This is a genomic window from Exiguobacterium sp. s138 (genome assembly GCF_018618775.1).
In the GTDB taxonomy this organism is placed as follows: domain Bacteria; phylum Bacillota; class Bacilli; order Exiguobacteriales; family Exiguobacteriaceae; genus Exiguobacterium_A; species Exiguobacterium_A artemiae.
This window is the reverse complement of the sequence record NZ_JACSMW010000001.1, coordinates 431529-489199: the sequence shown is the minus strand read 5'-3', so window position 1 is coordinate 489199 and position 57671 is coordinate 431529. Positions and strand designations below refer to the sequence as shown.

Here is a 57671-nt window from a genome sequence, read left to right as displayed (position 1 = left end):
GATCGGCTGCCGCTTTTCCGTCACGGGCGACGTAGTTGTTGTAGAGAACCGTCTGACGTGAACCTGAACGGAATCCGCTGACAGCGTTCAGTGTCACACCATCGGCTTTCGCATCGGCAAACATTTTTTCCATTTGCTTCGCTGCCGGTGCCCGCATGTAACTTTGTTCGAGAACGCCTGAATACGAGAAGCTGACGTTTGGCACGACTAAATCCGACGGTTTGTAATCAATCGGCAAGCTGTACTTTTTGTTGACGACGACTAACTCACCCAGTGACAGATCGGCTTTTGTATCCGATTTATCGACGTCCGGTGTTTCGGACTCCGGTTTCGACGGTTTGGCCGGTTCCGGATCCTGAGCGGAATCGGTTTTCCCGTCGTCTTTTTTATCGGCCGATTTGTCTTCTGTCGAAGATTCGTCCGATGACTTCTCTTCCGTCGTTTTCTCTTCAGCTGCTTTCTCTTCGGCCGCTTTCTCTTCAGCTGTTTTTTGATCGGCCGCTGCCTGTTCTTCTGCTTTTTTCTCAGCTTCCGCTTTCGCGTCGGCTTCTTTTTTCGCTTCTGCCGCTTCTTTTGCTTCTTTTTCTTTCGCTACTTCGGCATCACTTTTTTCAGAATCTGAAGTGGCCTTTTCGTCTGCGCTTTTATTCGCCTGTTCGGTTTTTGAGTTGTCTTCCGCTTCCTGATCCCCAGGGTTACATCCTGCAAGGAGGAGCGCCAATGTACTGACTGCTACGATTTTTTTCATTTTAATTCCCCGCTTCCTTGGTGCTATTCTATGTTACCTCTAATCGACTGATTAGAAAAGCCCTCACGCAAGAAATCCTGCTGAGGGCGGAGGCTTAATTTGAGATGAGTGCAGCATCATCGGTACGCATTTGTTCGTAAATCGCGTGCCAGTTCGGAAAGACTTTCGGCAGACGGATCGGACGGAAGTTCTCTTTTTTGACGACGACATGCGACGTTTTTCCTGCGACCGCCAGTTGACCGTCGGCATTTTTGACTTCATAACCGTAAATCGTCCGCAGACCGTCATAATGATCGATCCAGACGGACACATGTGCCACGTCACCGTACGTCAACGACCGTTTGTAATCGAGATTCACATTCGTGACCGGCGAGACATATCCGGCTTCTTCCATTTCCTTGTAGTCAAGTCCGAGTGACTTGATCAGTTCTGTCCGTGCAATCTCAAAATAAACGAGATAATTCGAATGATAGACGATGCCCATCATATCGGTTTCGGCGTAACGGACTGGTATTTCAATCGTGTACATGAAGCTTCCCCCTTAAAAATCCTCTTTTTCAAGATAGGACCATTCTGAACCCGTTAAGCTAAGTTTGTCAATTAATCGGACGGATTGCTTTGCAATGGCCCGTTCGACAATCGTAATCGCGGCACGGGCATTGCCGTTCGGAACCGTTTCAATCATCTGCTCAAGCGTCTGTTTCGCTTCATCCGTCAATTGATACCCGTACTGGGCGGCATAATTGATGATGATCTCAATCAGTTCCTCCTTCGCATAGTTCGGGAAATGGAACTCCCGTTTAAAACGCGACTTCAGTCCGGGATTGCTGGCAAGCAAGGCCTGCATCGGCTGTTCGTAACCGGCGAGGACAACGACGAGATTATCGGCATGTTTCGTCATCTCATCGACCAGCGTATCGATCGCTTCCTTGCCAAAGTCGTTGGCGCCGCCGTTCAGCGCATAGGCTTCATCGATGAACAAAACACCGCCGAGCGCATCACGGATGACGTCCCGCGTTTGTTGCGCGGTCTGACCGACGTAGCCCGAGACAAGATCGGCCCGGCTGACGACTTTCAAGTGGCCCCGCTTCAAGTAACCACACTGGCGGAGGACATCGGCATACAAAGCCGCGACGGTCGTTTTCCCGGTTCCGCTGTTGCCGCTGAAGACCGCATGCAGTTCGACCGGCAACACTTTAAATCCGGCTTCCTGGCGGCGCTTCTGCATCGACAACAGGGCTTGGATCTGTTTAATTTCCGCTTTCAGCGGCTGTAATCCGACAAGCTGTTCGAGTCGTTCTTCGACCGTATTATCGTCTGAAGCGACAAGTTCAAAATCCGCTTGTTCGAGCAGCGCAAAATCTTCGTGACTGGCACTTTCCCCGAGACTCGCCCCTTTTTTGAAGATGGCATCGAGGACGATATTGCGGACGGCGCGTCCGTTCCCGAAACTCGCGTCGACCCGTTCCCGTTCGAGCCGGGACAGCAATGCCCGCTCCGCCTGCTCCGTCAGGACATAATCGTTGACGGTCGCAATCGAACGGCCGATTTCAAGCAGTTCCGTATCCGTATAGTCCGCAAGCAGGTAATGATTCGATTCCGGGAAACGGCTCCGCAAACCGGGATTCGCTTTCAGAAAATCACGCATTTCTTCCGGATAACCGGCTAGCACGACGGCAAACCGACCGGCGTATTCGCCGCTCGTCATCGCAGCGACAAGCGTATCGATTGCGGCTTGGCCGTAATCATTGCCGCTTTGACCGGCCCGTTTTAAGGCGTAGGCCTCGTCGATGAACAGGACACCTCCGACCGCTTCCCGGACTTTACTCATGACCTGTTCTTCCGTTTGACCGACAAACGCTCCGACGAGCGACGAGCGGTCCGTCTCGACGACTTCCGGCCGCTCCAGCAGACCGAGTTCGTGATAGATTTTCGCCATCAACCGGGCAAGCGTCGTTTTACCGGTCCCTGGATTCCCCATGAAGATCATGTGGAGGGATGGTTGATCGCTCGAGCGGTACCCGTCCGACGTCCGTTTTTGCTGATACTTCAAGAACCGATACATCTGATGGACACGCAACTTAATGTCTTCCAGTCCGATCATCGCATCGAGTTCCTCGAGCGCCGACCGTTCGACCTGTTTGATTTCTGCCGGAAGTAACGCAACAACCCGGCGTAAATCTTGCAGTGCCGTCGCTTTCAGTTCCGTCATCTCCCGGAAGGCATCACGCGAATAAAACCGTTCCTGCAGACTGTCGAGAAATTCCGTCGCAATCTGCTCAAGCGTCGCACTCGACAACAATAAGGCTTTTCCGGCTTCGAACAATTCCGACCAGCGCGCAGCATCCAGCCGGCGCAACCGTTCCGTCTGTTCGACGACCTGTTCCGTCTCGTGCAGGATTTGCCCCGCTTGTTGGATCAGTTCCTTTGTCGCTGACCGTTTCGCATTGGCATTGTCCGTCTCGCGGATCGTCGGAAAAGTGTTGGCGACGAGCAATTGGTAACTGCTCTGGAGCTGCTGTTCGATCAGCAACTGTTCAAGCCGTTCCGGCAGCCGGTCGTGCTGGCGGATTTCCTGCATCCAGCTTTCGGCCAGGGCATCGATCCGTCCCGTCATGATGTAACGGTGTTCGACGAGTAAAGCTAAAATCCGGACTAATGCTTCTGTTTCCTGTAATAGGCGGCTGCTTTGGGCATAACGTAAGGCGAGAACTTCTTCGACCTTCGCCCCGTTTTCCCAAGCCGTAATTTGTTTGAACATCTCCTCTTTTGAGAACGTCTTCATGTTATCTTGATTCCTCCCGCTTCTCGAAAAAACCGACTGTGGTCGTCACGGTGTGACACTCCAGTCGGTCTGTCCTCATTTAGCTTTTAACCAGTTTGGATCGAATGTATCCAGTGTCTCGATTTTTTTCATCTTGACCGAATAAAAAAGTTTTCCATTGTTACGTGACTCGGCTCCAAGTACTTTCGACCGGTCGGACGCGACATAGTAGGTCGCTTCTTCCGCATTGTCGTCCTTATCGAAGAACGATGGATACTGTTTGATCCATTCTTTCGGGACTGTGCTTGCCGGCTCTTTTTTGACGTAAACGTCAGCCGCATTTCCGGCGATATCGGCTTCGCCTTCGACTTGACCAAAGTCACCATTTTCGATGAACTTGATGATTTGTTCGTTAAAGCCGCGTGACAAGAACGGACGCGGTGCGCTGACACTCTTCGACGCTTTCGTCTCATTCAACAATTTTCCGTCGGCATCGTATTCGCGGAACATCTTCCCGTCCCAAATCGCCATCGTTCCTTTCGATGGTCCGTCGATGACTTCTGTCCGGAAGTGGCCTTTGTCATCAAAAACGACTTCATATGTCCGCGTCTCGAGAGCGTCTTCCGTCGTCGACAGTTTCTTTTCGACGTACTGAATCCGCGACATCGTGTAAAACGGTTTGACCGGAGCAGCTTTATCTTCATTAGCGGTCTGTGTCTTATTCAAAAGGTAAAAATTATAGGCAAGGAGTATCGCCATTGCCACGATTGCGACTGCAATCCATGTGCTCGTTCGTTTCGTCATGCCATGTACACCATCCTAAATTTGTCTCGTTTCATGTTAATGGTATCGGTTTTAGGCTTAGAATACAAAGGGTTTGTCCAAGATTCACGCATTTCTGAAGAAATACGTCAGACTTTTGAACAATTGATTCTGTTTCGAATCGTTCTGATCTCTTCCTTGACGAAACACAAAAGGTGAACTGCCCGTCGATCCGGCAGTCCACCTTGATTTAATCTGTTTTTGGTTCGAGTGAGACAATCATCGACTCATCGACGAGGTAATACGTTTGATGGGGCAACTCCCGTAAATAGCCTTGCTCAAACAGCTTCGCACAATCGACCTGGAACGTCTTCGAGTACGGTTTGAGGGGTAATTTCCGTTCTTTGTCAAAATACCGGTCGACCGCGACCTGAACATGATCCATTTCATAGACCGTCAAATGATCTTTCGCTTCCATGATCGTAAATGTTTCCCGTGACATATAGAAGACCTGCGTCGAGCGGGCACCGAGATAGGGCGCAAGTTGCGTTAAATCAATCCGTTGTTCTTCATCGAGCAGAATCGTCCGGTTCGTCCCTTTCGGCAACGCCAGTTCAAAATCGTGCGTCGCCCGTTTGACTTCATCGAGCGTGACGTCGCGAACCGGCAGCTCGAGTTCTTCTTTTGCTTGAAACCATTTCTTGAATCGGTTCACGGTCTCGCCCCTTTCTGCATCAAAAAAGGTGGGGTTTCCCCCACCTCAAACGTTAATGTAAACGGTTTAGTTTTGCAAGCGTTCGCGGAGAACCATCGGTAAGATTCCGCCGTGACGGTAGTAATCGATATCGACTTCCGAATCAAAACGAGCGATTGCTTCGAACTTCGTGACTTTTCCGTCTGCAGCTGTCGCTGTAACTTCGACGACGTCACGCGGACGAACCGACTCGTCGATCGCGATACTGATTGATTCTTCGCCTGTTAAGCCAAGCGATTCAGCTGATGTGCCGGCTGCGTATTGAAGCGGCAGGACACCCATCATGACGAGGTTCGAACGGTGAATCCGCTCAAAGCTCTCGGCGATGACGGCTTTGACGCCAAGAAGGTTTGTCCCTTTCGCTGCCCAGTCACGTGATGAACCCATTCCGTAATCTTTACCGGCAAGGATGACAAGACCTGTGCCATCTTCTTTGTACTTCATCGCAGCGTCGTACATCGCCATCGTTTCGCCTGTCGGCCAGTACGTCGTGAAGCCGCCTTCTGTACCCGGAGCGACCTGGTTACGGATCCGGATGTTCGCGAATGTTCCGCGCATCATGATCTCGTGGTTACCACGGCGTGAACCGTATGAGTTGAAGTCTTTTGGTGCGACACCTTTGCTGACGAGGTATTGTCCGGCTGGTGTCGTTTTCGAGAATGAACCGGCTGGTGAGATGTGGTCTGTCGTGACAGAATCCGCAAACTTACCGAAGACACGGAGATCGTTTAAGGCTTCGACGTGACCAGCCTCTTTCGCCAGGTTCTCGAAGAACGGCGGGTTTTGGATGTATGTCGACTCTTCGTCGAAGTCATACTGATCGCCTGTCGGTACGTCCAGGTTGTTCCAGCGTTCGTTTCCTGTGAAGACTGAGTCGTACTCGGCACGGAAGCTTTCCGGTGTGACGACGGTGTTGATGATCGTTTGAATCTCGTCACGTGACGGCCAGATGTCCGCGAAGAAGACTTCTTGTCCGTCTTTGCCTGTTCCGAGTGACGCGTTCATGATGTCGACGTCGACTGTTCCGGCAATCGCATAAGCAACGACGAGTGGCGGTGATGCCAGGTAGTTGGCTTTGACGAGCGGGTGAACCCGTCCTTCGAAGTTCCGGTTTCCTGAGAGGACAGACGAGACGAGCAGGTCTGATCCAAGGATCGCATTTTCGACGGCAAGGTCAAGCGGACCTGAGTTTCCGATACATGTCGTACAGCCGTAACCGACTGTGTTGAAGCCGAGTTGATCGAGGTACGGTTGAAGACCTGATTTCTCAAGGTAATCCGTAACGACTTTTGATCCAGGAGCAAGTGATGTCTTGACGTATTTCGGAACCGTCAGTCCAAGATCGATTGCTTTTTTCGCAACGAGTCCGGCACCGATCATGACGTACGGGTTCGATGTGTTCGTACAGCTCGTGATTGCTGCAATCGCGAGGTCTCCCGTACGCATCTCAACCGCTTCGTCTTTAAATTGAACGACAGCGACTTTGCTTGCTTCTTCTTCAGCAAGACCAAAACCGGCGTTTCCTTGTGGTGCTGTCAACGCTTTTTGGAATGACGTGTGCACGTCCGTCAAATCGATCCGGTCTTGTGGACGTTTTGGTCCGGCAAGGGCAGGGACGATTGTCGACAGATCAAGTTCAACCGTCTTCGTGAACGTTGGATCTTCGTTTTGCGGCGTGTAGAACAAGCCGTTTGCTTTTGAGTAGTTCTCGACTTTTTCGATCAAGTCTTCGTCACGGCCTGTCAGACGGAGGTACGTCAATGTTTCCGTATCCACCGGGAAAAATCCGCAAGTTGCGCCGTACTCAGGTGCCATGTTGGCGATTGTCGCGCGGTCAGATAATGACATCAAGTGAAGTGACGGTCCGAAGAACTCGACGAATTTACCGACAACGTTTTGCTGACGCAACATTTCCGTCACGCGAAGAGCAACGTCTGTCGCTGTTGTTCCAGGGTGCATTTCACCTGTGATGCGGACACCGATAACTTCAGGAACCGGGAAGAATGACGGTTGTCCGAGCATTCCTGCTTCCGCTTCAATTCCACCGACACCCCAACCAAGGACACCGAGTCCGTTGATCATCGTTGTATGCGAATCTGTTCCGACGAGTGTATCCGGATAAACATCAACCGAACCGTCTGCTGTTTCTTTTTCAAGAACGACAGATGCCAAGTACTCGAGGTTAACTTGGTGGACGATTCCTGTTGCAGGCGGTACAGCACGGTAGTTATCGAATGCTGTTGTGGCCCAGCGTAACAATTTGTAACGCTCTTCGTTACGTTCGAACTCAAGATCCATGTTTTCAGCGAGTGCGCCGGCAAATCCGTAAGAATCGACTTGAACCGAGTGGTCAACGACGAGATCAACAGGAACTTCCGGGTTGATGACTGATGGATCTCCACCGAGGTCCTGCATCGCTTTACGGAGTGAAGCGAGGTCGACGACAGTCGGAACGCCTGTGAAATCCTGTAAGATGACGCGTGACGGCTTGAACGGCACATCGATATCATTCGATACTTGGGCAGTTCCCCATTTCGCCAAGTTTTCGACATGCTCTTGTGTAATCGAACGACCGTCTTGTTGACGAAGGACAGATTCAAGCAGCACACGGATTGAATACGGAAGACGTTTGACTTCCGTCAGACCGAGTTCTTCCAATTTTTCAATGCTGTAATAGTTGTAATTTTTACCGTTTGCTTCAAACGAACGGCGTGCACCAAACACGTCTTGCGTTGGTTGCGTTTGCTTCATGCTGATTCCCCCTTTAAGTGTTGACGACATCAAGCCCCTGATACCGCTTACTTGTACAGCTCTATCATAGTATAATATGAGCCCCGTTACAATTTGAAAGAACAAAAGACCTTCAATAAGTTTTACTTATCACCTAATTGAGAAACTATATCAATCATATGCTTACAACGGCACACCGTTTCTAGTTTTTAATGGTTCTGTTACGGGTACAAGTAAATTGTAGAACGACATCAGAACTTTCTGGAGGCGGAAATTATGGCACAATATAAAAATGATGCAACTCACGTCGTCACGACGATTATTTTCAACGATTTGGAAAAAGCAAAAACCGGATTTGAAATGATCAAGGACCTCGAAGCGATCAAAGAGATTGAAATGGAACAGATGGTTCTCGCCGAACGCAATGAGACGGACGGCTTCTCCTTCATCGATGCGATCGACTTCACGCAACAGGATCAATCGTTTAAAGGTTCGTTGATTGGGATGGCCGTCGGCGTTGTCGGTGGACCGTTCGGCATGCTTGTCGGTTCCGTCGCCGGATACCTGATCGGGGCGAACCGTGACGAAAAAAACGAACGCGATTCGTTTGATTTGTTTAACCGGACACTCAACCAGATCAATCCCGACCACTACGGCGTCATCATCATCAGTGAGGTCAACGAGGATTCGGAAGCGATCAACGCGATTGCGGCGGAACTCGGAGCAACCGTACGCCGGACCGGTGAAACGTTTACGGATGAGACGGTGTGAACTAACCATACAAGATATACATTTCGTCCCCGTTGTTTCGGGGGCTTTTTTTAGTGTCTTTAATTTGATAAATAAAAATAAATAAACTTCTGAACTCCCAACGAATACTTACTGTATTTTCAAGTATGATAGAATTATATGGATCACTTATTACTTTTATCCATCAAATTTTAGAAATATATATATATTTGTTGGGATTCAAAATTGCTGTTAAAACCATCTCATGACTTAGAGGAGATTGAATGAGTGAACGCATGGTAAAACGATGGAATATAAATGTTACAGAGAGGGTTGCCTCTTCAGTTTGGCTTTAAATTCGACGAAAATCACCTTAAAGGAGGAAGAAACGTGTTAGAAATTTTAAAAGGAAAATCAGTCAAGACCTATGAAAATGAGTTTTTCAGAAAAATCTCCGCTGAACTTTTTGAATTGTTTGAGCGAAAATCTTGGCACGGCATGTTGATTGGCATGCCGGAGTGTGTGACAAAAGAGGGTTTACAAATTGACTGTCTGCTGCTCACTCAGAATCAAATGATTGTAATTGACTTCAAAAACTATAGAGGAGTGTTGAACCTCCCCTCTCCTTTGAACTTCAAATATGGCAGATGGGTGCTAAATAAAGATGTTACCGTTAAAGGTGGCAGTGCTCCCAATCCTTACGCTCAGTTACAAAGACAGCGCGCTCGATTGATTCAAGAGCTACAGTCCCGAATCCAATCGTTTGATAAAAGTACAGTCTCGACGATGGTATGTTTTCAAGATGCGATCGAAACGATTGGTGAAATCCCACACCAATTCCAATTAGGGTTCTCAATCGCTGATCCAAACAATTATCTCAATAAAATCGTTGACATTCTTGATGTGATGGGTCATAGGAATTTGAACTATTTATCAGATTCGGCTAAACGTGTGTTTACTCAAACCGTATTTCAAGCCAATTCGTATAACTTTAACGAGGCCATAGACGTAGTGATATCAGAACCTAAACTGCAAACCTCGAATGATCGAAAGCATCAAATGAAGGAAATACATGACTTTTTATGTTCTGATCAGAAAATCATGACTGTGACAGGAAATACGAAAAGTGGAAAGACGGCGTTGATCCCACATATACGCGACTTGGCATTCGATGCAAATTATACACATGTCCCAGTCTTAGCTTACTCGAATCGGTTGAAACAAAAGATGCTACAAAGCCATCCGAACCTAGAAGAGGTTGAATCTTTATTCAGTTCAATATTTGATTTTCGTACAGAAGACAGGGACGAAAATTATAAAAAAGTTATTCCTTTGAAAATATCTCGTCCCCTCTCCACAGAAGACAATTCAAATGGAGCTGAGATTGCTGTACAAGACAAGATTCTATACATCATTGATGACAGTCAATTGATCACAAATTCGAAGCTTCATTCCGATGATATCCAATATGGTTCTGGTCACCTATTAAATGATGTGTTGGATCATGTCAATTTAGAAGGTCACCCAGATACAAAGATTATTTTTGTAGGTGATGTGAACAAACTGAGTTTTGGATCAGATATGGAAGACGCACTACAAGTGAATTACCTTCAAGCCCTTTTAAAACAACGAGATCTTATTTCAGATATAGCTCACATTGAATTGCCTGACAATAAAACCGGAAATGAGATCATTGAGGCTTGTAATCAAATTTCATCTCAGATTAAACAAGATCAATTCAATAGCTTGGTCCTATCATCGCATAACGAGATGTCTGTAAATGAAGTGGAAAATAAGGCAAAAGTGATGGAAGCAGCGTTTCAACATCCGCATGAAAAAAAGATAATAGTGTATACGAATAAAGTAGCGATGAAGATTAATCAGTGGATTAAACAACACTTCCTTAAAAACGGGGCAAAAATTGGACCGGGAGATTTGCTGATTTTCAACTCCCCTTCTCTTGCTGAACAAGAAACACATGATGATAGTGGTGTATCTCAAAATGAGCATTTTGTCTTTTCAGAAGTCAGACAGGTACATAACGGCATGTTTGGAGAAGTATTACGAATTTCTTATTCAGAAACGATAGAAAAAAACGAAATGGTGGACGACAAAAATATCGTCTTACGCTTTGTTCCTTGTGTTATTAGGCTTAGAAATGGAATCGTGATTGAAACGTTTGTGTTTGAGAATTTTTTAAATGCCGATAAAAATGAGCTTGAGCTAAATGAACAAATCGCATACCACAGGGTCTTGGCAAAACTAGAAGCAAACGCACAAGAAAAGTCGCCCTTTTCAAAAAGTCCTGAGTTTGAGGAAATGATTAGACAACCTGAAACATACGCAAAAATCGAGCGCGCTGGAAAAATACTTTATCGAGATTCATCAGATAGTCGAAAATTAACTAGCTTTGAAAAAGCATATCGACACCGCATCCTAAAAGAGTTAAATGATCCCGACTTTGAATATTTCAAAATTTTAAACGCAGCGAAGGTAAAATTTGGATGGGCTATGACAGTAAATAAAGCCATGGTTTATACATTTAATGAGGTGTTCTTTATTACAGACGAGGAGAATCGAGGACGGACGAATAAAGAATATTTCAGATGGCTCTATACGGGAATCTCGACAGCTTTGAACAAGGTGTACTTAATCAATTGGAAACCTATCTCGCCATTCATGAAGATCAACTTCTCGGACGCTCCAGAAGTTACAAGTTATAAGAAGAAACCTAAGAACATTTTTTCCTTTGCAGACGATCAACTCCTGCCAGCGGAACATTTAAGAACATATATAAACGAACGATTGTCTGGTGTAGGTGCAGTCAAAACAATCGTCTCAAGACCATATCTGGAAATGGTCACTTTAAACATAGATTCAGAAGACGTTGAAGTGCACTTTAACTACACAGGGAAGAGAGAGATCCGAAGCCCAAAATTCAAATCAGGGAGTGCAGCAGGATATGAGAAGTTACTTTCACTTTTAGCTTCTGGAGATCAGGATTTGGTAAACGATCTTGGAGTCATGAGCCCCATCTTTGAAGAACTGAGTCAATACCTTCAGCGTGCTGACATTCAATTGCGTGTGATTGACGCTCAGGATTGGAAACTGATTTTACACTTCCATAACCATCAAGAATATGTGGAAGTCCAAACATATTACAACGGGAAAGGAATGGTGAGTACATTCGATTATTTAGATGGAGATGCAGATCTCTATAAACAGGTAGTGGAACTCATTCAAAAAAGATATACGTTAACGTAATGGAGGGATAGAATGTATACGACAAAAGATTATAAAGATGATTTGTATCAAATTACGAAAACTCGCTTCGTGAAATATAAGTTGTTATTAGATTTTACGGAACGACGAGTTAGTCAAAATGACTTTATCGCGCAGTTAAAGCTAAAGAAGGAAGATAGCGAGATTAAACAGATTTTTGATGATTTAAGAGCCATATCTGAAAAAGTTCGCTTAAATGGTGGCAACCTAGACCCCGATCCGGTCGAAGAAGCAAAACACCTAAGAAAAGCAAATAAGTTTAAAGAGGCATATGTAAAAATTTTGCCTACCTTAAGGAATAATCCAAATGATGATGATACTTTAATCACGTTTGGGTGGATCATGTATGATTTTCTGAAAATCTCTGAGAATGAGATTGATCGATATCTTAATAATTTCAGAATATTGAACGATAATGCGACCATTACATTGAATAGATGGCCAGCAAACGACATAAAAAGAACATTGGTAGATTCTATATTATGGTCTATTCGGAGAGTCATCTCAAAAGATGATTCATACGCCGATAAAGTACTTCCTGAGTTTTTAAGATTTTATAGAAATGACTCTAATTTTATTGAGACAAGATATGATCCGAATGCACGTTCTGCCATGCGTTCACTTATCAAAGACATGATGAGTCATTTAAATGATTATAACTACCTCAAGTTTATGGATACTATCGGATTTGATTGGTTCGATTCAAGTGATGCGAGAGAAACTCATTTTCAGACTGAAGATGGAGATCAAAAAAAAATACCACCTTTGAAGGAATCAGTATTAAATCATTATTCAAAAAGAATATTAAAAATGGACATTCAAATTGTGACAGAGCAACGCGTTACCACTTTCTTATCTGTTTTGGAGAGAAGCATTGCTGCAAATACTTCGTTTGTTTGGCTCCCTTATCACCAAGGACGATTGTTATTAAAATTGAATCGAAAAGAAGAGGCGTTGAGCGTCATTTCTTCCTTCGGAAGAACAAAAAGTAATGAGTTTTGGGTATGGAATCTTATAAGTGAACTAGTTGAAGAGGAAGATCGGTTTAACTGCCTATGTGCAGGTTTACTTTGCAAGACAAAACCGGAAATGATTGTGGGACTGCAAGAAAAAATCATCCCGTTATTGGTACAACGTGAGATGTATTCGCATGCTAAGCGAGAGCTAGATACGTTAATCAAATCTCAACAAGCAAACCGGAAGAGCGTTTCACCAAAACTAGAAGGTTGGAAAAAAGAGAATTGGTACAAGGAAACAGAGAACGTTGACACAAGAGAACAACTAGCTGATTATGCGCAAAAAGCGAAAGACATTCTTTATCGAACACTCCCGCTTACCGATATATTTGTCACCTCCGTCAACGAAGAGAAAAGCATTGTCAATTTTAACTTCCTGTTGAACAACAAATCCGTGAGAAGCGGTTACTTCCACAGTGATTCAATTGAAGGGAATCATAATTGGAAAGGTGACGAAATATTTAAGGTAAAACTGTTCAAACATCACAGTAGACCGAATTTTTATTCGATACATGAAGTTACACAAGGTGACGAAGACTTTCGTTCGAACTTCATTCAATCCGACGTCGGATATATAGAAAAAAATAATGAGAATGCATTTGCTTTTGTCAATGATGTTTTCATTTCTCCAATCTTGGTAGATCAACATAAGTTGGAAGATGAAGATTTAATCAAGTTTGTAAAAAAAATGAGGTTTAATAAAAAGAAAAATACATGGGGTTGGTCGGTGGATGAGATAACTTCTGTAGAGAAATAGAACCTGAATATATCTTCATAAGTTTGACGAACCAACGTGCAAATCGAGACTTGGTTCGTTTTTTTTAAGAGTTTGAAACGCCCTGCTCGTTATAAAAGGAGAAAGGCTGTGTAAAGTTTCTTCAGTCAACAGGTATATCGGCTTCAGGGCCGGTAAAAATCGCTCTCTCGCGATATATTTTACCATTGTCCGCCTCTCCTGATATGCATATCAGTCTTTATTTTCAACATTAAATTGGATAATCCATGCAGTCTACTTGTTTGATTAATAATATAGCGGGCTTCATCGGTGCCAAGTCGTGTAGAAATCTGCACGTTTTCTCCCCCTCCACATTGGTTATTCAGTTCAATCCGGTCTATTTGAATATTGCAGACAAAAGCCCCTTTTACTTTACGCTCCACCGTTACTGTATTTTTCACAAAAAGACTTTGCTCCGCTCCACCCCTGATTTCTAAGAATTTGCGATAAAACACTGTATTGTTCGAAATCGATAAGTTAAAAATCAAAATAAATGAAAAAATATGGAAAAATTTCTATAAAAAAATGAATATAGCGACCGAACAAATCTATATGTACTAAATGGAGGAAACAATTATGTCTTTAAAAAAAATAATCTCTTTGTTTGGAATGATGCTCACTGCCCTTCTTTTGGCAGCTTGCAACGATTCAGCTGAAAATAATATGATTGGCAGCTGGAAAGTAGTATCCGAAAATAAAACGCTGTCTTACATTGAAGTAAGTAAAGAGAGATATACCATCCGCACAGGTGATGAAGATCCGCGAACGGCTGATTACATCATAACTGAAACCGAAGACGATTCGTTTATCTTTGATGTAATTAATCCAGAAAACGGATCAAATGAATTTTTGTTTGAAGGTCACTTCGAGAACGATGATAAAATTTCGTTGCTGAGAAACTCAAACGGACGTGATACAAAAAGCGTATTGATTCGAGTGGACAGCATCTCTGAAGAAATGAAAAAACAAGCGATTCGAGATGAGAAAGAAAAGAGGAAACAGCAAGCAAAAGAGGAGCAACTTGCCAAAGAGGAAGAAGCGGCACGACAAGAGGAAAATGAGTCTACACTTCAAGAAGAAGAACAAGAACAAAATGATGAAAGTAATATGGAGCCGACGGAAAAAACAAAGTACTTGCAAAGAGCAGATGCTCTTGATGAAAAGATACTTGCTGAAGGAAAAAAGCTGTACGAACAAGATTTACAGACCGGTTTTTATGGACAGTATTACAAAGAATGGGATAACCTGTTGAATGATATGTGGGCGGAAATCAAGACACAAAAATCTGCAGCTGAATTCGAGCTTCTAAGACAAGATCAAAGCAACTGGATTGATCAAAAAGAGAAGGGTTTTTCTGAAATTCCGGATGAACCGGCTTCTGAAAGAGCCCGGGGAATGGATTTTCTAACGTTCGAGACAAAAAACAGGGTCTATTTCTTGATTGAAAATCACTTGAAGTGAATACGAGAAAAAAGATGACACGAGGCATTTCTTTTCATGAAATTATTACCCCCGAAGCCCTTTTATTACGAAGGCGGTGAACGAGCTGTTCTGCTTTTACACTCTTTCACCAGCAATCCGAACGACATGAAAAAGCTTAGCCGCTACCTGCAACAAAATCATTACTCCTGCTATGCTCCGACACTGAGTGGACACGTTTTACCGGCAGAAGAACTTCTGAACTACGGACCAGCCGACTGGTCGCAGGATGTTCTCGACGGTTATCAGCTGTTGCAAGACAAAGGATTTGAACAAATAGCAGTTGTCGGCCTCTCACTGGGTGGTGTTCTTGCTGTGAACTACTCACCACTTATTTGCTTCGCAAATTGAAGTGGGAGCTTCTTGGGAAGACCGTACTTTTACGAGCTACGATTATTGACCAAGCTCATCGGGTGGTTCCCACCCTGAAGGGTTCTCAGTCTGCTAACAGCAACAAGTTGATACTTGCGTTGATATCTCGATCATGATGCGCCCCGCAAGGGCATTTCCACTCGCGCACATCCAACGTTTTCTTCTCGCCTTTCGTTCCACAAGAAGAACAGATTTGCGTTGAGGCGTACCATTGGTCCGCTTTGATCAGTGTTCGTCCGTAGAATGTGCATTTATATGCCAATTGCCGAACGAACTCATACCAACTGACGTCTCCGATCGATTTGGCGATCGTATGGTTCTTCATCATGTTCTTGGACTTCAATGTCTCGACGACGATGACTTGGTTATCGTCAACCATCCGTTTCGACAGCTTATGAAGAAAATCTTGACGTTGATTTACAATCTTCTCATGCTTCTTGGCGAGGATGATCCTCGCCTTGTCTCGGTTCTTACTCCCCCTTTTTTTGCGGGACAGGGCACGTTGTGCCCTCTTGATCTTCTCTTCGGACTTTCGAAGGAAACGAGGATTTTCAACTTTCTCAGAAGTCCACTCGTCGTTTGTCATGATGGCGAAGTGTTCCAGACCAAGATCAATTCCTACTTTATTCTTAGCGGGAACCCATTGCTCTTCGGATTGATCGACAAGAATGGAGATGAAGAATTTTGAGGTCTTCGTCATCGAGACCGTAGCGGACTTGATCACACCATCGAACGAACGATGTTGCTTCAACTTCACAAAACCGATTTTAGGAAGCTTCACCTTACGATCTTCGATGCGTATGCTCCCCTTCAGATTATTTGTCGTGTAAGAGGCACGGGCGTTGTGCTTCGATTTGAACTTCGGAAACCCGACAGACGGATCTCGAAAAAAGTTGTTATACGCTTTGTTCAAGTCCATCTGAGCGTTCGACAGAGACAGGCTGTCGACTTCTTTGAGGAAAGGGAATTCGGGCTTATACTTCGCCGGGGTTGGGAGCTTCTGTTTCGCGTTAGGGTTCAGTTTCGAATCTTCATACAATCGGATCCGCTCTTCGAGCATCTTATTGTAAACGAAACGGACACAACCGAACGTCTTCACGAAATATTCTTGTTGGGGTTTCGTCGGATAGAGTCGAAACTTGTACGCCTTCAGCAACGCAATCACACCTTTCCTTTTGATTCGTTACACTGATTTTATCAAACAATCTCAATATTGAAAAACAGGCCGATTCATCTCCCACCTATGCTGGGCTTCGCCCTGAGACGCTTAGAGATGGGAGAATTCTCGCTAAATTTAGTTAAAAACGGCACAGGAGTTGCAGAGCAACGGGGTAGTCACCCTGTCCGTACCGATGGATAAGGAAGCAGCCGTCCTAAAGAAACGAATCGTTTATTATGCCAAGCGCTATAAACAACTCGAAGGAAAAGAGGATCAGCAGATTGCCTCTGAAATGGCTGAACTGGATCACCTTCCTTTTGAATCGCTGACTGACTTCGAACAACTCATTAACCGGACGCGGGACCATTTAACCTCGATCGTCTCTCCTGTTTGCGTCCTGTATGGGGAATTGGATGATCCCTCATACAAGACGAGTGCCGAAACGATTTTCGAAAGCGTAGCTTCGGATCAAAAAACGATTAAAGGATTTGCGAATTCAAAACATTTAATGACGTTAGGAAAAGATATGAACGCAGTCAATCAAGACATTCTTGCGTTTTTAAATAAACTGAACTGGTGATGTATTCATCCCTTTTAAAGGCAGTCCGCACTCAACGGGCTGTCTCTTTTTGTCCTGCTGTCTAGATCTGTAATCAGAAACCAATCAAAACAATTGACGCCATAAAAAACAGATGGTATATTTATCTCGAATTAAAGATATATGAATTGAAGATAAAAAGAGGTGAACGAAATGGAACAGCCGAATCCGAACTTAAAAGCACTGACAGTCATGGTTCGCGCAGTCGACGCGCTTCATGAAGTCATCAAACAGGATGTTGCGAAGTCCGGACTAAATCCGACTGATTTTTCCGTACTCGAGTTGTTGTATCACAAAGGAAGGCAACCGATTCAGCTGATTGGGAAAAAAGTATTGATTACCAGCGGCAGCATCACCTATGTCATCGATAAGCTCGAAAAAAAGAACTACGTCGTCCGCCAAGCCTGTCCGGAGGATCGGCGCGTGACATTTGCGGAACTCACCACAGAAGGTCAAACGTTAATGGATACGATTTTTCCGGAACATGAACAAGCCATTAATCAGGTTTTCCAAGGGATTGACCAGGCGGAAATTGAATTGTTCATTAAGACTGCTAAAAAAATAGGCTACCAAGCCCAAAATAATTAAATTTTTTTACCTATATATCTCGAATTCGAGATAATAACGATTAAGGGAGCGATTTAGATGAATGAATTAAAAGGAATCCACCACGTCACGGCCATCACAAGCAGTGCCGAGAAAAACTATGAGTTCTTCACAAACGTCTTAGGCATGCGTTTGGTCAAGAAAACTGTTAACCAGGACGATATTCAGACCTATCATTTATTCTTCGCTGACGATAAAGGATCAGCCGGTACCGATATGACGTTCTTCGACTTCCCGGGCATTCCAAAAGGAACACACGGAACAAATGAAATCTTTAAAACCGCTTTCCGCGTGCCGACGGACGAAGCACTCCACTACTGGATCAAACGATTTGATAAATACGATGTGAAGCATCGTGGCATTAAAGAACAGTTCGGTAAGAAGACCCTCTCGTTCGTCGATTTCGATGACCAGCAGTATATGCTGATTTCAGACGAGCATAACGAAGGCATTGCCTCCGGAACTCCGTGGCAAAACGGTCCGGTTCCATTAGAATTCGCCATCACCGGCTTAGGTCCAATCCACATCCGGATTGCCGAATTTGACCGGTTAAAAGAAGTCTTAGAAAAAGCGATGCTGATGCGAGAAATTGATCAAGCAGGATCACTGCATTTGTTTGAAATGGGTCAAGGCGGTAACGGAGCACAGGTCGTCGTCGAACATAACCTCCTCCTTCCGAGCGGACGCCAAGGATTCGGAACCGTCCATCACGTGGCGTTCCGGGTGGAAGATACAGCCGCTTTAAATGAATGGATCGAACGGATGCACAACTTACAATTCAACACATCAGGCTACGTCGATCGTTTCTTCTTCGAATCGTTGTATGCACGTGTCGCACGCGGCGTCCTGTTCGAATGGGCAACAGATGGTCCCGGTTTCTTGGGTGATGAGCCGTATGAAACAGTCGGAGAGAAATTATCGTTACCACCGTTCCTCGAATCGCAACGTCAACAAATCGAACAAATGGTCCGCCCGATCGATACCGTCCGCAGTACACGCAAGATCGAAAAAGAATATTTATGATCCGGAGGGATTAAATTGAGTATGTTCAAGAATTTATTTGGTTCGAAGAAAACACCACAACAAGAGGAGGAAACGAACATGACAAAATTAAACATCGGAATTATCTTGGGATCAACACGTGAAGGTCGCTTAAGCCCACAGGTCGGGAACTGGGTGAAAGAGCTGGCGGACAACCGCGGAGACGCCAACTATACGATCATTGACATCGCCGACTACAAATTGCCGCTGCTCGGCGAAAAGGACGGCGATGCATCCGGTGCAGCTGCATGGTCTGAAGCGATTGCCGCTCAAGATGGATTTGTGTTCATCACACAGGAATACAACCACTCGATTGCCGCTTCATTGAAAAATGCCCTCGATTATCTCCGTGTCGAGTGGAACAACAAAGCAGCCGGTATCGTCTCCTACGGTTCAGTCGGCGGCGCACGCGCAGCAGAACATTTACGCGGTATTTTAGGCGAATTATTGATCGCTGACGTCCGGGTCCACCCTGCCCTCTCGCTGTTCACTGACTTTGAGAATGGAGCCGTGTTAAAAGCGGCACCGGTTCAAGCAGATTCCGTTAATCAAATGCTTGATCAAGTCATCCCTTGGGCTGGCGCTTTAAAAACAATTCGTTGATTATTCCATTCCCTTTAAAGAATATTTGAATACAGGCAAAAAAACGAGAGAACTCCTTATCTTTGGGAGTTCTCTCGTTTTTCATTTATTGTCTTCCGTCCACGTATCGACATACGAAACCACGTACTCTTTTTTCGTTCGACTGTACTTCGTTTCGAAGTAATAGAGGACATTCTCTTTCTGGTTCAAGACAGAATACGAATACGTCTTGTACGCTTTTGGAAAAACAGGCTGTTTTTTACCGGCTTGCTTTCCGACTTTTGAATAGTCGATATACGCGACTCTCTCATATTTCCCAATCCCTGTTCCCGTCAGCACGCCATCCAACTGTTTTTTCGTCATCCCTTTTTTAATCTTTTGATCATTATAGACACGTTTGGAATTGACAGCAGATGAGTCAAACCAATGTTTTTCGACGAGTTTTAACTGCTTACTGTGTTCTTTTGATTTAAATACGAGCAACATGCGGACGGTTTGGAACGTCACTTCATCCGGATCGTCCGATTCATTCGATACCTTTGTATCTGGGTACAGATAGAACTCATACTTCAAATATTTCAGCTTTCCGCTTTTATCGTATGTGTTGGAATCGTTCAATTCACCACTGCACAAAAGATTAACTTTCACCTCATCTTCCGGGCGGTCACACAGGTGTTTTTTATAGTTTTTGCCATAAATGACTTTCGCAACACTGGTCATCGAGGCATTCATTTTTAACTTTTTAAAGGTGTCATGTTGTGTTTCTTTTTTGGTTTTTGCCTCGGCTTTGTTTGACGGATAACTCGTCAATAATAGAACAAAGACCATGGACAAAGTCATTAGTCCTTTGATTATGTTTTTCATATTAAAATTCTCCTTCAACATCGTTAATTAACAGAAATTAAATCATTCAACTGAACGATATGACTGCCCTTTTTTGCGTAATATTCGACCATCTCTGGAAGTTTCTTTTTGTCGTAACTCGTGATGCCGTCTGTGATCACCGTCACGTCATACTCCAGTTTACGTAAATTAAAGCAGGTCGATTTGACACAAGCTGTCGCATCGCCGCCAATCAGATAAAAGTCGTTGATGTCATGTTGCGCAATGAATGCTGCGAAGGCTTCACTTGTTAAGGCGTTCCCCTTATATTTCGTGAAAATGTGATCCGACACGATCTTTAAATCAGGTGCCAACTCGGCACCGCGTGTTCCGGTCTTAAACGTTCTGGTTCCGGCCGATAAATTCTCGTGCCGGATGTAGACCACATGCATGTCCTGTTGAACCGCCCAATCGATTGACTGATTGATCGTCCCAATGACTTCTTTGTAGTTTTTTGTCATGTCATTTTGAATATCAATGACGACTAAGGCTTTCTTTTGCATGTAAACTCCTCCTGAATGAATAAACGGATTTTTCGTTCTGATGAATGTTTCCGGTTCCAATCGAATAACGTACACTTGAAATAAGAAGTAAATAAAAAGGAGACATGCCGCGTGAAAGAAAAATACTATTTTGACGTCTTTCCTGAACTGACGAGCGAACGGCTCCTGTTAAGGGAAATCCGCTTAAGCGAAGCGAACCAAATGGTTGAAATTACGGTCTATGACGGGCAACCGGCAGAAAATAGCCATGACGTCGTCCGGATCTTGAGTCAAATTGCTCTTGATTACCTCAACGGCGATGGTATCACATGGGGGCTTTATTTAAAATCGACCGGCGAATTCATCGGCAATTGCTGTTTTTGCAGAGGCTACCAAAACAACATCGCCGAAATTGGTTATGTACTCAAAGCGGACTTCCGCGGCCACGGCTACATGACGGAAGCTGTCAAAACGGTTACCCGGTTTGGACTGCAGGACATGCAAGTCAAACAGGTTTGTGCCTATACCGCACCCGACAACCGGGCCTCGCAGTCCGTTCTCTTAACAGCTGGCTTCACGACAGGTAGTGGCGATCAAGACAGCCACCAGTTCATCTGTCAGTGAGCAGGACGCCGGATTTTCGCCCATCATTTTGCCTTAAAGTTATAAAGTGGTCTAATGACTTGGAGTAACTCGACCGTGTCCTCTGTGTTCCGGATGATTTCCTCCATCGGCTTATAGACAAACGGCGACTCATCGCGTGTCGATTCGACGACCGAACTCGACCAGACGTCCTGCATCGTCTCCTCAAATTCCTTCAAGTCTACTGATTTAAAGGCTTTCGAGCGGGACATAATCCGCCCTGCCCCGTGTGGTGCGGAATAGTTCCAGTCCGGATTGCCTTTTCCTTTCACAATCAATGAACCGTCCCGCATGTTCATCGGAATGATTGCTATCTCACCGGCCTGTGCGGAAATCGCCCCTTTCCGCAGAATCATCTGCTCGAGATCGATATAGTTGTGAATCGTATCGAATTGATCGGTTGCTGACCAGCCCATTGCTTCCAGGATGACCTCCGTCATCGCTTGACGGTTCAGTGCTGCGTATTTTTGAGCAATTTTTAAGTCATGCAGGTAGTTGTCCATATCAGGGCCTGAGACGTAGGCTAAATCTTTATTCGTTTCATTAAATTGGCTCTTCAGCTCAACTAACGTGGTTTGAATGTCCTGCTCCCGTCCCTGATCTTTCAGCGAGGCAACGATTGTTTCTGTATCAACCGTGAATTGTGCGCTTTCCGCCAGCTTTTGATAATGCTCGGCAATCGTTTTCCCGAGGTTCCGGCTGCCGGAATGAATGACGAGATACAGATTGTCTTCCTCGTCCGTATTCAGCTCGATGAAGTGGTTTCCTCCGCCTAACGTGCCGATCGATAACCGGGCCCGCGTTTCGTTAAACGGTGCCAATACTTGATCAAACGGAATCTGTTCCGACAAGCGGTGCGGCTGATTGCGGACGGACATGCCGCTCGGAACCAGTTCCTGAATCGCAGCATCCAACTTCTCATACTCAACGCCGGCTGTTCCTTCACGATTGATTTGTGTACATAACATGCCGCAGCCAATGTCGACACCAACGAGATTCGGAACCACTTTATCGTGAATCCGCATCGTCGTGCCGATGACCGAGCCCTTGCCGGCGTGACAATCGGGCATGATGCGGACATTGCCGCCGACAGCAATGTTTTCGTTCAGCATCCCCGTCACCTGCTCAATCGTCATGTCATCGACATTGTGTGTAAAAATCTTCGCTTCGCCGTACTTTCCGCGAATCGTCTTCATTTCATCCTCCCCCTTACCTTCCTGTTTCTTATTCTAGTATCCTATAAAATCCCTTTTTTAACAATTCGTTCTTACTCGTGGACAATCGAGACCCATTGTTGGGTCAGCGCCGATTGACCGTCTTCCGTCAACCAGACAAGAGCCGTCGTACTCGTCGCGTCCGGTAACCGTTCCCGCACCAGTCCCGTCATGTCGAGCTCGCGGAGCGTACTTTCCGGTAACAGTGTCACCGCCTGTCCACTGCGGACAAGTCCAATCAAAGTCAAGACGTCGGAACAGGTTTCCTGTGAGACGACCCCAAACTGCTGGCTGAGCGTTTGAAAGACACCAAGTCCTTCCTGACTCGGAATGATGACATCAGCATCCGGGAAATCGGGATGATGGACTCGGTAAAACGGTTCCTCTTCCATCCATTCGATCGTGACACCTTGTGCCTCAATCGGCAGCCGGACGAGTGCCACGTCGATCGCATGATCCTTCAAACGATCAATCAAGGCCGCGGACTCGCCCTGATGAATTTGCAGCGTGATCCGGGGATGGCGTCGTTTCATCTCTTGTACCCATCCCGTCAATCGACCGGCGGACAACGTATTGACCCCGATCCGTAAGATGCCGGTCCGCCCTTCCTTGATGTCACTGACTTCAATCCGCGTTTCCGCTTCGTACCGCAACAAGGAGACGGCCCGTTCATACAACCGCTCACCGCTGGCCGTGATTCGGATGCCGCGTCCCGCCCGTTCAATCAGCCGTACACCAAGCAACTCTTCCATCTTTCGAATTTGCTGGGTCAAAGCAGGCTGTGCCATCCGCAGTCTTTCCGCCGCCCGCGTGACGGATTGTTCTTCGACGACCGCGCAAAAATAACGATATTGACGTAAATCCATCTTCATCATCTCTTTCATATGTTTTCAGTCATAAATATGTATGAATCATAACATCAATCATATGATATGATGCTGAAATCAGCGATTTTTAAAAGGAGACGATTTTTGTGAAACGTACGACATCCACGGTCCAGTGGATCATTTTCTTATTAGCCAATACGATTGCCTTGCCCATCGTCGTTGCCAGTCTGTTCGACCTCTCAAGTGTTGAGACGGCCGCACTTGTGCAACGGTCCTTCTTCGTCGGCGGGATTGCCTGTTTTCTCCATGGTGTCTTCGGTCACCGCTTACCAATCGTGTCCGGTCCGGCCGGTTCATGGGTCAGTATTTTTGTTGTCATCGCCGCGTTGCCGGTCGATTCAAAGACGGCCTTCACGATTGCGATGGCCGCTGTCGTCATCGCCGGCGTTGTCCTGATTTTCCTCGGATTGACGGGTTGGACGCGCTTCTTATTACCGGTCTTTACGCCGCTCGTCAGCGGAACGTTTTTGCTTTTATTATGTATTCAACTGACCGGCGTCATGCTCGGAGCAGTGCTTGCCGTTGAAGCGACACGACTCGCCGGCATTCTGACATTCCTGCTTGTGCTCGGACTCAGTCAATTCGGTCCGACGCGTTTACGGCCATTCGCTTTGATGATCGGTATTGTCGTCGGCTGGCTGGTCAGCCGTCCGTCGCTGCCGGAAGCGTCCGGTGTCTTCGCCTTTCCGACCGCTTTACCGTTCGGGATGCCGCAATTTGACGGCAGTGCGTTTTTGGTTGCGATTCCGTTTGCGATTCTTTTGATCGTCAACTTAATTGCCGCGTTAAGCGCCGTCGAAGCGACGATTCAGAAGAAAGGGGTCTTGAATCAGGGGCTGACGGTCGAAGGGATCATTCACTTGATCGCGGCGACGTTCTCGACGCTCGTTCCGGTCCCGTTGCCAATCACAAGTGGTTTCATCGCTCAGACGGGAAGTAAGGAACGCCGTCCGTTTTTGATTGCCTCACTTGTCATCGCTCTGGTCGGGTTTTTCCCGAACATCATCGGCATCATCGCGACGTTGCCGCGCAGCGTTGCCAGTGCGGCATTGCTTGCGACATTACCGCACATGTTCCTCATTGCCTGGCAGTCCGCTGAAAGCAGTATGACGACGAGCCGTCGTAAACATGCGTTTGCGATTTGCGCCGTCATCGGAATCAGCATCCTTCTGCAATCGACGGTGCTTGCGGAAATCCTGCCGCTGACGTTACGTCCGTTCTTCAGTAACGGCCTACTGATCGGCACGATGCTTGTCCTCGGGTTTGAAGTCATCGAACGTTTGCGTTCACGACGTGAGACTCAATCAGAACGACTCGCCGGTTAATCCGTATGTCAAAGTAAAATCCCCACTTTCTCGCAATAGGCGACAGAGTGGGGATTTTGTGTTTGACATCATATGAAAGCAGTCGATTCAACTCGGCTTCTTCCCGTGACTCCTACAGGAAAAAGCGCACGTTTTTTGCGCTGTCAGAGACACGAGCCGCGGCTCGTGTCTCGCTTGAGGAAAGTACGGGAAAGGAGGACGAGTTTCACTTAACTTAACTTAACTTAACTTAACTTAACTTAACTTAACCTAACTTCACCGCACCTCACGCCACCATTTACGCGTCTGACTCGCAGTCGTGACACTCTCACCAATCATTGGTGTCACGACCGGGACGTCGTGTTTTTTCGCTTCCTTCAACACCCGTTCGACCGGTTCAAACCACGGGTGGAATGCCAGCGTAAACGCCGACCAGTGGACGGGAATCATCACGTCCCCTTTGACATCAAGATGCGCCGCGATCGTCTGCTCCGGCAACATATGCGAACTTGACCAACGGGTATCGTATTGTCCGCATTCCATGATCGTTAAATCAAACGGACCGTATTGTTCCCCGATGGCTTTGAAGTGAGGACCATACCCGCTGTCGCCGCTGAAGAAGACTTTTTTCGATCCCTCGATCACCCATGACGCCCAAAGCGTCGAAAATTGATCGAGCCCGTTGCGCCCCGAGTAGTGCCGGGCCGGTGTTGCCGTCAGGCGGAGACCGTTCGTCTCGACCGATTCATGCCAATCGAGTTCGGTAATCCGGGCCGGATCGACACCCCAGCCCTTTAGACGACTCGCGACACCAAGCGGAACGATGAACTGACCGACCCGGTCTTTTAACGCCAGAACCGAATGATAATCCAAGTGGTCATAATGGTCATGCGAATAGATGACGAGGTCAATCGGCGGCAGGGCATCCAGATCGACCGGTGCCGTCGTCTGGAACCGTCCACCCCCAATTTTCGGGAACGGTGACGGAGCACGTCCGAGCATCGGATCAAAGAAAATCGTCTGATGATCCAGTTCAAGCAGAAATGCCGAGTGACCGAACCAGGTCACGCGTGGTTCCGTTCCGTCCGTCCGTCGCTCAAAGGGAACAACCGGCAACGGTTTGACCGGTTTTAAGGACGGTAGCTCCCGTCCGTAATCTTTTAAGATGCTTTTCATTGTGTCCCATTCCATCTTTAATTGGAACGGCAGTTCATTTTGAAACTTTCCGTTCGAAAACTGAGGCGAACGGGCATAACGCTGTTGATCTGACTTTGATGGTCGGCGCCCGAATAACGGATAACGGGTCATGAAGACCGCTCCGAGAACGCCGAGACCAGCAAGTGTTGCGACTGTTTTTTTCATTTCTCTTCACCTCTTTGATACGTTCAGTATAGCACCGGCGATTTTCAAAGCGGTAATGAACAAACTTCACTTCTTGAAAAAAGACGCCAAACTGAAAAGCTCAGCTTGGCGTCCCGGTTTATTAATCTACATCATCGGCTTTCCATTTTGAACGGTCGCTCTTGTCGTGATCATCTGAATGCTCTGATTCATAATCATTGATGCCCGGATTTTCGACTTTTCCACCGTGACGGTCATTCTCATCATTTAAGTGATCATGTGTATGGTCGTGATCATGGTCGTGGTGATGGTCATGATCGTGTGCATGATCATGGTCATCGTGCCGGTCTTTTGCGAACAATGCAATTCCTCCCCGCTCGACTTCCTGGTAATGGCGTTCCGCTTCGTCATCGGAATGACCGACTCGTTTTAACGTTTCCCGAAGCGGCGGCTCATGACTGAACTTCGATTTGATTTGGTCGATCCAGGATGCACCCGATGTCTCATCTGCTGCATCGTCACGTCCCACTACTGAGAAATCAGAATCTTTATGTCCTTGCTGTTTTAACGCTTGCATTCTTTGATGTAAACTCGATTCATCATGAAAAATGCCGATAAATTTTTTCGCCATCGTCAACACCATTCCTCTCACAGAGATATGAATTCACAGACTCCAATTTTTACCCTTCTTTTTGAATCTCAAAACGAAAAAAACGTATCTTCCAGTGAATCGGAAGATACGTTCATGATATTAATCTTTGAGCATTTGTGGTGAATCAACGAGTGTGATGACACCCTCATTTTTCTGAACGAATCGTTCGTAGACGAAATCATTTGCAAACAAGAGAACCGGGTTTTCCCAGCGGTCGTAGACGAGGACAGTCCGTGAATCTGTCAATTTCTTGACTTCACTGATTTCTGTCACTTTGACCCACTTCGCGACTTGGAAGTTCGCTGCATCTTTTAGGATATCAACGCCGTATTCCCCTTTGAGGCGGTGTTCGAAGACTTCGAATTGAAGTTGACCAATCGCTCCGAGGATGATCTCGTTGTATTCCGTCTTGTAGACCTGAATCGCTCCCTCTTGCGCAAGCTGTTCGACGCCTTTTTGGAATTGTTTTGATTTCAGGGCGTTTTTCGTGAAGACTTTCAGGAACAGTTCCGGTGCGAACGTCGGCAAAGCCTCGTACTGCAGGCTCGGATCACCGTTCGTGATTGTATCGCCGATTTGGTAGTTACCGGAATCGTACAGACCGATGACATCGCCGGCAAACGCTTCGTTGACCGTTTCCCGCTCATCTGCCATGAACTGTGTCGATTGCGACAGCTTCATCTTTTTACCGGTCCGCGTCAGGACAACTTCCATCCCGCGGTCGAACTTACCGGTACAAATCCGGACGAACGCGATCCGGTCACGGTGGTTCGGGTTCATGTTTGCTTGGATTTTGAAGACAAAACCGCTGAAGAAATCTTGTGCCGGCTCGATTTGTCCTTTGTTCGACTCACGCGGAGTCGGTGACGGTGACAAGTTGAGGTAATGCTCAAGCAACGGTGTAATCCCGAAATCAACCAAGGCAGAACCGAAGAAGACCGGTGTCAATTCACCTTTCGCAATCAATTCTTCATTGTATTCATTGCCGGCTCCGTCGAGTAAATCAACTTCGTCGACTAACGTGTCATACATTTCATTGTTGATCGTTGAAGCCAACTGATCGTTTGCGAGTCCTTCTTCGCCGAGATCAATCGTCAGACGATCGTTTTTAAAGCAGTGGAACTTCTCGTTGACACGGTCGTAGACACCTTCGAACTGTTGTCCTGATCCTGCAGGCCATGTAACAGCAACCGACGGAATCCCGAGGACTTCTTCAAGCTCTTCCATCAATTCGAGCGGGTCACGTGCTTGACGGTCCATCTTGTTGATGAACGTAAAGATTGGAATCCCGCGCATCCGGCAGACCTGGAACAGTTTTTTCGTTTGGGACTCGATCCCTTTCGCCGCATCGATGACCATGATTGCCGAGTCGACGGCTGTCAGGATCCGGTACGTGTCTTCCCCGAAATCGGAGTGACCCGGTGTATCCATGATCGAAACGATTTTTTTGTCATATTCGAACTGCATGACGGAAGAGGTAACAGAGATTCCCCGTTGTTTTTCGATCTCCATCCAGTCGGATTTCGCAAATTTTGAGTTTTTCCGTGCTTTGACGGATCCGGCTTCCCGGATTGCTCCACCGTGGAGCAGGAATTTTTCGGTTAACGTCGTTTTCCCGGCATCCGGGTGGGAGATGATACCGAAGATCCGGCGTTTCTCGACTTCGGTTTGAAGTAATTTTGTCATGTGTGGTAATTCCTTTCACCTATATATTCAACCTCGATACAGATACTTTTTCGCAACTAGTCTATCATACCGAATTTTCGCAGTCTCGTCCATTTCACTTTGTTGACCCAATTTTCAGAATTTATCTTGACAACCCCGCTCCATCTTCTATACGATGACGAGGAAGTCACTATTACAAGAAGGAGGAGACGTACAATGTCACAATCATTTGATCAGCAACAACCGATTCACGTATTGGCTACAACTGTACGTCACCCAATCGTTTAATTTTCAATTAAGCAGGGTGTACGTATGCGTATACGTACATGCTGCCCTCTTATATCAGGACGGGTATGCCCATATTTGTGCGTATCCGTCTTTTCTATGGTCTAAAAACGGAAATATAAGGGGTTTTGTTTATGTTTACTGCGTTAAAACAGCTTGACCGTAACATCTGGATCCGGTTCGTCGGGGAAACGATTACCGGAGTCATGATGTTCATGATTGCACCATTTCTTGTTCTATATTATTCGGAACAGCTCGATTCGTATTTTTTGGTCGGTCTGATCATGGCGACCGGCCCGATCATGTCACTGTTCGGGTCTTTCCTCGGCGGACACCTGGCCGATCTGTACGGCCGCAAACCGTTGATGGTCATCTCGATCGTCGGGGATGTCATTGCTTTAATCGGCTTTTCATTCGCTGATTCATTCTGGCCGTTACTATTGATGAATGCCTTGCTCGGTCTGACGAATTCCTTGTTCCACCCGGCAGCAAGCGCCATGGTCGCCGATGTCACACCGCCGGAACGGCTTAATGAATCATTCGGGTTGCTCCGGATGGGACATAATGTCGGAGCCGCGTTCGGACCTTTGATCGGAAGTGCCGTCCTGTTCATCGACCGGTCGCTGATTTTTTACGCTGCTGCCGCTGTCTTTTTCCTGTATGCCCTGGTTTTACTGCTGTTCATCCAGGAAACCAAACCGGATCAGATCGAACATACGCACGACGAACCAAAGCTGTCGGCTTTCACCGTCCTGCGTAAGGATCACGTCTTCCTGGTGTTCATTGCTGCCGGCGTCTTCATCTCGATGGGCTTCGCCCTTGTTGAAAGCATGTTGCCGGTTTTCCTGAAGGAAGCGTTACCCGGGCTGCCGAACGATAAAAATCCGTTCCCGTACCTGATGGGATTAAACGGCTTTATGGTCGTCTTGTTCCAGTTCCCGGTCGCCGCCCGCTTGTCCGGTAAAGCATTCGGTAAAGTCATGTTGCTCGGGGCATCGATTTTCGGACTGGGGATGATTTTACTCGCCTTCATCCCGTCATATCTGTTCTCGCTCGGAACCGGCTACATCGTGCTCGTGACGATTTTACTCGTCATCTACGCGCTGTATACGCTCGGCGAGATGATCATGTCGCCGGTCCAGATGACATTCATTGCCTTAATTGCCCCGGAACATCTGCGCGGAACGTATAACGGTGCCGCCAGTATCCAGTGGCTGATCGGCGGAGTCACGGCGCCGTTACTCGGTTCCTTGTTCCTTGACTCCGGAAACGGACAATACGCGCTTGCCGGTGTCGGTGTCGCCTGTTGTTTGTCCGGTCTCGTCTATCTTGCCCTTGACCGCTCGATCCAGCGCGCGAAACGGTTATCGCGGTCGGCTTGATGAACGTCATTTAGATGACCAAAACACCCTGAACCGGACACTGGTTGATCAGTGCCTGGTCCAGGGTGTTTGTATGTAGTCGTTACAATACCGATTCTCGGTCGATGTGCTTCATATCTCCTTCAAGTACGATGGAATATCCCTGTTCCGTCGATTCGATGATGGTCAGGCTCGTTCCGTGAATGAACGGAGAAGACATCCACAACTGCTCCAGTCCATTCCCCTTAAAATGAGCTAACAGCACGTTGATCGCAATACCGTGCGTCACGATTAAAACCGTTTCTTCTTGATGCTTCAGTTGGATGTCTTTAAAACACGCCAGCAGCCGATTTTTCAGCACATCAAAGTTTTCTCCTGTTTTCGAGCTATACAGATGAGGTGTTTTCCAAAACGAGGAATAGCCTTCTAAATCATGTTGTTCAATCGTTTCCCGCGTCTGCCCTTCCCATTCGCCCATATGTATTTCCTTTAATCGGTCATCTGTCTCAATCGGTGTTGACCATCCGTCACAAATCAATTGGGCCGTTTGGTAGGCACGTTCGCTCGGACTGGAATAGACAGCTTGAAACGGGATGTCTTGCAGACGCCGTCCCAATTTTTCGGCGTGAGAACGTCCTTTGGCGGTCAACGGGGAATCTCGCCACCCTTGCAGCCTGTCCTCGAGATTCCATTCCGTCTCACCGTGACGCGTCAGATAAATAGTCGGCATCTATGACCCTCTTTTCATATTTTTTCTTTATTTTACCATTCCATAAAAGAAGACACCAAAAATGACTTCAGGATTTCTCTGAAGCCATTTCACTATCAAATTCAAGTCAGGACGGAAGGACACCGTCCGCGATGAACGGACTGAATATGACCGGCAACGGTTCAAGCGTTCGTTGGACGTCTGCTATAAAGCGACTTGACCCGCTCGCAAAGGTGATTGGATCCCCCATCGAAATCAGTTTCAGGAACTGTTCGAGTTGCTCGTCCCACTCTTCCGTCTGCATGCTGTGGAAAACCAGTCCTTGTTTCGTTAGATCATTTAACGTCGTCATCAATTTTTCGGCCGACGGTTTTTGGTTTCTGACATGCAAAATTGTTGTTTGACGACCGCTCATTAACGCATAACGGGCTTCGTCGATGATTGCCCCTAAATGATGTTGTTCGGCAATCAACAAGACATCCAGCCGTGCCCAGTCGCCGTGACTTTTGTACTTATAAAAATGACGGCACGTCTCAACAAGTTGATGATGGACGATTTCCCAGGCAACCATGACCGGAGCGGTTGCTTCGAGCCCGAGTTCCGACCGGATAGCATCGAGCAATTCTTCGCTGACGATTTCCGGATACGTCATAAGAAAGGATTTTGACTGATTGATTTCGTTTAATAAAATCAATTTGAACAACTCACTCGACTCTTGTTGCTTCGTCACGTGTTTTAACAGTTGTCCGAGTCGAAGAATCCGTAACTCTAACGTTTGTGCTGTAGTCGTTTGACTTTCTATTTCTTCTAATAATACGCTATACTTATCTTCCAATTGTTTATAAAAACGACTCGCAATCCGAAAACTCTTCTGTTCCATCTCCCACTCAACTGTTTGCAACAGATATAATGCCTGATCAAAATGCATGACATGACCTACCTTCCCCGCTTATTATGGCAAAATCTTTCCCTAAATTCAATCTCCAAAATGCATCTTTAGATATGCACATTCAAACTTGTACTTCCTATTAATCTTCTCTAACATGTGTAGTTAAGTAGGTGATGAAAATGCGCATGACACGTTATACGGATTATGCAATCAGATCCCTGTTATTTGCCGGGGCACACTCTGATCGATTAGTCCGAATCCAGGAAGTAGCGGACTGTTACGACATTTCTAAAAATCATCTGATGAAAGTCGTCTATCGTTTAGGACAAAATGGATTGATTCATTCTGTTCGAGGTCGAGGTGGCGGATTCCGTTTGGCAAGCCCGCCGGATGAAATTTATATCGGTGACGTAGTGCAACTGTTTGAACCAACAACCCATTTTCTAGATCCACTCGAAGGGACATCTGAACTCCCTTCTTTAGACCCTGCACGCGAAGCCTTTGATGACGCGATTGCTGCGTTTCATCAAGTCTTGAACAGTTACACGATAAATGATTTGCTTCATCCAACAAGTTCCACCCATCGACAAATCCTTGAAATGATTCCGAGCCGCGACTAATCGTGGGCGGAATCATTTTTTTGTTCAGCGACATCCGGGACGCCTTCTGAATCCGTGCGTGGTATACTTATATAAGAAAGGAGGGGTACAGATGAACCCTCACGAAGAACTCAACAGTTTATATCTCCGCTTAAAAGAGGCAGATCCGTCACTCGAACGTGGTGAATCACTTTGGACCATCTTTGAGGATACGACCGACGCGACACTCCGTCCCCTTGCCTTGTGGACATTTTCTCAAAACCAATTTGATTTGGGTCACTTCCGCTCTTTTTTAGTTTCCTTTTCTTTATTAATGGATTGGGTCCGGAAAGATGAATTGACTTTAACGCCTAAACAAGAACTCGATCTGTACTGGAATTATAAATCCTATTTAATTTATGCAGCCGAACAGGAAGATATGCCTGTTGCTTTACTCGAAGAAGATTTCGACCGGTTCGTTGATTTTTGTGACGCCCATGGCTTTGCCCGGACACGCGACTACATCGGCTTCATGATTTACAGCAAGCTCGGTGACGAAGAACAGGCCGATCATTACCTTTCCAAATGGGTCGACGCTCCGTCCGACGAATTAAGTGACTGCCCGTCTTGCGAAGGCTTCAGCCGGATGACGTATGCCATCGAACGCGGTTACGAAGACCGGGCCTTGTTACTGTACGCTGCCATCCGTCACGAACGCGGTTGTTCGCGGATGCCCGACCAGGCCCATCCGTTCATTCTTCCGTTGTTCATCAGCCGGAAAAAAGACCGGTTCGACTGGACGGAACAGTTGATTCAAGAAGTCAAACGCGTCAAACCGCTCTTCACAGGCGGCGATGAACCGTATCACCTCTATGCCGCGATGTATTACGACGACAAGTACGTCTGGTCGATGGAAGAGAAAAAACAGTTGATTCCGTTGTTGACGGACCGTGGTTACCTGCAGTTCTTACTGGCTCACTATGCAGCGTCTTACCGGGCTGCCCGGCATGCCGAAGTGGCCTATCTCGGAGTCCTGCGCTCCAATATTTATGAAGTCGCCCAGGAACTGGATCGACGGATCGACGGACACTTTTACTTGAACTTCGTCGAACGCGAACTTAAACGGGTGACCGAATTCATCGTTTAATTTTCTTGAGAGGACGTGTCAGAATGTTAGATCACATACAGTTAGCTTCCCCAAGAAACTCGGAAGAACAGGCTCGGGCTTTTTATGCCGGGCTTTTACATATGAAAGAAGTTGAAAAACCGCCGGGTGTCAAAGCAAGCGGCGGTGTCTGGTTTGAATCGGATGGCACTGCCCTCCACCTCGGAATCGAGGAGCCGTTTCAACCGGCGGCAAAAGCACATCCGGGTCTGACATTTGCGCACCTGGACGACTTGGCGAACCGGTTGCAAGCGGCCGGGTATACCGCTCAGTTTGATGATCGTCTCGCACCACGCCGCCGGTTTTTCACAAATGATCCGTTCGGCAATCGGATTGAATGCATCGAACAGCAAATTCCCGTCATTGTGCCGAAGCGTCTGGCGAACGGTTCGCATGTTCGTCTGCTTGCACCGGCGTCAAGTCTTGCGACGGTCGAGTCAAGGATTCTCGATCAGGCGATCACGGTTTTGGAATCGTTTGGCTTACGGGTCTCGATTAGTCAGCATGCCCGGGCATTGAATCCGTTCGGTTCGAGTGATCCGGCATGCCGCCTGGACGATCTCCATACCGCATTCGCCGACCCGTCGATTGATGCGATTTTATGTGTCCGCGGCGGCTTCAGTTCCAACGAATTGCTTGACGGACTGGACTACGATTTAATCCGGAACAATCCGAAGATTCTCTGCGGTTTTTCCGATATTACAGCGCTCAGTCATGCCCTTTTGACGAAAAGCGGACTCGTCACCTACTCGGGACCGATGTTACGTGCCCTCGCCTCCCGCGATGCCTATACGTTACAGTCATTCGAACAGGTGTTGTTCGACAGCGGAACGATGCAGGTCCAGCCGAGTGTCAATTGGCATGATCAGCATGAAGGAAAAGACATGACACTTCCGAACCCCGGACCCGTCATTCTCTCAAAAGGCTCCGGCAGCGGACGTCTGCTCGGCGGGAATCTTTGTACGTTGAACCTTCTGCAAGGGACAACATACTTCCCGGACTTACGCGACAGTATTCTGTTCCTTGAAGATGATTACGAGGTCCATCCGGCAACTTTTGCCCGTGACTTCGCCTCCCTGATGGCACAGCCTGGAGCAGATCAAATTCGGGGAATCGTCTTTGGCCGCTTTCAGCTCGCAACTCAGATGACAGATGAACACCTGCGTTATCTGATCAGCCTGTACCCTGCCCTCGCGTCGATTCCGGTCGTCTCCGGCGCGGACTTCGGCCATACGATGCCGCTGTTCACTTTCCCGATTGGCGGGACCGCCTCGATCGAGGATGACAGAATTTCCATCCAACATTAAAAAGAAGGAGTCGCGGCGATCCGCGTCTCCTTCTTTTTTAATAGTCGAGCAATCTCGAAGCATCAATTTGACGCTTCGATCCATCTGCGAACATCTCGAGTGTCACAAGGATTTTATGATCGGTCAAATCGTATCGTACCAACGTGAAGTCTTCGAGCGTCGAAATCGTCTTAAACGTTTTTCCGACCGTGAACGCCCGCTTGCGGCTTGCGTCCTGAGCAGGAATCGTCACGAAGACAACCGTGATGTCCGCTCCGTTCGTATCATAATAAAATTCGACGACACGTCCGTCCGCCGTCTCCGGCAAGAGCCCTTTTTGAGGCCGTCCGGACTCGTCGAGTTGTACATAAGGTTGTAACATCGTTCCGCCTCACTTTCCCCGTCATTTATCATAGCATGACAAAAAAAATTATGCTAATGTATAAGTGATGTTGAAAGGGGGATGAGTCACGGATGGCATGGTTCATGAACGGAATTTTGCTCTGGGGCTTTATCATGATCACATTGATGGCAATTGGCGGTTTCTTCATGTTCCGGAAGTTCCTTAAGAAACTTCCGAAAGAAGACGGCAAATCGATGATGGACTGGGAAGATGAATACATCGACCAGACCCGCCATTTATGGACGGATGAAACACTTGATTTATTAAATGCACTCGTCATGCCTGTCCCGGCTGCTTTTCGGGATGTCGCACGTCGGAAAATCGCGGGACGGATCGGGCAGTTTGCACTGGAAGAACGGGCAACCGAGATGACGTCCGAGTTGGTCGTCAAAGGCTATATTTCTGCGACACCGAAACGGGATCATAAATTCTTGAAAAAAGCCTTACGCGAACACGCCATCGATTGGCGGGATTACGAACTGTATTTCCAAAACTAAAAGGAAGGACTCTCTCGCGAGAATCCTTCCTTTTAGTTTTGCGGTAAATGTTTGACCGGAACGATTCCCGACTTGACCTGCTTATACTTCAGGTACATCGCAATCCGCCAAGGCACAATCATTCCAAAGGCGACGAGATAAAAAATTCCGCCCGTCTCAAAAATATCAATTTGCCCGCCGATGACAAACTTCGCGACGGTCCGGACAATCAGAATCCCGAACAGGACGATGAAAAAGGCTTTCGATCGTTGCAAATAAATTTGTCCTTCGGCTTCGTAAAAATTAGACGTCTTGATCAAAAAAATACTGAAGATCATCCCGATCAATAACGCTTCTGCCACTTCCGTCCAGGTCAGACGTGATGCCGGATATAAAAACTGCAGCATCCCGGTCGACATGGCGAAGGGCGGAATTAAGATTTTTTTAGCGTTCGTCGGTTTAGCCGAAGCTTTGACACGAATGAAGCTGATCAGTAAACCCATGACGAGCGCAACCCCTGTTGATACCCAAATCATCCCATCACTTCCTTGTTAAAATCCAGTGAATCCTACGATATCACTCATCCATGCAGCGAATGCACTGAGTCCGTCAAAATACAGGACGATTCCGAACAACATCATCAATGCTCCACCGAATTTTGTCATCTTTAAACTGTATTGAACGAATAATCTCGAACGACCGACGAAAAAGGCCATCAATAAAAATGGAATCGAGAATCCGAGCACATAAAACAGCATATACAACATACCTTGACTCGGGTTCGTCGCTGCCAGTCCGATGACACCTGCCAAAATCGGACCCGTACAGGGTGTCCATCCGGCAGCAAAACCAATTCCGACAAGGATGGTACCGATGTACCCGCCCTTTCGTTCACCTAAATTGAGTTTTTTCTCACGCATCAAGAATGTCGGTTGCCACAAGCCAAGCAACACCACACCAAATACGAAAATCACGAGCGCACCGACCATCCGTAATGTGTCACGGTAGGTAATGAAGACGTCCGCCAGTAAGGAAGTCGATAGGCCAAGAACAGCAAACACCATCGCAAATCCAACCAAAAAGGCTATGGTATGCAACAGTGACCGTTTTTCTCTGACCCCTTTTTCTTTCAAGTCCGTTACAGAAACACCGGTAATATAAGAGAGGAATACCGGATATAACGGAAGCGTACAAGGTGAGACAAATGACAACAACCCTGCACCAAACGCTAACCAAAGCGAGAGCTCCATTTCAGCAGCTCCTTTCTAATAAGAAGAAGTTCCTTCTCTATTTTGCCAAACTAATCGACATTTAGCACCTATTATCTTCCGAAAGATAAAAAAGATTCGTGACAATTGAAATTACAAAAAAATTACATTTCCTCAAAACAGATGAAATGTCGTTGCACTGCCAGAAACCACTTGCTAGAATATGGATATGACACCAATGTAAGGGAGGATTCTATGACAAGCCATCATCTATTGACTTTAGCGATCGAAGCAAAACGAAGTGAACTATATCATCAAGCGGATCGGTCTAGTTTCACCTCCCCGCATGTTTTAAAGCTGAGTCATGAACTCGATTTATTATTACTGGAGTATTCTCGTTTCGTTCAAAAGTATACGTACCATTCCTGCGCGAACGAATCCGTCTTAGGATAAAATACAATTTGTCGTTTGGGCAAGACGATAATCGACTCCTATATATATTTATGAAAAAACCGCTGACGAGTGATAACCGTCAGCGGTTTTTTGCGTTTCTTCTATATAATGCGTTTTTTATTTTTAACTCTTTAAGAAAATCTTTACTTTGTCTCTTTACTTCTTTTTTTGAGTCTTTAGTTAGGTGAATAGTTAGAATATTTCTTCTAAAGTACGTCTAAAGTCCTACTTTTTCTTTATTTTACCAAGCATTATGACCTAGGCATGACAAAACATGCATTTTTGCAATCTGTTTGTCATACTAGCTCCGTTTGTAACTTGAATGACTCTGACCTGTAAACGCACAAACCGGAATTGCCGTGTAAAGTAGGAACAGTAAACACAGCATATGTCAGGAGGACATCAATAATGAAAAAAGCAGTTTTCGCTGCAGGTCTTGCAGCAACGGCTCTATCAGTAGGATTCGCCCAAGAGACAGAGGCTGCCTCAGAGACGGTAACAGTAAATACAGCGGTATTAAATGTACGCACAGCACCTACAACGGCATCAGCGGATGTAGGTAACGTATATAAAGGTCAAAAATTAAATGTCGAAGGACGTTCTGGCGCATGGATTCAAACAAACATCAATGGCCAAAAACGTTATGTACACGGCGCATACACTTCAGCCGGTTCTTCATTCGACTTTAAAAAAGCTACAGTCACTACGGCAGTATTAAACGTTCGCACGCAACCTACTACAAACTCTAAAGACGTTGGCAACTTGTATAAAGGCCAGTCCGTTAACGTAGAAAACAAAGTCGGTGCTTGGATCAAAACAACAATCGACGGAAAAACTCGTTACGTACACAGCGCTTATACAACTTTAGCGGGTTCAGCAACAAAAGCACCAGCGGTCAAAGCTCCAGTAGCTAAACCGGCAGCACCAGTTGCAAAACCAGCTCCAAAAGCAGCAGCTCAACCAGCTGCAGCAACAAAACAAACTACAGCAGCTAAATCAGGTACGAAAGTAACAATGAATGTTTCTGCGTACACAACTGATCCATCAAACAATGGTAGCCGCCTTTACAATGGCCGCGCATTGACTGCTAGTGGTTACGATGTCACAAATACGATCACGTACAATGGTATGCGTATCGTTGCAGCATCAGCTCAATACCCAATTGGTACACGCATGCACATCTCAGGTATCGGTGAAGCAATCGTACTTGACCGTGGCGGCGCAATCCAAGGTAACAAACTTGACCTTCTCGTTGGTTCACAACAAGAAGCACTCAACTGGGGACGTCAAAACGTCACAGTTACTGTCTACTAATTTTAAACACAAACAACCTGCCGGGCGAGATCGCCTGGCAGGCTTTTTTGTGTCTTATGATACCGACGAAACGTGACCGGATTGCAGTTCATACATCTTTTTATATAATCCATTCTTTTCAATCAGTGTCTGATGGTTCCCTTGTTCGATGACTTCCCCTTGATGCAGGACTAAAATCAGATCCGCATCCTGGATTGTCGACAACCGGTGGGCAATCGCAATCGTTGTTCGTCCCTGCCGCATCCGTTTTAAAGCGACCTGCACTTTTTCTTCCGTTTCCGTATCGATCGAACTTGTCGCTTCGTCGAGAATCAAGACTTTCGGGTCACGTGCCATCGTCCGGGCAAACGAAACGAGTTGACGTTCTCCGGCAGAGAAGGTAGCTCCCCGCTCCGCAACCGGACTGTCATATTGTTCGTCGAGCTGATTGATGAACCCGTCTGCTTGAACAAAGCGGGCTGCTTCCTCCACTTTTTTGAATGGAATGGACGGATCAAACAACCGGATGTTATCGGCGACACTGCCTGTAAACAGGAATGAATCCTGTAAGACCAGACCAACATGACGCCGCAGTTCGTCTTCCGGCAATTGTTCGAGCGGCTGTCCGTCGATCAGGATCCGGCCTGACTGATAGGAATAAAAACGCATCAGAATATTAATAATCGAACTTTTCCCACTGCCGGTCTGACCGACCAGAGCGACAGTCTGTCCTTTTTTCGCTTCAAACGAAATCCCTTTCAAGACTTCCTTCTCTCCGTCATAACTAAAGCGGACATTGTCAAAGACAATATGTCCTTCTGTAATATCCGCGTCCCCTGCAATCGTCTTCGCAGGTTCCGGCTCATCCGTATCGAGCACTTTAAAGACCCGGTCCGCCGAGACAATTGCCTGTTGGAATTCAGACAGGCGTTGCATGATTTGCTGGACCGGTTGAAAAATCCGTTCCATATAACTGATAAAAGCATAGACGACTCCGACTTGAACCGTTTGTGAAAATGACAGGACACCGAAGTACGTAATCAGGGACGCAATCGTCAGTGCAAGCAGCAGTTCAATGATCGGACGTAACAGCCAGCTGTCAAGTTTCAGGTTCTTGTAACGGCCGTTTTGATGGGCGATGTTCGTTTCTTCGAACTCTGCCATCAGCCGCTTTTCCTGCCGAAACTGTTGGATGATGGCCATTCCGTTGATCGACTCATTTAATTGTCCGTTAATCTTCGATAATAAATCCCGGACTTCCGCATAATATTTCGTCGAGTAACGACGGTAAATCCAGATGATGAAATAAAACAGCGGCAATAAGACTAACGCAATCGTCGCCAGGCGCGGTTCAAGCAGATACAGGAAGATATACGTTCCAATCAGTTGGACCCCGCTTTGGACGAATGTCGACAAAACGCCGATGTACAGCTCTTTGATTGCTTCTGTATCATTCGTAATCCGTGAAACGAGCACGCCGGCCGGTGTCCGGTCGAAGTAACCGAGCCGAAGATGCATGACGTGACGGAACACATCAATCCGGAGCCGTTGAATGACTTTTAAGGCAATTTTTTGGAACTCAAACGCCTGTAAATAATCGACGACGATACCGGTCGTATGCAACAGCAAGTAAACACCGAATAATAACGCGACTTCCTGGACCGGATAGTTCCCGACGGCCACATAATTATCGATGAAGATTTTGACGAGATAAGGTCCTCCGAGCTTTGCTCCGGTCGTCACGAGCAACAGTAAGAAGGCGACTAAAACCTGTTTTTTAAACGGTTTGACGAAGCCAAGCAATCGTCGCAAGACCGCTTTTTCATTAATATCATGATTCAAGCGTTCCACCTCCCTGTTCGACGAGTGATTCCAGTTGCTGACGGTCGTAGGTTTCTTTATACCAACCGTTCTTTGCAAGCAATTCGTCGTGTGTTCCCCGTTCAATGATTTTTCCCGCATCGAGAACGATGATTTCATCCGTATGCGAAACGGCTGACAGACGGTGGGCAACGATGATTTGCGACTGCTCATTATCCGCTGTCCGGAAATGTTCGATGATCGCTTCTTCCGTCTTCGCGTCAACCGCTGACAACGCATCATCGAGTACCAGAATCGGACAATCTGCAAGCAATGCCCGGGCAATCGAAATCCGTTGCTTTTGACCGCCGGATAACGTGACGCCGCGCTCCCCGACCATCGTCGCGTACCCTTCCGTAAAACCGAGAATATCCTCATGTACGGCAGCAATCCGTGCGGCTTCCATGATTTCTTCCATCGAAGCATCCGGTTTTGCAAAGGCAATATTATCGGCAATTGAAGCAGAGAACAGGAAATGGTCCTGCGGTACGATGGCGACCTGTTTGCGGACCGTTTCCCGCGTCAATTGTTTGACGTCTTGTCCACCAATGGCAATTGATCCATATTTGACATCGTATTCGCGTGATAACAGACGGACGAACGTCGATTTCCCGGCACCGGTCCGCCCAACGACTCCAAGTGTCCGTCCCGGTGTCAACGTCACGTGGATATTTTCGAGTACAGGTTGTGTATCATAAACAAAACGATCGACCGCGACCTGTAAATCAGCAGATGCGACGGTCGTCGCTGCTTCTTTGGCATCCTTGATTTCCGGCTCGATTGCAAGCATCCGTTCGATCCGATCGTACGAGGCACGTCCCCGTTCAACGATATTAAACAACCAGCCGAACGCGAGCATCGGCCATGTCAATAATCCTAAGTATGTAGTGAAAGACACGATGTCCCCGATCCGAATTTCGCCTTGCTGCAATAAATAGGCACCGTATCCGACGGCAATGATATAAGACAAGCCGACCAAACCGAAAATCGTCGGATCAAATAAAGCATCGATTTTTGCGACCCGGCGGTTTTTTTGTACGACATCGTCTGACAGCGATGTAAACGTACCGACATCCGACTCGACTTCCCCGGTTGCTTTTAAGACCCGGACCCCGCTGACGCTCTCTGCGACTTTATCATTTAAATCGGAAAAGGCTTCCTGTGCATCATGAAACCGCGAGTGCAGCATCTTGCCGTAACGTGATGTCAAATACACCATCAACGGCATCGGTAACAGGGAAACAAGTGTCAGTTTCCAACTGATTGTCGTAATCATCGTGATGATGACAAAACTCCCCATCGTCACAGAATCGACGAGTGTCAAAATACCGGCTCCAGCCGTCATCGAAACCGCTTGCACATCATTTGTCGCATGAGCCATTAAATCCCCGCTGCGGTACTTTTTATAAAACGATTGATCCAAGTCTGAAAAATGACCGTATAACTGACTTCGTAACAACCGCCCGAGCCGGATTGATGCACCGAAGATGAAGAACCGCCAAAAATAACGAATCACATAAGTCGATACCCCGATTAAGACCAATGTGCCGACCAATTTCCATAAATCATTTTTCGTCAAGCTGCCTTCACTCAGACCGTTGACCGTCGAACCGATTACTTTCGGCGGAATCAGTTCCAGTCCGGCAACAAAAATTAAAGCAACAATCCCCAAGCTGTAAGATTTCCATTCGAGTCGGAAAAACCAACTCAATTTCCTGAAGACTCCCATACAAGTCCCCCCTTTTTAAATCGATTGAGTATTTCTAATAGTCTCACATTTTAGATTAGCCATCTTCCTAAAAAATAGCAAACAAAAGGAGACCAAATTGGTCTCCTTTTACAAGTCATTATTTTTTCGGTGATTTCATTGAACCACTCATTGAACGCATCACTTGGTTGACTTTCTTTTGTGATGGCTTTTGACCCATTTGCATCATCAATGTCTTAATCATATCTTCGTTGATTGGTGGGTTTTGCTCCAAATAGTTCATCATGTATCGGCGAGCGATATAGAAACCAAGGGCGACACCAGCTACCAAGCAAAGAAGGGCAATTAAAATCCAAATCCATGTAGCCAAGTTGCTTCCTCCTCTAACTTCAAACGTCGCTTTTTACTATACTATAATTTAAAGCCTTTGCATAGATAATGCAAAAAAAAGGTGCGCGCGTTTGCGCACCTTTCTTCATTAACCGAGTTGCTTAACTGTATTTAGAACATTTTCGACAGACATGCCGTACTCTTTTAACAGAAGATCTCCAGGAGCAGAAGCACCAAAGCGATCGATTCCGATGACTTGACCTTCTGTTCCTACATATTTATACCAACCGAGCGAAGCTCCGGCTTCGATTGCAAGACGCTTCGTGATGCGTTTTGGCAAGACCGATTCTTTATATTCAGCTGATTGTGCTTCAAACAATTCCCATGATGGAAGTGAGACGACAGCTGCCGTTTCGCCGAGTTCTTTTTGTGCTTCAACGAGCAAGTGCACTTCAGAACCTGTTCCCATTAAGATTGTATCCGCTTTTTCAATGTCACCCGCGATGACATATCCGCCTTTTTCAGCGCCTTCGACTGTCGTACCTTCGAGTTCAGGCAATCCTTGACGTGTCATGACGAGAAGTGTCGGTTTGTTTTTCGATTGAACTGCTGTTTTCCATGCGGCAATCGTTTCTTTTCCGTCTGCCGGACGGTAAACTGTCAGGTTCGGCATCGCACGGAAGCTCATCAAGTGTTCAACCGGCTCGTGTGTCGGACCATCTTCACCGACTGCAATTGAGTCATGTGTCAGGACGAAGATCGACTGGATACCCATCAATGCTGCTAAGCGGACTGCCGGGCGGAGGTAATCCGAGAAGACGAAGAATGTCGCACCGTAAGGAATGACACCACCGTGTAACGCCATACCGTTGACAGCTGCTGCCATCGCGAACTCACGGACACCAAACCAGATGTTACGTCCGCTCGGATCGATGTCGAAGTCTGCTTCCCCTTTGAGCATCGTGTTGTTTGATCCTGCTAAGTCAGCTGATCCACCGAAAATGGACGGGATGTTTTTTGCGAGAGCGTTTAACACTTCACCACTTGTCTGACGTGTTGCTTTTTTCGATGTCAGATCGTATGTCGGAAGGTCTGCTTCCCAGTTGCTCGGCAATTCGTTGTTGATCGCTTGAACAAGCTCAGCGTGCAATTCCGGATGTGCTGCTTTGTATTGTTCCATTTTTTCTGTCCATGCTGCTTCTGTATCAGCACCACGTTTTTCGATGCGCTCTTCGAACAAGTCTTTGACTTCTTCCGGCACATAGAATTCTTCGTGATCCCAAACGTAGCTTGCTTTCGTCAACTTGATTTCCGCGTCACCGAGTGGTGCACCGTGTGAAGCCGATTTCCCTGATTTGTTCGGTGAACCGAATCCGATGACCGTTTTGACTTCGATCAATGTCGGTTTTGTTGTTTCAGCTTTCGCTGCTTCGATTGCTTTTGAAATCGAATCGAGATCCGTTCCGTCTTCGACACGGATGACTTGCCAGTTATACGCTTCAAAACGTTGCTGGACGTTTTCCGAGAACGATTTATCAAGGTCACCGTCAAGCGAGATATCGTTTGAATCATACAGAACCACGAGTTTACCAAGACCTAAATGTCCTGCGAGTGAAGCCGCTTCTGCTGAAACACCTTCCATTAAATCACCGTCTCCGCAAATCCCGTATGTGAAATGATCCACGACGTTTAAATCGTCACGGTTGTATTTCGCTTCGAGGTGACGCTCTGCCATCGCCATACCGACAGCCATCGCGATGCCTTGTCCGAGTGGACCAGTCGTCGCATCGACACCTGCTGTGTGACGGTATTCCGGGTGACCCGGTGTTTTTGAGTTCCATTGACGGAATGACTTCAAGTCATCCATCGCAAGATCGTATCCTGATAAATGGAGGAGTGAGTAGAGAAGCATTGAACCGTGTCCTGCTGAAAGTACAAAACGGTCACGGTTGAACCATTCTGGATTTTTAGGGTTGTGGTTCATATGATCCGCCCATAATGTAAATGCCATCGGTGCTGCACCCATCGGCATTCCCGGGTGACCCGAGTTCGCTTTTTGTACTGCATCAATTGATAAGGTACGAATCGTATTTACTGCTAATAATTCTACTGTTGTCATGTTCGTCAAAACAATCATCCTCTCTCTTTTTCACAAATTCCTTCTCATTTTAGCATACCCGCAAATGTGATACAACTTTTCTAAATAGTATGTCACATTAAAATGAATGCGCTATCTATTGCCGTTTTCTTACTACTTTCATGATACACATTACGAACTTTTTATCAAAAAAAGCTATCCCACTCATCCCATTGAGTGACATAGCTTTTTCGTTATTGTTTATTGCGTTCTTCTTCTTGTGCCTGCTTCAATTTTTCAGGTGTTACGTCCGTTCCTTCTTCATCGACGATTTTAATGCCCATCATCTGATTTTTGAATGAACCGCGGAATGCTTCGAGATACGCTGTCCGTAATTCTTTTTGTTCCGCCGTTTCCGCATCTGTTAGCGGTTCGACTTTTGATTTATTGGCCAGTTCATTAATCCGGTCTAATTGTTCTTGTGATAACATGATATCCCTCTTTCTGTTGACTCAAATATGAGTTTTAAATCGTAATCCTACTGTAAAAGACCCACTAAAAAAAAGCAAGTTTGATGCGCCGCTGACGCACCAAACCTGCTTCCTTATTCATACGTACTGATGACTTCTTTATATTCCAGATAACGCCGGTTGACGGTCGCTTTCGAAATGTCGTGTCCCATGCCTCTCAGCGTCACGGCGATGTCCGCAAATGTCAGCCCTAACTCACGTAAGCGGACGATTTCTTCGATTGGCACTTCTTTTCGGCTCCGTCCGGCGTTCTCGCCTTGCCGATTGAGATTTTGTTCGGGACGGAAGCCGTTTTCAACAGCTCGCCGCATCCCGCGGGCAATCTTCGCATTATGCAGTTTCCGTTGATACTCTTCGACGAGCGATACGATCTCAAGCACCATCGCTTCAGCGTCCGCCAGTTTATACTCGCCATCCGATTCCATCGTCATCAGTTGAACCTGATGTTTTTGGAACGTATGTAAAATGGCGATTTTGGCATTCCCGCGTCCGATCCGCGTATCATCCGTTACGAGAACGGCATCCACCGCTTGACGTGTGACGTAATCAAGAACGGATAACATCCCTTCCCGGTCAACGTCGTAACCACTTTCTTTTTCCGTGATGATATCCACGACTTCAAATCCTTTTGTTGCAGCGAGTCCCGACAGTTCTGATCTTTGCCGCTCAAGCGAGCTGTCCTGTGCTTCTTTTTCCGTCGAGACGCGACAGTAGATTACTACTTTCATCGTACTTCACACCCCTGTTCGTTCATTGACAACTTTTACAGTTTGTCATTGTTGCGCGATTGGTACAACGATTTTGTTTTTCGAAATGACATGTGTCGTCTTTAACTCATTGTTCTCAATCAACCATTCGACATATTCTTGGTCCGTCATTGAACCGTCGTTGTATACTTCCGCTACCTGTTCGACGGTCGCGTTCTGGTCTACTGTAACGGAAGTCGTTAACAGCTGTTCGACCTTTTCATCTGGGCGAGGCGTTAAGAGAAAAAGAATGAAGGCAAGGCTGAGCGTATAAAAAACAATGGAAAAGGCATGGGTACGGATTGAATGCATCATGATGAATCCCTCCAAATTAAAATGATTTAGAATAAACGTTCGCGGAACAATTGTTCGCATAACTCATCTTAAACCAGGAACCGGTGTTCGGTCAACATAAAATGTCGAACAATTGTTTGTACGCTCATTTGTTCTATGTTATAGTGATTTTAGAAACATGTATTCCTATAACCTTCAAAAACCAATCCGGAAAGAGGTGGCAATTCATATGCGGAAAATGTCGAAACGACAACAAGAAATCCTTGACTACATCGTTGCTCAAGTGAAACTGAAAGGGTATCCACCTTCAGTTCGTGAAATCGGTGAAGCTGTTGGTCTTGCTTCAAGCTCAACGGTACACGGTCATTTGGATCGTCTAGAAAAACGCGGACTGATTCGCCGTGACCCAACAAAACCACGTGCGATTGAGATATTGCTTGATAAACCTGAAGAAGATCATGAAGCCATCGTACACATTCCTGTCATCGGGAAAGTAACGGCCGGTTTTCCTATCACAGCCATCGAAAATATCGAAGAACATTTCCCGCTTCCTGCACATTATGTCGGGAACGAAAATGTCTTCATGTTGACGATTGACGGTGAGTCCATGATCAATGCAGGTATTCTAGACGGTGACCGGGTCATCGTTCGTCAGCAAAACACAGCAGAGAATGGTGAAATCGTCGTGGCTATGACCGAAGATAGCGAAGCGACAGTCAAACGGTTCTTCTTAGAAGATCAACAAGTACGTCTCCAACCAGAAAATGACTCGATGGACCCGATGTATTTCGATAACGTCTCGATTCTTGGCAAGGTCATCGGCGTATATCGGACGATCCACTAAGCGAGGGACCAGCGTAGCTGGTCTTTTTTCATGCCTTCTGGAAATGTACATGATACAGTCAATACCGTCGCTCTAACCGGCTACGTTGCGTATTCGGTCGCAACGCAGCAGACGGATTGGCTTCCAACCGCTGTCGGCATCGCCGTCGGCACCCTTTGGCTTTCACCAGACCTCGATTTGAAGTCTGAACCTTACTATCGGCACGGTCCTTTACGTGTCCTTTGGATGCCTTATGTCAAAATCATGCCCCACCGGTCCATCTGGTCACACGGATTGATCATCGGTGACCTGATCCGCCTGTTGTACAGCGCCGCTTTCGTGATTCCACTTCTGTTTTTGGCGCTGTATCTGAAACTTGTTGAATCAAGCACAGTGGATTCCTGGTTTGCGGCCATGCCGGCTTTTATCATCGGTGTTATGATCGCCAGTACGATACATATCGTTCTTGATCACTCCAGTAGCTTCTTCCGTACAAAAAAGAAACGGAAAAAGCGTCGTTAAAAATCCTTTGTTCATTGAAAAATGAACAAAGGATTTTTTTAATATCCATTTCTCATTTTTTTAAACATAAATTAAGGAAATTTTAATTTGAAGTTTTGAAGTATTTGTATTGAAAACGTTCTCAATTAGATGTAGGTTTAAATGGAAAGACCATTATTTGCTTTAATCCAAAGGGAGGGTTTTTGCATGAGTAACTTTACAAGTGAGCTGATTGGAACAATGATTCTGATTTTGCTCGGGGACGGAGTCGTTGCAGGGGTTGTCTTAAGAAAGACAAAATCTGAGAACGGCGGTTGGATCGTCATTACATTCGCTTGGGGTCTCGCCGTTATGACAGCAGCATATATCGCTGCTTCAAGTGGTGCCCACCTCAACCCTGCATTGACATTGGCGCTTGCCATGAATTCCGATTTACCGTGGGCAGACGTACCTGTCTACATTGCCGGTCAATTAATCGGAGCATTCATTGGTGCAGTACTCGTTTGGCTTCATTATATGAAACACTTTGAAGCGACTGATGATCAAGCAGCAAAACTGGGTGTATTCGCGACAGGTCCAGCGATTCGTCATACACCGTCAAACCTGATTTCAGAAATCATCGGGACATTTGTCCTGGTATTCGGAATCCTGTCATTTGGTCTGACAACATTTGGTGACGGACTGAAACCATTCATCGTCGGTCTTCTTGTCGTCGTCATCGGTCTCTCGCTAGGTGGTACAACAGGGTATGCCATCAACCCGGCCCGTGACCTCGGTCCGCGGATTGCCCACGCTATCCTGCCGATCAAAGGAAAAGGTTCATCTGACTGGAGTTACTCGTGGATTCCAATCGTCGGCCCGATCATCGGCGGTGGAGTAGCCGTCTTGCTGTATCAACTGCTACAAAACTAATTTTGTTTGACACCTACATCTCAAGGGGGATTTTAGAATGGAAAACAAGTACATCTTAGCACTTGACCAAGGAACAACAAGCTCGCGTGCCATCATTTTTGACCATGATGGTCAAATCGTGAACTCGGCGCAACGTGAATTCAAACAATACTTCCCGCAACCGGGCTGGGTCGAACATGATGCCAATGAAATCTGGGGCTCTATCCTCGCCGTTATGGCGGATGCACTTGGAACGGCTGATATCAAACCAAGCCAAATTGCAAGTATCGGAATTACGAACCAACGTGAGACAACAGTCGTGTGGAATAAAGAAACCGGCAAACCGGTTTATCATGCTCTCGTCTGGCAATCCCGCCAAACATCCGGTATCTGTGATGAACTGAATGCGCAGGGACTCAATCAAACATTCCGCGATAAAACAGGTCTCCTGATTGATGCCTACTTCTCAGGCACGAAAGTGAAATGGATTTTGGATAACGTCGAAGGCGCACGGGAACAAGCGGAAAATGGTGAACTTCTCTTCGGAACAATCGACACTTGGCTCGTCTGGAAGTTGTCTGGCGGTAAAACACATATCACAGACTATACAAACGCTTCCCGGACGTTGATGTACAACATCTACGAACAAAAGTGGGATGACGAGTTGCTTGAAATCCTGACAGTTCCAAAATCAATGCTGCCGGAAGTCCGTCAATCAAGCGAAGTCTACGATAATACCGTCCCGTATCATTTCTTCGGTTTTGAAGTTCCGATTGCCGGAATCGCCGGTGACCAACAAGCGGCTCTCTTCGGACAAACTTGCTTCGAGCCGGGTGAAGGAAAGAACACATACGGTACAGGTTGCTTTATGCTCATGAATACTGGTGAAAAAGCTGTTTCTTCAGACCACGGTCTGTTAACAACCATCGCATGGGGCGTCGACGGCAAAGTCGAATACGCGCTCGAAGGATCGATTTTCGTTGCCGGTTCTGCCATCCAATGGTTACGTGACGGCTTACGGATGTTGAAAAATGCGAAGGACTCGGAAGGTTATGCCTTAAAAGTTGATTCAACAGAAGGCGTTTACGTCGTTCCTGCATTCGTCGGACTCGGTGCCCCGTACTGGGATAGTGACGTTCGCGGCGCAATCTTCGGCTTAACACGCGGAACGGAGAAAGAACATTTCGTCCGTGCGACTCTTGAATCCCTTGCTTACCAGACACGTGATGTCTTGACGGCGATGGAAAAAGATTCAGGAATCGAATTGAAAACGTTGCGCGTTGACGGTGGTGCGGTTTCAAACGACTTCTTGATGCAGTTCCAGTCGGATATCTTAGGTGTACCGGTTGACCGTCCGGAAATCAATGAGACAACAGCTCTCGGTGCTGCCTATCTCGCCGGTCTCGCAGTCGGTTACTGGAAAGACAAAGCAGAAATCAAACAACAATGGAAACTGAACCATCAGTTTAAACCAGAAATGAAAGAAGACGATCGCGAACAGCGTTATGCCGGATGGCAAAAAGCGGTCGAAGCAACCATGGCGTTTAAACCAAACAAAAAAGAAGTCAACGCCTGATTTCTTTACTGGTATTCCTTCGTGGAATACCAGTTTTTTTGTTTTCCCTAAAAAAACAGGTTCGCTTCCTCTTCGGAAACGAACCTGTTAGATCGGACCATTTGTCTTACGAAAATTCTGCTTTGATGCCTGTTACGATATCATCCAGCGATTTTGATTGACCACTTAAGACCGCTGCCAAAAAAGCGCCCTCTACCAGCGGTGCTTCGACGAACTGAACGTTCCGGTCCCCACTGTATAATTCTAAGGCCAGTTCCGCGTTCATCGTCGCCGATCCGATATCCGTCAAAATTAAGCCGTCATCGTTCAACTCATTCATCGTCTCTTCAATTCGGGACGCATCGGTCCCGATACTGCCGTCCGCCAGCCCTGCGGCAAGTAAAATCGGTGTATCCGGAGCCATTTCAGCCAATAGTTCCTTTAGTCCGGTCGCAAGCTTTTCACTATGGGAGACTAAAATCAAATTAATCATGACAAGACCTCCACAATCGAACGTAATAACAGTGAACTTGATAATGCGCCGGGATCCTGGACACCAACTGTTGCATCCCCAAAATAAGAAGCCCGTCCTTTTGTCGCCTCACGTTCTTTTGTGTCTTCCAATGCTTGATCGAGTGCTGCGTTCAGATCACTTTCGCTTTCCAGCGCTTCGTAAAACGGTGTCCAAATATCGACCATCGTTTTTTGCCCGAACTCCGACTTCCCGCGCATTTTGATTCCCTCTGCCGCTTCTTTAAAGGCCGCTGCGAGTTCCTGCCCTTCGACTTCTGTTTTCCCTTTGAACGCTCCGGCAAATTTAACGAATGCTGTTCCGTAAAGGGGACCGGACGCACCACCTACCGTTTTAATTAAGGTCATTCCGACTTGTTTCGATAAGACACCCAGATCTTCGTACTCCTCTTGCGCTTCAAGTTCTTTTTGAACGGCTTGGAAGCCGCGGGACATATTGATACCGTGATCCCCGTCACCAATCTCCCGGTCAAGGTCCGTCAATTCATCCTTATGTTGTTCCAGTTCGGTTGCTGCTTTCAGCAGTGCTTCACGCAATTTTTCGGTTGTTAACTTCATCTGTCTGCACCCTCTTTTAGTTAGAATCCAATCGCGTTTGTTTTGGCATCCAGATAGCCGACGAGTTCATCATCCACCGGAAGCAAGGTAATCGAAAATCCGTGCATTTCAAGCGATGTCATATAGTTGCCGACGAACGGACGAACAATCTCATATCCTTTAGCCTGTAATTGTTCCGCTACATATTTATATGTGATGTAGAGTTCTGATTCCGGTGTTCCACCCATCCCGTTGACCATGACTGCCACTTTTTTATCCGTCACTTCGGCTGTCAGTCGGTCGAGTAATTCCGTTACAATCGCATCAACGGATGCAATCGGTTTGCGCTCCAGACCCTTTTCCCCGTGAATCCCGATACCGATTTCCATCTCATCCTCATGCAGATCGAATCCGGGTTTTCCGCTTTCCGGCATATAACACGGTGACAACGCCATCCCGATGGAACGGACGCCCGCAATGACCTTCTCGGCAACGGCTTTGACTTCAGCGAGTGACTTACCTTCCGCTGCCGCAGCCCCTGCGATTTTATGAACGAAAATTGTCCCCGCGACGCCGCGTCGGTCTTCTTCTTTTTTAATGGCGATATCATCCCGGACGATGACCGTCTCGACTTCGATATCTTCGAGTTCCGCCAGTTCTTTAGCCATATCGAAATTCATGACATCACCGGAATAGTTTTTGACGACGAGCAATACCCCTTTTCCTCCGTCAGCTGCTTTGATTCCTTCGAGCACCATGTCCGGTGTCGGAGAAGTGAAGACTTCGCCGCAAACAGCAGCAGCAAGCATACCGTCCCCGATAAACCCGGCATGCGCCGGTTCGTGCCCGCTTCCCCCTCCGGATACGAGAGCGACTTTCCCATTCAGCGGTTCTTTCCGTTTGATGACATTGACTCCGTCGACTTTTGCATAAAGATCGGGATGTGCTAAAACGAGACCTTCCACTATATCTGAGACAAACCGGTTTGCATCTTGCATTAATTTATCCATCTTGAAAGCTCCCTTGTCTAACGAATTTTGCCGTACCACTTAGTCTTTACCACAAATCGGGACGACTTATGTCAAGGAAACATATGAAAATATTGACCAGTTCGTTTCCAATCTGTTTGGAGGATGCTATGCTGAAAACACATCATCATGAGAGGAGTCACCGTCTATGAACGCTTCGTTTCAAGCAGGAATCAAAGCCTGCCTTCCGACCGTCCTCGGTTATCTTGGCATTGGCTTTTCTGCCGGCATCGTCGGTCGGGCAGCGGGTCTCAGCCCACTCGAGATCGGCTTGATGTCACTTTTGATTTATGCCGGAGCGGCCCAATTCATCATCACCAGTCTGTTGCTGTTAAACAGTCCGTTCTCAGCCATCATCTTGACAACTTTCATCGTCAATTCCCGCCATCTTCTGATGAGTATGACACTTGCGCCGCGTGTCGAGAGCCGGCATCAGTTGGATCGGTTCGGCATCGGTGCCCTTCTGACCGATGAATCATTCGCCGTCGCCATGAATACCTCGCTAAAACAGCGGATTGATGCGAACTTCATGCACGGTCTAAACCTGACCGCTTACTTGAGCTGGATTGGTTCCACCGTGCTCGGAGCACTCGTCGGCAGCTGGTTCCCGGATCCGGAACGGTTCGGTCTCGACTTTGCTTTAACAGCTATGTTCATCGGTTTGTTGTACCTGCAATTTGAAAGCGAACGGTCCCGCATAGCTTTGAACGGTCTATTACTCGTCTTTGTCTTTTTGTTGTTGTACATATCGATGCGCTATCTGTCCCCGGAACTCGCCGTTTTATTTGCGACGATGATAGCCGCCAGTATAGGAGTAGTGATCTCACGATGGAAATCCGTCTAGAACTGTTTGTCTTGTTTGCCGCTTGTGGTCTTGTCACATTGATTCCGCGGATTTTACCGTTTCTGCTTATGCACGGACTGACCTTGCCGCGTTTATTGACCGATTGGTTATCCTTTATTCCGATTTGCCTGCTGAGCGCACTTTTCTTTCAAAATTTATTGATTGCACGAAGCGGGGAGTTCCCGACACTTTCCTTGCTGCATCTCGCAGCAGCCATACCGACAGTCCTCGTCGCCGTCAGCAGTAAAAGTCTTTCCTACACCGTCATTACCGGTGTCCTGTCGATGGCGTTGCTCCGATTTTTCCAATGAGGATTGCGCACCTCTCTCTAAAAAAAGACGAGAAAAAACGGATGTCGTTTCCGCTTTTTCTCGCCTTCTGTTCATTACATTCTTTCTCTATTACGCCGATACGTCCGCATAGTCTGGCGTCTGTTCAAACTCGCGTTTTGCGAACGGACAGAGCGGCAAAAGTTTGACATTTTCTTCCCGTGCCCACTCGACCACTGCTTTGACCAGTTGTTCGTCGATCTGTTGGTTCCGATGATTCGGATCAACATACGTGTGATCAATGATCCATTTGCCGCCCTTTGTATCACTGTACGTGATCTCCCCGACAGCTTGCCCCTCCTGATACGCTTCAATCTTTTGATTCGCTCGTTTCAATTCCATCAGGCTTCCCTCCGTTCATATGATAAGGCGCCGCTCGGACAGCCGTCGACGACCCGCATGACATCTTCAACCGGTGCACCGTCTGCTTCGATCCAGGGTCGCTTTTTAACATCAAAGACGGTCGGCAGACTCTTGACACAATGACCGGAATGAATACAGACTTCGGCATCAAAATAAACAGTGATTTCTTTCCCTTCGTATGCCTTTTTCATTTGAAACGCCTCCTTAGATAGAGAGTTCGCTGTCATTGTTTCGAATTCCTTCACACAAAAAAACGCCCGAACCAAGTTCGGACGTTTCAAGAGATTAGAACAAGACCATGTACTGATCGCGTTCCCATTCCGTGACTTGCGTCCGGAACATATCCCATTCGATTTCTTTCAGTTCAACGAAGTGCTCTGCGATGTGCTCGCCGAGTGCGTGCATGACGACGTCATCCGCTTTCAGGACTTCGAGTGCGTGGCTGAGTGTTGACGGAAGATCGTCAATGCCGTTTGCCACACGTTCCGGTTTGTCCATCACGTAGATGTTACGGTCGATTGGAGCCGGTGCTTGGAGATTGTTTTTGATTCCGTCAAGACCTGAAGCGAGCAATGTCGCAAGTGCCAAGTACGGGTTGGCTGCCGGATCGACTGAGCGGACTTCGATCCGTGTCGAAAGACCACGGGCTGCCGGTACACGAACGAGTGGTGAACGGTTACGGGCTGACCATGCAACGTAGCAAGGTGCTTCATAACCAGGTACAAGACGTTTGTACGAGTTGACTGTCGGGTTACAGACAGCTGTAAACGCACGTGCATGTTTCAGGATACCTGCCGTGAAGGCGCGGGCATCGTCTGAAAGCTGCATGTTGCTATTCTCTTCGTCGAAGAAGACGTTTTCGTTGCCTTTAAAGAGCGACATGTTAGCGTGCATTCCTGAACCGTTGACACCGTAAAGTGGTTTTGGCATGAATGTCGCGTGTAAGTTATGTTTTGCTGCAATCGTCTTAACAACGAGCTTAAACGTTTGGATGTTATCCGCCGTTGTGATCGCATCAGCGTATTTGAAGTCGATTTCGTGTTGTCCCGGTGCGACTTCGTGGTGAGATGCTTCGATTTCAAAGCCCATGTTTTCAAGCTCGATGACGATTTCCTTACGGCAGTTTTCACCGAGATCGACTGGTGCGAGGTCGAAGTAACCACCTTGATCATTCAGTTCAAGTGTCGGACGGCCGTTCGCATCCTTCTTGAACAAGAAGAATTCCGGTTCTGGACCGACGTTGAATGAAGTGAAGCCAAGTTCTTCCATTTCTTTAAGTACACGTTTGAGTTGACCACGCGGATCTCCAGCAAACGGTGTGCCGTCCGGATTGTAGATGTCACAGATGAGACGTGCGACTTTACCCGTTCCGTCTTCTGTCCATGGGAATACGACCCATGTGTTGAGGTCTGGGAAGAGATACATATCTGATTCTTCAATGCGGACGAATCCTTCGATTGACGAACCATCGAACATCATTTTGTTATCAAGTGCTTTTTCCAATTGGCTGACTGGAATTTCAACGTTCTTGATCGTACCGAGGATATCTGTGAACTGTAAACGAATAAAACGTACATCCTCAGCTTTAGCGATTTTCATAATGTCTTCTCGTGTAATGTTGCGACGTGTCATGTGACAAATCCCCTCTCCGGCTCTTTTTTATATGGTAACAGGTGCTTACTTGAAAAATCGTCCGAGCTCACCTTGAATGAGTGACGTTTTTCCATGTCGCCCTGCTTCCTGCAATTCGTTTTTCAGGAGTTTATACAATTCGCCATCCGATAATTCCGGACGGGCCGTAACGACCTTCTCCGCAACTCGTTCCCGTTTGACAAGATCATTATCAAAAATCATTTTGATCCCTGCGATATTTAATCCCTGATCCAGATATTCCTTGATCGACAACAAGCGATCGACATCGTTGAACGAATAGAGGCGACGTTTCGTCTCTGTCCGCTCCGGCTTAATCAATCCTTGTTCTTCGTAATATCGGATTTGTCGGGCAGATAACGCGGTCAACTCTTGAACGACTCCGATGGGGAATAGTGGCTTGGACTGTCGTGATAAGTCTGCCATTTCGTTCCTCCTTTTTCCTTACTTCATGAGAATAAACCTCTGTAAGGCAAGTTGTCAAGAGATGTAAGGAAAGTTAACATGACTTTCTTACAAGTCAGACGTCCTGCGTAACAGAAGTCTTTTCACATCAAGCTATTTTTTTAAACCTGTTGTGGTTGAATCAATTGTTGTTCCATCAGTTGATTGACAGCCGAAACAATCGCGATTTTGACGTGACTGTAGGTCAATCCGCCTTGAACGTACGCTGTATACGGTGCCCGGATCGGACCATCTGCTGATAACTCGATCGACGATCCTTGAATGAACGTTCCGGCAGCCATGATGACATCATCGGCGTATCCCGGCATATAGTCGGGAATCGGCAAAGCTTGCGCATTGACCGGAGAGGCTGCTTGGATCGCCTGACAAAAAGCAATCATCGGTTCCGGGGCTTGGAAGGAGACCGATTGAATCAAGTCCGTCCGTTCCGCCGCATAATGCGGTGCCGTATCGAATCCGAACTGCTCCATCATGCTTGAAGTAAACATCGCCCCCATCAGCGCCTGACTGACCGTATGCGGAGCCATGAAGAACCCCTGGTACATGTCCTGCAGCGAATAAAGTGACGGACCGGCCTCGGCACCGATTCCAGGTGTCGTCATCCGGAACGATGCCCGTTCAATCAAATCGCGGCGTCCGACGAGATACCCGCCTGTTTTCGCAAGACCGCCGCCCGGATTTTTAATCAGTGATCCGGCCATCAGATCCGCTCCAACATGAGTCGGTTCGATCGTTTCGACGAATTCCCCGTAACAGTTGTCGACGAACACAATCACGTGCGGATGTTGTTCTTTGATCGCGGCAATCGCTTCGCCGATCTCAGTAACCGGTAAGCTCCGGCGGGTCGCATAGCCTTTCGAACGCTGAATACCGACGACTTTTGTCTTGTCCGTGATCCGGGCGAGGACCGCTTCAAGATCAATCGTTTCAGCCTGTTTCATCTCGACGACGTCATAGGTGACACCAAGCTCTTTCAGGGAGCCGCGTCCGTCACCGCGGATGCCGACGATTTCCTCTAACGTATCGTACGGTTTACCGGTGATATACAGCAATTCATCGCCCGGCAGCAATAAACCGAACAACGCAATCCCGATTGCATGCGTCCCGCTGATGATCTGTGCCCGGCACAGTCCGGCTTCTGCACCGAAGACCGCTGCGTAAATCCGTTCGAGATTATCGCGCCCTTCATCGTTGTAACCGTAACCGGTCGATGGCATGAAGTGAAAGTCACTCACTTTATGTTCCCGGAAAGCGTTCAGGACACGAAACTGGTTCTGTTCCGCAATTTGTTGCGCCTTACGGATTCCCGGCGCGATTTTTTCTTCCGCCTGCTCGACGAACGGACGGATCGTTTCATAATGCGTTAACTCTGTAAACATGCTTACACCTCGTATTGTTTCAATGTCGAGTACAGCCGCGTATCCTTACGCAAATAGCCTTTTAAGGTCACGGATCCGTCCTCTTCATATTGTTCTGTTAAATTCATCATGACTTCCTTCGCCGGATTGTAATGCGCAAACGCATGGACCGGAATCCGGATCTCGAGATACTCGAGAATGTCACTGATCGCTTTTTCGATTTCGACGGTCAAACGATCGATGTCTGCCGGATCAAGAGCCGAAATCAACAGTTTTCCACCGCTGAATAAATGCGTTAACTGGTCTTTTTTATTGAAGACCTCGAGTTGCGGGATGTCTCCGGCACCGAGTTCATCGAGGACATCATTCGTCGTCTGCATCTGATTCAGATAATGTTCGCTTGAGGCATCGATGACGTGAAGAATCAGATCCGCCTCGAGCACTTCTTCGAGTGTCGACCGGAACGCCGCAATCAATTTCGTCGGCAGATCCTGAATGAATCCGACGGTATCCGTCAACAGAATCTGTCCGCCTTCCGGCAGGTCGAGCTGACGCGTCAACGGATCGAGCGTCGCAAATAATTCGTTTTTTTCATACGTTTCGGCATTGGTCAACCGGTTAAAAATCGTTGATTTCCCGGCATTCGTGTATCCGACGAGCGCAATTTGAAACGTCTGGT

59 protein-coding genes (2 of these 59 cut by a window edge) are annotated in these 57671 nt (G+C 46.9%); 24 read left to right on the top strand and 35 right to left on the bottom strand.

Going from position 1 to position 57671, the window contains the following annotated elements:
- The 6 genes from KNP91_RS02470 to acnA form a co-directional block, all read right to left on the bottom strand.
- Positions 1-748, bottom strand: the 5' portion of a protein-coding gene (locus tag KNP91_RS02470) for a M15 family metallopeptidase (protein ID WP_214848443.1). 293 nt of this gene lie to the left of the window's left edge; 748 of the gene's 1041 nt are visible here — the first part of the coding sequence; its start codon is at positions 746-748; the stop codon falls past the left edge of the window.
- 94 nt (positions 749-842) lie between these two features.
- Positions 843-1277, bottom strand: a complete 435-nt coding sequence (locus KNP91_RS02465) for an acyl-CoA thioesterase (RefSeq protein ID WP_214848440.1) — start codon at positions 1275-1277, stop codon at positions 843-845.
- Between the two features lie 12 nt (positions 1278-1289).
- The gene (locus KNP91_RS02460) at positions 1290-3533 is read right to left on the bottom strand and encodes an AAA family ATPase (RefSeq protein ID WP_214848437.1); all 2244 of its coding nucleotides are present in this window, start codon (positions 3531-3533) and stop codon (positions 1290-1292) included.
- Positions 3534-3608: 75 nt separating this feature from the next.
- Entirely contained in the window at positions 3609-4316 is a 708-nt protein-coding gene (locus KNP91_RS02455) for a hypothetical protein (protein WP_114596152.1), read from the bottom strand.
- Between the two features lie 208 nt (positions 4317-4524).
- The gene (locus tag KNP91_RS02450; RefSeq protein WP_214848435.1) at positions 4525-4989 is read right to left on the bottom strand and encodes a DUF3939 domain-containing protein; all 465 of its coding nucleotides are present in this window, start codon (positions 4987-4989) and stop codon (positions 4525-4527) included.
- A 66-nt stretch (positions 4990-5055) separates the two neighbouring features.
- Entirely contained in the window at positions 5056-7779 is a 2724-nt protein-coding gene (acnA, locus tag KNP91_RS02445) for an aconitate hydratase AcnA (protein ID WP_214848433.1), read from the bottom strand.
- Between the two features lie 255 nt (positions 7780-8034).
- On the opposite strand from acnA, the gene KNP91_RS02440 reads away from it, so the two are divergent.
- The 5 genes from KNP91_RS02440 (at position 8035) to KNP91_RS02420 (ending at position 15390) form a co-directional block, all read left to right on the top strand.
- Positions 8035-8529 (top strand): hypothetical protein, encoded by a 495-nt coding sequence (locus tag KNP91_RS02440; RefSeq protein ID WP_214765166.1) that lies wholly within the window; start codon positions 8035-8037, stop codon positions 8527-8529.
- A gap of 348 nt (positions 8530-8877) precedes the next feature.
- The gene (locus KNP91_RS02435; protein WP_214848431.1) at positions 8878-11751 is read left to right on the top strand and encodes an NERD domain-containing protein; all 2874 of its coding nucleotides are present in this window, start codon (positions 8878-8880) and stop codon (positions 11749-11751) included.
- 12 nt (positions 11752-11763) lie between these two features.
- Positions 11764-13542 carry a DUF7017 domain-containing protein gene (locus tag KNP91_RS02430; RefSeq protein ID WP_214848429.1) on the top strand — a complete coding sequence of 593 codons (1779 nt, stop codon included), beginning with the start codon at positions 11764-11766 and terminating at the stop codon, positions 13540-13542.
- A 594-nt stretch (positions 13543-14136) separates the two neighbouring features.
- Complete coding sequence (locus tag KNP91_RS02425) at positions 14137-15021, top strand: lysozyme inhibitor LprI family protein (RefSeq protein ID WP_214848427.1); 885 nt, start codon at positions 14137-14139, stop codon at positions 15019-15021.
- Positions 15022-15057: 36 nt separating this feature from the next.
- On the top strand, positions 15058-15390 hold the full coding sequence (locus tag KNP91_RS02420) for an alpha/beta hydrolase (RefSeq protein ID WP_214848424.1): 333 nt from the start codon (positions 15058-15060) through the stop codon (positions 15388-15390).
- Positions 15391-15475: 85 nt separating this feature from the next.
- On the opposite strand, the gene tnpB is transcribed toward KNP91_RS02420, so the two are convergent.
- On the bottom strand, positions 15476-16567 hold the full coding sequence (tnpB, locus tag KNP91_RS02415) for an IS200/IS605 family element RNA-guided endonuclease TnpB (protein ID WP_214848422.1): 1092 nt from the start codon (positions 16565-16567) through the stop codon (positions 15476-15478).
- 160 nt (positions 16568-16727) lie between these two features.
- Between tnpB and KNP91_RS02410 the strand changes: the two genes are divergently transcribed.
- From KNP91_RS02410 to KNP91_RS02395, 4 genes are all read left to right on the top strand, one after another.
- Entirely contained in the window at positions 16728-17150 is a 423-nt protein-coding gene (locus tag KNP91_RS02410; RefSeq protein ID WP_214848419.1) for an alpha/beta hydrolase, read from the top strand.
- A gap of 171 nt (positions 17151-17321) precedes the next feature.
- On the top strand, positions 17322-17756 hold the full coding sequence (locus KNP91_RS02405) for a MarR family winged helix-turn-helix transcriptional regulator (RefSeq protein WP_012370037.1): 435 nt from the start codon (positions 17322-17324) through the stop codon (positions 17754-17756).
- A gap of 57 nt (positions 17757-17813) precedes the next feature.
- Positions 17814-18797, top strand: coding sequence for a ring-cleaving dioxygenase (locus tag KNP91_RS02400; protein ID WP_119922600.1), 984 nt, complete (start codon positions 17814-17816; stop codon positions 18795-18797).
- Positions 18798-18875: 78 nt separating this feature from the next.
- Positions 18876-19418 (top strand): NADPH-dependent FMN reductase, encoded by a 543-nt coding sequence (locus tag KNP91_RS02395; RefSeq protein ID WP_251135838.1) that lies wholly within the window; start codon positions 18876-18878, stop codon positions 19416-19418.
- Between the two features lie 81 nt (positions 19419-19499).
- Here the strand turns inward: KNP91_RS02395 and KNP91_RS02390 are convergent, their stop codons facing one another.
- Both KNP91_RS02390 and KNP91_RS02385 read right to left on the bottom strand, forming a co-directional pair.
- On the bottom strand, positions 19500-20261 hold the full coding sequence (locus tag KNP91_RS02390; protein WP_214848416.1) for a hypothetical protein: 762 nt from the start codon (positions 20259-20261) through the stop codon (positions 19500-19502).
- A 23-nt stretch (positions 20262-20284) separates the two neighbouring features.
- Positions 20285-20782 carry a cysteine hydrolase family protein gene (locus KNP91_RS02385; RefSeq protein WP_214848413.1) on the bottom strand — a complete coding sequence of 166 codons (498 nt, stop codon included), beginning with the start codon at positions 20780-20782 and terminating at the stop codon, positions 20285-20287.
- A 111-nt stretch (positions 20783-20893) separates the two neighbouring features.
- Here KNP91_RS02385 and KNP91_RS02380 point away from each other — a divergent pair, with 111 nt between their 5' ends.
- Positions 20894-21385 carry a GNAT family N-acetyltransferase gene (locus KNP91_RS02380; RefSeq protein WP_214848410.1) on the top strand — a complete coding sequence of 164 codons (492 nt, stop codon included), beginning with the start codon at positions 20894-20896 and terminating at the stop codon, positions 21383-21385.
- A 23-nt stretch (positions 21386-21408) separates the two neighbouring features.
- On the opposite strand, the gene KNP91_RS02375 is transcribed toward KNP91_RS02380, so the two are convergent.
- Together KNP91_RS02375 and KNP91_RS02370 are read right to left on the bottom strand one after the other, a co-directional pair.
- A complete protein-coding gene (locus KNP91_RS02375) occupies positions 21409-22599 on the bottom strand; it encodes an RtcB family protein (protein ID WP_214848408.1) in 1191 nt (396 codons plus the stop codon).
- A gap of 71 nt (positions 22600-22670) precedes the next feature.
- Positions 22671-23483, bottom strand: a complete 813-nt coding sequence (locus KNP91_RS02370; protein ID WP_026833362.1) for a LysR family transcriptional regulator — start codon at positions 23481-23483, stop codon at positions 22671-22673.
- Between the two features lie 107 nt (positions 23484-23590).
- On the opposite strand from KNP91_RS02370, the gene KNP91_RS02365 reads away from it, so the two are divergent.
- Positions 23591-24829 carry a purine/pyrimidine permease gene (locus tag KNP91_RS02365; RefSeq protein WP_214848405.1) on the top strand — a complete coding sequence of 413 codons (1239 nt, stop codon included), beginning with the start codon at positions 23591-23593 and terminating at the stop codon, positions 24827-24829.
- Positions 24830-25084: 255 nt separating this feature from the next.
- On the opposite strand, the gene KNP91_RS02360 is transcribed toward KNP91_RS02365, so the two are convergent.
- The 3 genes from KNP91_RS02360 to KNP91_RS02350 all read right to left on the bottom strand — a co-directional run bounded on the left by KNP91_RS02360 (position 25085) and on the right by KNP91_RS02350 (position 28487).
- Positions 25085-26170, bottom strand: coding sequence for an MBL fold metallo-hydrolase (locus KNP91_RS02360; protein ID WP_214848402.1), 1086 nt, complete (start codon positions 26168-26170; stop codon positions 25085-25087).
- Positions 26171-26291: 121 nt separating this feature from the next.
- The gene (locus tag KNP91_RS02355; protein WP_251135837.1) at positions 26292-26780 is read right to left on the bottom strand and encodes a general stress protein; all 489 of its coding nucleotides are present in this window, start codon (positions 26778-26780) and stop codon (positions 26292-26294) included.
- A 120-nt stretch (positions 26781-26900) separates the two neighbouring features.
- On the bottom strand, positions 26901-28487 hold the full coding sequence (locus KNP91_RS02350; RefSeq protein WP_214848394.1) for a peptide chain release factor 3: 1587 nt from the start codon (positions 28485-28487) through the stop codon (positions 26901-26903).
- Positions 28488-28885: 398 nt separating this feature from the next.
- On the opposite strand from KNP91_RS02350, the gene KNP91_RS02345 reads away from it, so the two are divergent.
- Entirely contained in the window at positions 28886-30133 is a 1248-nt protein-coding gene (locus KNP91_RS02345) for an MDR family MFS transporter (RefSeq protein ID WP_214848391.1), read from the top strand.
- Positions 30134-30215: 82 nt separating this feature from the next.
- On the opposite strand, the gene KNP91_RS02340 is transcribed toward KNP91_RS02345, so the two are convergent.
- Both KNP91_RS02340 and KNP91_RS02335 read right to left on the bottom strand, forming a co-directional pair.
- Positions 30216-30842, bottom strand: coding sequence for a histidine phosphatase family protein (locus tag KNP91_RS02340; protein ID WP_214848388.1), 627 nt, complete (start codon positions 30840-30842; stop codon positions 30216-30218).
- 106 nt (positions 30843-30948) lie between these two features.
- Positions 30949-31749 (bottom strand): globin family protein, encoded by an 801-nt coding sequence (locus tag KNP91_RS02335; RefSeq protein WP_214848386.1) that lies wholly within the window; start codon positions 31747-31749, stop codon positions 30949-30951.
- A 140-nt stretch (positions 31750-31889) separates the two neighbouring features.
- On the opposite strand from KNP91_RS02335, the gene KNP91_RS02330 reads away from it, so the two are divergent.
- From KNP91_RS02330 to KNP91_RS02320, 3 genes are all read left to right on the top strand, one after another.
- A complete protein-coding gene (locus KNP91_RS02330; protein WP_214765200.1) occupies positions 31890-32330 on the top strand; it encodes an RrF2 family transcriptional regulator in 441 nt (146 codons plus the stop codon).
- A gap of 91 nt (positions 32331-32421) precedes the next feature.
- Positions 32422-33435, top strand: a complete 1014-nt coding sequence (locus tag KNP91_RS02325) for a hypothetical protein (RefSeq protein ID WP_214765202.1) — start codon at positions 32422-32424, stop codon at positions 33433-33435.
- Between the two features lie 23 nt (positions 33436-33458).
- A complete protein-coding gene (locus KNP91_RS02320) occupies positions 33459-34760 on the top strand; it encodes a VOC family protein (RefSeq protein ID WP_214848383.1) in 1302 nt (433 codons plus the stop codon).
- A gap of 37 nt (positions 34761-34797) precedes the next feature.
- On the opposite strand, the gene KNP91_RS02315 is transcribed toward KNP91_RS02320, so the two are convergent.
- Positions 34798-35121 carry a hypothetical protein gene (locus KNP91_RS02315; RefSeq protein WP_214848380.1) on the bottom strand — a complete coding sequence of 108 codons (324 nt, stop codon included), beginning with the start codon at positions 35119-35121 and terminating at the stop codon, positions 34798-34800.
- A 92-nt stretch (positions 35122-35213) separates the two neighbouring features.
- Here KNP91_RS02315 and KNP91_RS02310 point away from each other — a divergent pair, with 92 nt between their 5' ends.
- Complete coding sequence (locus KNP91_RS02310) at positions 35214-35639, top strand: DUF2621 family protein (RefSeq protein ID WP_214765206.1); 426 nt, start codon at positions 35214-35216, stop codon at positions 35637-35639.
- Between the two features lie 32 nt (positions 35640-35671).
- On the opposite strand, the gene KNP91_RS02305 is transcribed toward KNP91_RS02310, so the two are convergent.
- Both KNP91_RS02305 and KNP91_RS02300 read right to left on the bottom strand, forming a co-directional pair.
- Positions 35672-36154, bottom strand: coding sequence for a CcdC family protein (locus tag KNP91_RS02305; RefSeq protein WP_114596177.1), 483 nt, complete (start codon positions 36152-36154; stop codon positions 35672-35674).
- A 15-nt stretch (positions 36155-36169) separates the two neighbouring features.
- Entirely contained in the window at positions 36170-36868 is a 699-nt protein-coding gene (locus KNP91_RS02300) for a cytochrome c biogenesis CcdA family protein (protein ID WP_214765208.1), read from the bottom strand.
- A gap of 213 nt (positions 36869-37081) precedes the next feature.
- Between KNP91_RS02300 and KNP91_RS02295 the strand changes: the two genes are divergently transcribed.
- Together KNP91_RS02295 and KNP91_RS02290 are read left to right on the top strand one after the other, a co-directional pair.
- Complete coding sequence (locus KNP91_RS02295; protein WP_214765210.1) at positions 37082-37279, top strand: aspartyl-phosphate phosphatase Spo0E family protein; 198 nt, start codon at positions 37082-37084, stop codon at positions 37277-37279.
- Between the two features lie 408 nt (positions 37280-37687).
- Positions 37688-38593: an SH3 domain-containing protein gene (locus KNP91_RS02290; protein WP_214765212.1), complete on the top strand. Its 906-nt coding sequence runs from the start codon at positions 37688-37690 to the stop codon at positions 38591-38593.
- A 54-nt stretch (positions 38594-38647) separates the two neighbouring features.
- On the opposite strand, the gene KNP91_RS02285 is transcribed toward KNP91_RS02290, so the two are convergent.
- The 7 genes from KNP91_RS02285 to yneA form a co-directional block, all read right to left on the bottom strand.
- Positions 38648-40414 carry an ABC transporter ATP-binding protein gene (locus tag KNP91_RS02285; RefSeq protein ID WP_214765214.1) on the bottom strand — a complete coding sequence of 589 codons (1767 nt, stop codon included), beginning with the start codon at positions 40412-40414 and terminating at the stop codon, positions 38648-38650.
- Positions 40404-42161, bottom strand: a complete 1758-nt coding sequence (locus KNP91_RS02280) for an ABC transporter transmembrane domain-containing protein (RefSeq protein WP_214765215.1) — start codon at positions 42159-42161, stop codon at positions 40404-40406. The genes KNP91_RS02285 and KNP91_RS02280 overlap by 11 nt, the downstream gene beginning before the upstream one ends.
- Before the next feature lie 118 nt (positions 42162-42279).
- Positions 42280-42510 (bottom strand): YneF family protein, encoded by a 231-nt coding sequence (locus tag KNP91_RS02275; RefSeq protein WP_012370001.1) that lies wholly within the window; start codon positions 42508-42510, stop codon positions 42280-42282.
- Positions 42511-42618: 108 nt separating this feature from the next.
- Positions 42619-44607 (bottom strand): transketolase, encoded by a 1989-nt coding sequence (tkt, locus tag KNP91_RS02270; protein ID WP_214765217.1) that lies wholly within the window; start codon positions 44605-44607, stop codon positions 42619-42621.
- A gap of 194 nt (positions 44608-44801) precedes the next feature.
- Entirely contained in the window at positions 44802-45038 is a 237-nt protein-coding gene (locus KNP91_RS02265) for a DUF896 domain-containing protein (protein ID WP_012369999.1), read from the bottom strand.
- 113 nt (positions 45039-45151) lie between these two features.
- Entirely contained in the window at positions 45152-45805 is a 654-nt protein-coding gene (locus KNP91_RS02260) for a YneB family resolvase-like protein (protein WP_214765219.1), read from the bottom strand.
- Positions 45806-45850: 45 nt separating this feature from the next.
- Complete coding sequence (yneA, locus tag KNP91_RS02255; RefSeq protein WP_214765221.1) at positions 45851-46138, bottom strand: cell division suppressor protein YneA; 288 nt, start codon at positions 46136-46138, stop codon at positions 45851-45853.
- A 208-nt stretch (positions 46139-46346) separates the two neighbouring features.
- On the opposite strand from yneA, the gene lexA reads away from it, so the two are divergent.
- The 4 genes from lexA to glpK all read left to right on the top strand — a co-directional run bounded on the left by lexA (position 46347) and on the right by glpK (position 49908).
- The gene (gene lexA, locus KNP91_RS02250; protein WP_012369996.1) at positions 46347-46961 is read left to right on the top strand and encodes a transcriptional repressor LexA; all 615 of its coding nucleotides are present in this window, start codon (positions 46347-46349) and stop codon (positions 46959-46961) included.
- A 30-nt stretch (positions 46962-46991) separates the two neighbouring features.
- Positions 46992-47462, top strand: a complete 471-nt coding sequence (locus KNP91_RS02245; protein WP_214765225.1) for a metal-binding protein — start codon at positions 46992-46994, stop codon at positions 47460-47462.
- 186 nt (positions 47463-47648) lie between these two features.
- Positions 47649-48353 (top strand): MIP/aquaporin family protein, encoded by a 705-nt coding sequence (locus KNP91_RS02240; RefSeq protein WP_214765227.1) that lies wholly within the window; start codon positions 47649-47651, stop codon positions 48351-48353.
- 37 nt (positions 48354-48390) lie between these two features.
- Entirely contained in the window at positions 48391-49908 is a 1518-nt protein-coding gene (glpK, locus tag KNP91_RS02235) for a glycerol kinase GlpK (protein ID WP_214765229.1), read from the top strand.
- Between the two features lie 106 nt (positions 49909-50014).
- On the opposite strand, the gene dhaM is transcribed toward glpK, so the two are convergent.
- Genes dhaM through dhaK form a run of 3 tightly spaced genes read right to left on the bottom strand, consistent with a single transcriptional unit; the run spans position 50015 to position 51965 of the window.
- Positions 50015-50380, bottom strand: coding sequence for a dihydroxyacetone kinase phosphoryl donor subunit DhaM (dhaM, locus tag KNP91_RS02230; protein WP_012369992.1), 366 nt, complete (start codon positions 50378-50380; stop codon positions 50015-50017).
- Positions 50377-50976: a dihydroxyacetone kinase subunit DhaL gene (dhaL, locus tag KNP91_RS02225; RefSeq protein WP_214765231.1), complete on the bottom strand. Its 600-nt coding sequence runs from the start codon at positions 50974-50976 to the stop codon at positions 50377-50379. The genes dhaM and dhaL overlap by 4 nt, the downstream gene beginning before the upstream one ends.
- Before the next feature lie 20 nt (positions 50977-50996).
- The gene (gene dhaK, locus KNP91_RS02220) at positions 50997-51965 is read right to left on the bottom strand and encodes a dihydroxyacetone kinase subunit DhaK (protein WP_214848377.1); all 969 of its coding nucleotides are present in this window, start codon (positions 51963-51965) and stop codon (positions 50997-50999) included.
- 166 nt (positions 51966-52131) lie between these two features.
- Between dhaK and KNP91_RS02215 the strand changes: the two genes are divergently transcribed.
- Both KNP91_RS02215 and KNP91_RS02210 read left to right on the top strand, forming a co-directional pair.
- Complete coding sequence (locus KNP91_RS02215) at positions 52132-52827, top strand: AzlC family ABC transporter permease (protein WP_214848374.1); 696 nt, start codon at positions 52132-52134, stop codon at positions 52825-52827.
- A complete protein-coding gene (locus KNP91_RS02210) occupies positions 52812-53138 on the top strand; it encodes an AzlD domain-containing protein (RefSeq protein WP_214848371.1) in 327 nt (108 codons plus the stop codon). The genes KNP91_RS02215 and KNP91_RS02210 overlap by 16 nt, the downstream gene beginning before the upstream one ends.
- A gap of 90 nt (positions 53139-53228) precedes the next feature.
- Here the strand turns inward: KNP91_RS02210 and KNP91_RS02205 are convergent, their stop codons facing one another.
- The 6 genes from KNP91_RS02205 to hflX all read right to left on the bottom strand — a co-directional run.
- Positions 53229-53498, bottom strand: coding sequence for a GNAT family N-acetyltransferase (locus KNP91_RS02205; protein WP_214848368.1), 270 nt, complete (start codon positions 53496-53498; stop codon positions 53229-53231).
- Complete coding sequence (locus KNP91_RS02200; RefSeq protein ID WP_026833394.1) at positions 53498-53710, bottom strand: (4Fe-4S)-binding protein; 213 nt, start codon at positions 53708-53710, stop codon at positions 53498-53500. The genes KNP91_RS02205 and KNP91_RS02200 overlap by 1 nt, the downstream gene beginning before the upstream one ends.
- 94 nt (positions 53711-53804) lie before the next feature.
- The gene (gene glnA, locus KNP91_RS02195) at positions 53805-55151 is read right to left on the bottom strand and encodes a type I glutamate--ammonia ligase (protein ID WP_012369986.1); all 1347 of its coding nucleotides are present in this window, start codon (positions 55149-55151) and stop codon (positions 53805-53807) included.
- A 45-nt stretch (positions 55152-55196) separates the two neighbouring features.
- Positions 55197-55595 carry a MerR family transcriptional regulator gene (locus KNP91_RS02190; RefSeq protein ID WP_012369985.1) on the bottom strand — a complete coding sequence of 133 codons (399 nt, stop codon included), beginning with the start codon at positions 55593-55595 and terminating at the stop codon, positions 55197-55199.
- A 140-nt stretch (positions 55596-55735) separates the two neighbouring features.
- Positions 55736-57013 carry a methionine gamma-lyase family protein gene (locus KNP91_RS02185; RefSeq protein ID WP_214848365.1) on the bottom strand — a complete coding sequence of 426 codons (1278 nt, stop codon included), beginning with the start codon at positions 57011-57013 and terminating at the stop codon, positions 55736-55738.
- Between the two features lie 2 nt (positions 57014-57015).
- Positions 57016-57671: the 3' portion of a GTPase HflX gene (gene hflX / locus KNP91_RS02180; protein ID WP_214848363.1), read on the bottom strand. It continues 586 nt past the right edge of the window; only the last 656 of its 1242 coding nucleotides appear in the window; its start codon lies beyond the right edge, outside the window — the gene reads right to left on this strand; it ends in the stop codon at positions 57016-57018.

What these genes read in the sequence shown, in the direction of transcription:
- KNP91_RS02290 (WP_214765212.1), top strand. Translation starts at nt 37,688, where the DNA reads ATGAAAAAAGCAGTTTTCGCTGCAGGTCTTGCAGCAACGGCTCTATCA.
- glpK (WP_214765229.1), top strand. Translation starts at nt 48,391, where the DNA reads ATGGAAAACAAGTACATCTTAGCACTTGACCAAGGAACAACAAGCTCG.
- tkt (WP_214765217.1), bottom strand. Translation starts at nt 44,607, where the DNA reads ATGATTGTTTTGACGAACATGACAACAGTAGAATTATTAGCAGTAAAT.
- KNP91_RS02245 (WP_214765225.1), top strand. Translation starts at nt 46,992, where the DNA reads ATGCCTTCTGGAAATGTACATGATACAGTCAATACCGTCGCTCTAACC.
- KNP91_RS02190 (WP_012369985.1), bottom strand. Translation starts at nt 55,595, where the DNA reads ATGGCAGACTTATCACGACAGTCCAAGCCACTATTCCCCATCGGAGTC.
- KNP91_RS02315 (WP_214848380.1), bottom strand. Translation starts at nt 35,121, where the DNA reads ATGTTACAACCTTATGTACAACTCGACGAGTCCGGACGGCCTCAAAAA.
- KNP91_RS02355 (WP_251135837.1), bottom strand. Translation starts at nt 26,780, where the DNA reads ATGGCGAAAAAATTTATCGGCATTTTTCATGATGAATCGAGTTTACAT.
- KNP91_RS02360 (WP_214848402.1), bottom strand. Translation starts at nt 26,170, where the DNA reads ATGAAAAAAACAGTCGCAACACTTGCTGGTCTCGGCGTTCTCGGAGCG.
- KNP91_RS02300 (WP_214765208.1), bottom strand. Translation starts at nt 36,868, where the DNA reads ATGGAGCTCTCGCTTTGGTTAGCGTTTGGTGCAGGGTTGTTGTCATTT.
- KNP91_RS02210 (WP_214848371.1), top strand. Translation starts at nt 52,812, where the DNA reads ATGGAAATCCGTCTAGAACTGTTTGTCTTGTTTGCCGCTTGTGGTCTT.
- lexA (WP_012369996.1), top strand. Translation starts at nt 46,347, where the DNA reads ATGCGGAAAATGTCGAAACGACAACAAGAAATCCTTGACTACATCGTT.
- KNP91_RS02400 (WP_119922600.1), top strand. Translation starts at nt 17,814, where the DNA reads ATGAATGAATTAAAAGGAATCCACCACGTCACGGCCATCACAAGCAGT.
- dhaK (WP_214848377.1), bottom strand. Translation starts at nt 51,965, where the DNA reads ATGGATAAATTAATGCAAGATGCAAACCGGTTTGTCTCAGATATAGTG.
- KNP91_RS02305 (WP_114596177.1), bottom strand. Translation starts at nt 36,154, where the DNA reads ATGATTTGGGTATCAACAGGGGTTGCGCTCGTCATGGGTTTACTGATC.
- KNP91_RS02430 (WP_214848429.1), top strand. Translation starts at nt 11,764, where the DNA reads ATGTATACGACAAAAGATTATAAAGATGATTTGTATCAAATTACGAAA.
- KNP91_RS02320 (WP_214848383.1), top strand. Translation starts at nt 33,459, where the DNA reads ATGTTAGATCACATACAGTTAGCTTCCCCAAGAAACTCGGAAGAACAG.
- KNP91_RS02350 (WP_214848394.1), bottom strand. Translation starts at nt 28,487, where the DNA reads ATGACAAAATTACTTCAAACCGAAGTCGAGAAACGCCGGATCTTCGGT.
- KNP91_RS02385 (WP_214848413.1), bottom strand. Translation starts at nt 20,782, where the DNA reads ATGCAAAAGAAAGCCTTAGTCGTCATTGATATTCAAAATGACATGACA.
- KNP91_RS02325 (WP_214765202.1), top strand. Translation starts at nt 32,422, where the DNA reads ATGAACCCTCACGAAGAACTCAACAGTTTATATCTCCGCTTAAAAGAG.
- KNP91_RS02215 (WP_214848374.1), top strand. Translation starts at nt 52,132, where the DNA reads ATGAACGCTTCGTTTCAAGCAGGAATCAAAGCCTGCCTTCCGACCGTC.
- KNP91_RS02295 (WP_214765210.1), top strand. Translation starts at nt 37,082, where the DNA reads ATGACAAGCCATCATCTATTGACTTTAGCGATCGAAGCAAAACGAAGT.
- KNP91_RS02465 (WP_214848440.1), bottom strand. Translation starts at nt 1,277, where the DNA reads ATGTACACGATTGAAATACCAGTCCGTTACGCCGAAACCGATATGATG.
- KNP91_RS02395 (WP_251135838.1), top strand. Translation starts at nt 18,876, where the DNA reads ATGACAAAATTAAACATCGGAATTATCTTGGGATCAACACGTGAAGGT.
- KNP91_RS02425 (WP_214848427.1), top strand. Translation starts at nt 14,137, where the DNA reads ATGTCTTTAAAAAAAATAATCTCTTTGTTTGGAATGATGCTCACTGCC.
- KNP91_RS02420 (WP_214848424.1), top strand. Translation starts at nt 15,058, where the DNA reads ATGAAATTATTACCCCCGAAGCCCTTTTATTACGAAGGCGGTGAACGA.
- KNP91_RS02260 (WP_214765219.1), bottom strand. Translation starts at nt 45,805, where the DNA reads ATGAAAGTAGTAATCTACTGTCGCGTCTCGACGGAAAAAGAAGCACAG.
- KNP91_RS02200 (WP_026833394.1), bottom strand. Translation starts at nt 53,710, where the DNA reads ATGAAAAAGGCATACGAAGGGAAAGAAATCACTGTTTATTTTGATGCC.
- acnA (WP_214848433.1), bottom strand. Translation starts at nt 7,779, where the DNA reads ATGAAGCAAACGCAACCAACGCAAGACGTGTTTGGTGCACGCCGTTCG.
- KNP91_RS02310 (WP_214765206.1), top strand. Translation starts at nt 35,214, where the DNA reads ATGGCATGGTTCATGAACGGAATTTTGCTCTGGGGCTTTATCATGATC.
- dhaL (WP_214765231.1), bottom strand. Translation starts at nt 50,976, where the DNA reads ATGAAGTTAACAACCGAAAAATTGCGTGAAGCACTGCTGAAAGCAGCA.
- KNP91_RS02405 (WP_012370037.1), top strand. Translation starts at nt 17,322, where the DNA reads ATGGAACAGCCGAATCCGAACTTAAAAGCACTGACAGTCATGGTTCGC.
- KNP91_RS02330 (WP_214765200.1), top strand. Translation starts at nt 31,890, where the DNA reads ATGCGCATGACACGTTATACGGATTATGCAATCAGATCCCTGTTATTT.
- KNP91_RS02265 (WP_012369999.1), bottom strand. Translation starts at nt 45,038, where the DNA reads ATGTTATCACAAGAACAATTAGACCGGATTAATGAACTGGCCAATAAA.
- dhaM (WP_012369992.1), bottom strand. Translation starts at nt 50,380, where the DNA reads ATGATTAATTTGATTTTAGTCTCCCATAGTGAAAAGCTTGCGACCGGA.
- KNP91_RS02390 (WP_214848416.1), bottom strand. Translation starts at nt 20,261, where the DNA reads ATGAAAAACATAATCAAAGGACTAATGACTTTGTCCATGGTCTTTGTT.
- KNP91_RS02455 (WP_114596152.1), bottom strand. Translation starts at nt 4,316, where the DNA reads ATGACGAAACGAACGAGCACATGGATTGCAGTCGCAATCGTGGCAATG.
- KNP91_RS02335 (WP_214848386.1), bottom strand. Translation starts at nt 31,749, where the DNA reads ATGCATTTTGATCAGGCATTATATCTGTTGCAAACAGTTGAGTGGGAG.
- yneA (WP_214765221.1), bottom strand. Translation starts at nt 46,138, where the DNA reads ATGATGCATTCAATCCGTACCCATGCCTTTTCCATTGTTTTTTATACG.
- KNP91_RS02345 (WP_214848391.1), top strand. Translation starts at nt 28,886, where the DNA reads ATGTTTACTGCGTTAAAACAGCTTGACCGTAACATCTGGATCCGGTTC.
- KNP91_RS02280 (WP_214765215.1), bottom strand. Translation starts at nt 42,161, where the DNA reads ATGGGAGTCTTCAGGAAATTGAGTTGGTTTTTCCGACTCGAATGGAAA.
- KNP91_RS02185 (WP_214848365.1), bottom strand. Translation starts at nt 57,013, where the DNA reads ATGTTTACAGAGTTAACGCATTATGAAACGATCCGTCCGTTCGTCGAG.
- KNP91_RS02205 (WP_214848368.1), bottom strand. Translation starts at nt 53,498, where the DNA reads ATGGAATTGAAACGAGCGAATCAAAAGATTGAAGCGTATCAGGAGGGG.
- KNP91_RS02240 (WP_214765227.1), top strand. Translation starts at nt 47,649, where the DNA reads ATGAGTAACTTTACAAGTGAGCTGATTGGAACAATGATTCTGATTTTG.
- KNP91_RS02375 (WP_214848408.1), bottom strand. Translation starts at nt 22,599, where the DNA reads ATGAAGACGATTCGCGGAAAGTACGGCGAAGCGAAGATTTTTACACAC.
- glnA (WP_012369986.1), bottom strand. Translation starts at nt 55,151, where the DNA reads ATGACACGTCGCAACATTACACGAGAAGACATTATGAAAATCGCTAAA.
- KNP91_RS02370 (WP_026833362.1), bottom strand. Translation starts at nt 23,483, where the DNA reads ATGGATTTACGTCAATATCGTTATTTTTGCGCGGTCGTCGAAGAACAA.
- KNP91_RS02440 (WP_214765166.1), top strand. Translation starts at nt 8,035, where the DNA reads ATGGCACAATATAAAAATGATGCAACTCACGTCGTCACGACGATTATT.
- KNP91_RS02340 (WP_214848388.1), bottom strand. Translation starts at nt 30,842, where the DNA reads ATGCCGACTATTTATCTGACGCGTCACGGTGAGACGGAATGGAATCTC.
- KNP91_RS02460 (WP_214848437.1), bottom strand. Translation starts at nt 3,533, where the DNA reads ATGAAGACGTTCTCAAAAGAGGAGATGTTCAAACAAATTACGGCTTGG.